This is a genomic window from Rhodococcus globerulus NBRC 14531 (assembly GCF_001894805.1).
Lineage (GTDB): Bacteria > Actinomycetota > Actinomycetes > Mycobacteriales > Mycobacteriaceae > Rhodococcus_F > Rhodococcus_F globerula.
Genome location: NZ_BCWX01000002.1, coordinates 1,037,823 through 1,095,141 on the forward strand (window position 1 = coordinate 1,037,823; position 57,319 = coordinate 1,095,141).

A 57,319-nucleotide genomic window follows, 5' to 3' on the forward strand; every position below is an offset into this window, starting at 1 on the left:
TCCGCGGTAACGATTGGCCCCGATATTTTGTTGAGTCTGGTTCCGGAGAATTCCGCTCCGGGGAACGAGGAGTAGGCACGCGTGTTCACTGGAATTGTTGAAGAACTCGGCGAAGTTGTCGCCAAGGAAGAACTGGTCGACGCCGCGCGCTTCACGGTGCGCGGACCGTTGGTCACCTCCGACGCCGGTCACGGTGATTCCATCGCGGTGAACGGCGTCTGCCTCACGGTTGTCGACGTACTCGACGACGGTTCCTTCACTGCAGACGTCATGCAGGAGACGCTGAACCGTTCGAGCCTCGCGAGCTTGGCTGTCGGCAGCCGCGTCAATCTCGAGCGCGCAGCAGCACTCAACAGCCGTCTCGGTGGACATCTCGTGCAGGGCCACGTCGACGGTACCGGCCACGTCATCTCCCGTTCGCCGTCCGAGAACTGGGAGATCGTGCGGATTTCGCTGCCCGAGTCCATCTCGCGGTACGTCGTGGAGAAGGGTTCGATCACCGTGGACGGTGTGTCCCTGACGGTGTCGGCGCTGGGAGGTGAGCGTGGGTTCGAGTACTTCGAGATCTCGCTCATTCCGACGACGCTGGAGTTGACGACACTCGGAACCGCGACGATCGGCACACCGGTCAATCTCGAGGTCGACGTGATCGCGAAATACGTCGAACGGTTGCACGCTGCCGGTAGGTAGGACCGCCTCGATCGGGTCTTGACGGACGGTCGTAGGGTTGGTAACAGGGTTGGTCAGTAGGCTTGGCCAGTAGGGTTGTCGGTGCATCCACATCGGATGTACTCGTTGTTTTCGATGATGACTAGTAGTCAAGACTTTGGAGTGCGAGCACGTGACCAGGTTCGACAGTATCGAGCGCGCAGTAGCAGATATCGCTGCAGGTAAAGCTGTTGTCGTTGTGGACGACGAGGATCGTGAGAACGAGGGCGACCTGATCTTCGCCGCAGAGAAAGCCACTCCTGAACTGGTGGCGTTCATGGTTCGGTACACGTCCGGTTATCTCTGTGTTCCGCTCGACGGAAACGACTGCGACCGTCTGGGCCTGCCCCCGATGTACGCCACCAATCAGGACAAGCACGGCACTGCATACACGGTGACCGTCGACGCCCGTGAGGGAATCGGCACCGGTATCTCGGCGTCGGATCGCGCTGCGACCATGCGCCTGTTGGCTGATCCCAACTCCGGTGCCAACGATTTCACCCGTCCCGGCCACGTCGTACCGCTGCGCGCGAAGGAAGGCGGAGTTCTCCGTCGTCCCGGACATACCGAAGCCGCAGTCGATTTGGCTCGCATGGCTGATCTTCGTCCCGCCGGTGTCATCTGCGAAATCGTCAGTCAGAAGGACGAAGGCGCAATGGCTCAGACGGACGAGTTGCGCGTGTTCGCCGACGAGCACAACCTGGCGTTGATCTCGATTGCCGATCTCATCGCGTGGCGTCGTAAGCACGAAAAGCACGTCGTCCGCATTGCCGAAGCCCGTATCCCGACGCGTCACGGTGAGTTCACCGCAGTCGGCTACACCAGCATCTACGACGAGGTCGAACACGTTGCGCTGGTGCGCGGCGACATCGCCGGCCCCGACGGTGACGGCAGCGATGTTCTCGTGCGCGTGCACTCCGAGTGCCTGACCGGTGACGTGTTCGGCTCACTGCGCTGCGATTGTGGTCCGCAGCTCGATGCCGCACTGGACATGGTGGCTCAGGAAGGCCGCGGCGTCGTTCTGTATATGCGCGGACACGAGGGTCGCGGAATCGGCCTGATGCACAAGCTGCAGGCGTACCAGTTGCAGGACGCCGGCTCAGACACGGTCGACGCCAATCTCGAACTCGGGCTCCCCGCTGACGCCCGTGACTACGGCATCGGCGCGCAGATCCTCGTAGATCTGGGCATCTCGTCGATGCGTCTGCTGACGAACAACCCGGCCAAGCGTGTCGGCCTGGACGGTTACGGACTGCAGATCACCGACCGGGTTCCGATGCCGCTGCGCGCCAACGCCGAGAACCTCACGTACCTGCGCACCAAGCGCGACCGGATGGGCCACGATTTGATCGGACTCGACGAGTACGAAGCCGCTCAGGAAGCCGTCAAGCAGGACGGTGCGGTATGAGCGGTGAGGGACAGCCCCAGCTGGCTATCGCCGAAGCGAAGGACTTGAAACTGGCGATCGTTGCGGGGCAGTGGCACGCCACGATCTCCGAAGCGCTGATCGCGGGTGCTCAGCGGGTGGCCGCAGAGGCGCAGATCAAAGATGTGACGTTGATCCGCGTCGCCGGCGCCATCGAACTGCCCGTCGTTGCACAGGCGTTGGCCAAGACGCACGATGCCGTTGTTGCGCTCGGTGTGGTCATTCGCGGTGGTACACCGCATTTCGAGTACGTCTGTGACGCGGTGACAGCTGGTCTGACGCGGGTCTCTCTCGACGAGAGCACACCGGTCGGCAACGGCGTCCTGACCACCGATACCGAACAGCAGGCCCTGGATCGTTCCGGTTTGCCCGGTAGTGTCGAGGACAAGGGTGCGCAGGCCTGTGCCGCAGCATTGGACACGGCGGTCACCTTGCGCCACCTACGACAGCCATGGACTGAGGATTCGTTTCGATGAGCACACCTGACGACAACTGGGAACTGATCGCGAAACCGCGCAAGTCGACGCGATACGCGATCGGGGTTGCGGCTCTCCTGGTCATCGTCCACGTCACTCTGGCAGTCTCGCTGCGAAGCGGATCGACCGGCGTGTACTTCCGCGCGGCCGATCAGCTTGCGATGGCCACGATCGGCTGTGTTCTCGCCGGTGGTGTTCTGCTGCTCACCCGCCCTCGGGTGCGAGCGGGTCAACGGGGTATCGCGGTTCGCAACATTCTCGGCGAGAAGATCGTCGAGTGGGATCTGTTCGAAGGCCTGTCGTTCCCTGACGGTGCCGCGTGGGCCAGGATCGAACTGCCGGACGACGAGTACATGCCGGTCATGGCGATCCAGTCCAACGACCGCGAATACGCGGTGGACGCCGTCGTGAAGCTGCGCGAAATCGCTGACCGCTACGCCCCGGCAGCACACGAAAGCAACTGACGTTCGCCAGGCCGATTCGTCGGACACCACCTGCGTGTTTCCGAATCGGTCGGTGGCGACGACTAACGTGGAACTGTGCCGGATCCTTCGACTTATCGCCCCGCCACCGGAACAATCCCGGTGGCGCCTGGCGTCTACAAATTTCGTGATCCGCATGGTCGGGTCATCTACGTCGGCAAGGCCAAGAGCCTTCGTTCGCGTCTGAACTCGTACTTCGCGGACGTCACGACGCTTCATCCCCGCACCAGGCAGATGGTGACCACGGCCGGCAGCGTCGAGTGGACGGTCGTCAGCACCGAAGTCGAAGCGCTACAACTCGAATACAACTGGATCAAGGAGTTCGATCCACGGTTCAATGTTCGCTATCGCGACGACAAGACGTATCCCGTTCTTGCGGTCACGCTGAACGAAGAGTTTCCGCGGCTGTTCGTCTACCGCGGTCCACGGCGCAAGGGTGTCAGGTACTTCGGTCCGTACTCGCACGCGTGGGCCATCCGAGAAACACTCGACCTATTACTTCGGGTGTTCCCGGCCCGCACGTGTTCCGCCGGAGTGTTCAAGCGCCACAACCAGATCGGCAGACCGTGTCTGCTCGGGTACATCGACAAGTGCTCTGCGCCGTGTGTGGGCCGTGTCAGCCCCGAGGAACACCGGCAGATCGTCGAGGACTTCTGCGACTTCCTCGCCGGGCGGACAGACAAGTTGGTGCGTGACCTCGAGAAGAAAATGCAGCAGGCGTCCGATGACCTCGATTTCGAGACCGCGGCGCGACTACGCGACGATATCGGAGCCCTCCGCAAGGCGCTCGAAAAACAAGCCGTAGTGCTCGGCGACGGCACCGATGCCGACCTCGTCGCGTTTGCGACCGATGACCTCGAGGCCGCGGTCCAGGTATTCCACGTGCGCGGCGGTCGGGTGCGGGGTCAACGCGGCTGGGTAGTGGAGAAGGCCGGTGACGCCATCGACTGGGCAGCTCTCGACGCAGACTCCGACCTCCCGATTCTGGTCGAGCAGTTCCTGACCCAGTTCTACGGCGAGCAGGCATCCCTCGAACCGGGGAGCGACCCGGAATCGGGTTCGAGCGCCGTTCCTCGCGAGGTGCTGGTTCCGGTACTCCCTCCCAACGCCGCCGAGATCCAGGTGTGGCTCAGCACCCTTCGCGGTTCTCAGGTTCAGCTGCGAGTTCCGCAGCGCGGCGACAAGAAGGATCTCGCCGAAACCGTGCAGCGCAACGCGAAAGAAGCTCTGGCGCAACACAAACTCAAGCGAGCGGGAGATTTCACGTCACGATCGGCCGCGCTTCAAGGTATCCAGGAAGCCCTCGATCTGGACTCGGCGCCGCTGCGAATCGAGTGTGTCGACATCAGTCACGTTCAGGGCACCGACGTCGTTGCCTCGCTCGTCGTGTTCGAGGACGGCTTGCCCCGCAAATCCGATTACCGCCATTACGCGATCAAGGAAGCCGCAGGCGACGGGCACTCGGACGACGTCGCGAGCATCGCCGAGATCACGCGTCGACGGTTCCTCCGACACAACCGTGACCTCGGAATCCTGGCCAATTCGGCCGCAGGTATGGACGCGGACGGCGGCGACCTGGCACCGGAAGCGGCGATCGATCCTCAGACCGGTCGGCCACGACGCTTTGCCTATCCGCCCAATCTGTTTGTGGTTGACGGTGGTGCGCCGCAGGTCAATGCCGCCGCCGCCGTGCTCGACGAGCTCGGCGTCACCGACGTAGCCGTCGTCGGACTCGCGAAACGACTCGAAGAAGTGTGGGTGCCCAACGAGGAAGATCCGGTGATCCTGCCTCGGACCAGTGAATCGCTGTACTTGCTGCAACGAATCCGCGACGAAGCGCACCGCTTTGCCATCACGTTCCACCGCAGCAAGCGCTCGCGGCGCATGACGGCGTCGGTGCTCGATTCGGTCAAGGGACTGGGGGAGACCCGGCGAACCGCGCTCGTGTCCCATTTTGGTTCCGTGGCAAATCTCAAGACCGCGACCGTCGAGGAAATCATGGAGGTCCCCGGCATCGGTGCCGCTACGGCGCGGGCCGTTCTCGACGCTTTGGGCGGCGAACCTGCGCAGACCGTCAACCGAGCGGAAGCGCTGCCGGGCGGGGTAGGGGATGATAAACAGGACGTGGAGTTCGAAATGTCGGATCAGCTGGTTCGGCAGGTACCGGACTCCGTGTCGAGCGAACCATCCATATCGACGACGGGGCAGAGTGCCGAGTGACCACAGACAGCGCAAACGACAGCCGAACCATGGACTTTCTCTTGGTCACGGGATTGTCCGGCGCCGGACTCAGTACTGCAGCCAAGGTCCTCGAAGACCTCGGCTGGTATGTAGCGGACAACCTACCGCCCGAATTGATCTCGCGAATGGTCGGATTGAGCCTGACGTCTGATCCACCGGTTGACCGACTTGCCGTGGTGATCGACGTGCGGTCTCGACTGTTCACCGGCGATCTCGGCTCGGTCCTCACGGAATTGGAGGCCGCGCCGATTCACACGCGTGTCCTCTATCTGGAGGCGTCCGACGACGTTCTGATCAGGCGGTTCGAGCAGGTTCGCCGTAGCCACCCGCTGCAGAACGAGGGCGTCGACGGCACACTCGCAGAAGGTATCGCCGCGGAGCGTCGGCAGTTGGCCGTGGTCAAGGCTGCCGCCGACTTGGTGATCGACACGTCTGCGCTCAAGGCACATCAATTGCGGCAGAAGATCGAAACGGCTTTCGGGGTCGAGGCGAACCGAACCATGAAGGTCACCGTGCAGTCGTTCGGGTTCAAATACGGTTTGCCCATCGACGCGGATCTCGTGTGCGACGTGCGTTTCCTGCCCAATCCGCATTGGATTCCCGAACTCCGCGATCACACCGGCCAGGAGGCCGGCGTTCGCGATTACGTCCTGTCTCAGGACGGCGCCGAAGACTACCTCGACACCTATCTGCATCTGCTCGACCTGACGATCGCCGGATATCGTCGAGAAGGAAAGCGCTACATGACAATTGCTGTGGGTTGCACCGGTGGGAAACATCGAAGTGTGGCCATGTCCGAGGCTCTTGCACGCAAGTTGGGCAGTGAGGCCGACATCGCGGTCAGCATCGTGCACCGAGATCTGGGCCGCGAATGAGCGGTTCGACGGGGCAGGATCTTCGGGGGCCCGCGGTCGTCGCTCTCGGTGGTGGTCACGGACTGTTTGCGACGCTGCAAGCTGTTCGCCGACTCACCTTCGACGTGACTGCCGTGGTCACTGTCGCAGACGACGGCGGCTCGTCCGGTCGCTTGCGCGCCGAACTCGGTGTGATCCCGCCTGGTGACCTTCGGATGGCGCTGGCGGCGTTGGCTGCCGACGAACCCGATGTCAGGGACTGGACGCGCACCATCCAGCACCGTTTCGGTGGTGTCGGCGCGTTGGCCGGGCATTCGGTGGGCAACCTGATTCTGGCCGGCCTCACCGAGGTGCTCGGCGACCCGGTTCAGGCGCTCGACGAGATGGCGCGACTGTTGCGGGTGCGCGGGCGGGTGCTGCCCATGTCGCCGATCGCGCTCGACATCGAAGCCGACGTTCAGGGTTTGGAAGAAGACCCTCGCGTCAGCCGGTGTATCCGCGGTCAGGTTGCAGTGGCGACCACGCCGGGAAAGGTGCGACGCGTGCGTCTGTTGCCGGCAAATCCGCCCGCGAGTCCCGACGCGGTGGCTGCCATCGGACGAGCTGACCTCGTGGTGCTCGGACCTGGCTCGTGGTTTTCCAGTGTCATCCCACACGTGCTCGTCCCGGAATTGGTCGAGGCTCTCTCGTCCACCGAAGCCCGAAAGGTGCTCGTTCTCAATCTTGCTCCGGAACCTGGGGAGACGGCCGGATTCTCGGCAGAGCGTCACCTGCACGTACTCTCCCAGCATGTGCCCGATTTCCGGGTTGACTACGTCGTCGTCGATTCTGCGTCGGTTCCGCCGGGACGGGAACGTGAACATCTGGCGCGGGCAGCGCAACAATTTCACGCCGAAGTCCGATATGCGGACGTCGCCGATACTGCGGCGGGTTCGGCGCATATCCACGATCCGGTGAAACTCGCCGAGGCTCTCGCCCAACTGACCGGGCGGACAGGCACTCTCGAACCGGCCAATGGGGCCGGCACCGATCATTCAACAGCAGAACAGAGGGAGAACACTTCGTGGCAATGACAGCGGAGGTCAAGGACGAACTGAGCCGGTTAGTGGTGACTCAGGTCAGCTGCCGAAAGGCTGAGGTCTCCGCACTGCTCCGATTTGCCGGCGGACTCCACATCGTCGGTGGCCGGGTTGTCGTCGAGGCCGAGGTGGATCTGGGATCCACCGCGCGTCGGCTACGCCGCGAGATCTTCGATCTCTTCACCTACAGCGCCGACGTTCACGTGTTGAGCGCGGGTGGGCTGCGAAAATCAGCCCGCTACATCGTGCGCGTTGCCAAGGAAGGCGAAGCCCTCGCACGCCAGACCGGGCTTCTCGATCTACGTGGCCGGCCGGTCCGCGGCCTGCCGGCTCAGGTTGTCGGCGGAAGCGTCGGTGACGCCGAAGCAGCTTGGCGCGGAGCTTTTCTCGCGCACGGTTCCCTGACCGAACCAGGCCGGTCCTCGGCGCTCGAAGTGAGCTGCCCCGGGCCCGAAGCGGCACTCGCGCTGGTCGGTGCTGCTCGTCGTCTCGGGATCTCGGCGAAGGCCCGCGAAGTGCGTGGCACGGATCGCGTCGTGATCCGCGACGGTGAGGCGATCGGTGACCTTCTGACCCGGATGGGCGCTCAGGACACTCGGCTCGTCTGGGAAGAGCGTCGGATGCGCCGCGAAGTGCGGGCAACGGCCAACCGGCTCGCGAACTTCGACGACGCCAATCTGCGACGCTCGGCTCGGGCTGCGGTGGCGGCCGCCGCGCGCGTCGAGCGGGCCCTGGAAATCCTCGGTGAGGATGTTCCGGATCATTTGGCTGCCGCAGGTGCCCTGCGCGTCGAACACCGCCAGGCGTCGCTCGAGGAGTTGGGACAGCTCGCTGACCCGCCGATGACGAAGGACGCTGTCGCGGGGCGTATCCGGCGTCTGCTGTCGATGGCCGATCGCAAGGCGAAGGAAACCGGCATTCCGGACACTGAATCCGCAGTCAACTCGGAGCTACTCGAAGAGGGATGATGGTCCCTCGCCGGCGGGGTCTTCAGGGTGGGCTGCGCACTCTGGAGCCAAGCACATTAGGGTAAGGGTCACATCGACCGATGAACCCCACGTCCGCGTCGTGCACACACGGATTCGGAACTGCGTGGGTCAAGTTGCACACCAGAATCATGGTCAAAGGAGCGAATTGTGACTGTCCGGGTTGGCGTAAACGGTTTCGGCCGTATCGGACGTAACTTCTTCAGGGCGGTGGATGCGCAGAAGGCGCTCGGAACCACCGATATCGAGATCGTGGCAGTCAACGACCTGACTGACAACGCGACGCTCGCTCACCTGCTGAAGTACGACTCCATCCTCGGCCGCTTGCCGTACGACGTGTCGCTCGACGGTGACGACACGATCGTCGTCGGCGATCAGCGCATCAAGGCCCTCGCACACCGCGGCCCGTTGAACGAGCTTCCCTGGGGCGAGCTGGGCGTCGACGTCGTCGTCGAGTCCACCGGCATCTTCACCGACGCAGCAAAGGCCAAGGGACACCTCGAAGCCGGCGCGAAGAAGGTCATCATCTCGGCTCCGGCCAAGGGTGAAGACATCACCATCGTCATGGGCGTCAACGACGACAAGTACGACGGCAGCCAGAACATCATCTCCAACGCCTCGTGCACCACCAACTGCCTCGGCCCCATCGCCAAGGTCCTCGATGACGAGTTCGGCATCGTCAAGGGTCTGATGACCACGATCCACGCGTACACGCAGGATCAGAACCTTCAGGATGCGCCGCACAGCGACCTCCGTCGCGCCCGCGCAGCCGCTCTCAACATCGTTCCGACCGGCACGGGCGCTGCCAAGGCAATCGGCCTGGTTCTCCCGCAGCTGCTCGGCAAGCTCGACGGTTACGCACTGCGCGTGCCGATCCCCACGGGTTCGGTCACCGACCTCACCGCGAACCTGAAGAAGTCGGCTACCGCTGACGAGATCAACGCCGCGATGAAGGCTGCAGCCGAGGGCCCCCTCAAGGGCATCCTCAAGTACACCGACGCACCGATCGTCTCGTCGGACATCGTCACCGACCCGCACTCGTCGATCTTCGACTCGGGTCTGACGAAGGTCATCGACGACCAGGTCAAGATCGTTTCCTGGTACGACAACGAGTGGGGCTACTCCAACCGCCTCGCCGACCTCATCGGCCTCGTCGCCAAGTCACTCTGAGCGGAGTTTCGATAACAGTGGCAGTTCAGACGCTGAAGGATCTGCTGGACGCTGGGGTCGAGGGGCGCACCGTACTGGTGCGTTCCGACCTCAACGTCCCGTTGGATGGCGGAGAAATCACGGACCCGGGCCGCATCGTCGCGTCCGCTCCCACCTTGCGGGCACTTGCCGAGGGTGGAGCGAAGGTCATCGTGACCGCGCACCTCGGGCGCCCCGACGGTCAGCCCGATCCCAAGTTCTCCCTCGCACCGGTTGCCGCGAAGTTGGCCGAAATCCTCGGTCGCAACGTGCAACTCGCCGGTGACGTCGTGGGACAGGACGCGCTGGCTCGTTCCGAAGGACTCACCGACGGTGACGTCCTGATGCTCGAGAACATCCGTTTCGACCCTCGCGAGACCAGCAAGGACGAAGCCGAGCGGGTCAAGCTCGCCAAGGCTCTCGTCGAGCTGGTCGGTGATGACGGCGCATTCGTCTCCGACGGATTCGGTGTTGTTCACCGCAAGCAGGCGTCGGTCTTCGACGTCGCGAAGCTGCTCCCGCACTACGCGGGTTACCTCGTCGGCGCCGAGGTCGAGGTGCTCGCCAAGCTCACGCAGGACGCGGCGCGTCCGTACGCAGTGGTGCTCGGTGGCTCCAAGGTCTCGGACAAGCTGGCCGTCATCGAGGCACTGGCACCCAAGGTCGACACACTGGTGATCGGCGGCGGAATGTTCTACACGTTCCTCGCGGCTCAGGGTGTGTCCGTTGGCAATTCGCTCTGCGAAGAGTCCATGATCGAGACCTGCAAGAGCCTCCTCGACCGGTACGCGGACGTCATCCACATCCCTCAGGATGTTGTTGTCGCGGACTCCTTCTCGGCTGATGCCGAGTCGAAGATCGTTCCGTTCGACAAGATTCCCGACGGCTGGATGGGTCTGGACATCGGACCGGAGTCGGTCAAGCGCTTTGCCGCGATCCTGACCGGAGCCAAGACGGTGTTCTGGAACGGCCCGATGGGCGTGTTCGAGTTCCCGAAGTTCGAAGCCGGCACCCGCGGTGTTGCGGAGGCAATCGTCGAAGCAACCGCCAAGGGCGCGTTCAGCGTCGTCGGCGGCGGCGACTCTGCTGCGGCTGTCCGCCAGCTCGGAATCCCGGACGAAGGCTTCTCGCACATTTCCACCGGCGGCGGCGCTTCCCTCGAATACCTCGAGGGTAAAGAGCTTCCCGGCATCGCAGTACTGGAAGGCTGATCCGACATGGCACGTAAGCCGTTGATCGCCGGCAACTGGAAGATGAATCTGAACCACCTCGAGGCCATCGCCTTGGTGCAGAAGATCGCGTTCTCCTTGCCTGCGAAGTACTTCGACAAAGTGGACGTCACGGTTATCCCGCCGTTCACCGACATCCGTAGCGTCCAGACGCTGATCGAGGGCGACAAGCTCCTGCTCACGTACGGCGCGCAGGACGTCTCCGCTCAGGACAGCGGTGCATTCACCGGCGAGATCAGCGGCTCCATGCTGGCCAAGCTCGGATGCACCTACGTCGTGGTCGGACACTCGGAGCGTCGCACCCTGCACGGTGAGACCAACGAGCTTGTCCTCGCCAAGACCAAGGCTGCCTTGAAGAACGACCTCACACCGATTGTGTGCATCGGTGAGGGCCTCGAGATTCGCGAAGCAGGCAACCACGTCGCCTACAACGTGGAGCAGCTCAAGGGTTCTCTGGCCGGCTTGAGCGCGGAGGAGATCTCCAAGATCGTCATCGCGTACGAGCCTGTCTGGGCAATCGGCACCGGTCGAGTCGCTTCTGCTGAGGACGCTCAGGAAGTGTGCGCAGCGGTTCGCGGCACGGTCGCCGAACTCGCCGACGCTGACGTGGCTGCAGGCGTACGAGTCCTGTACGGCGGCAGCGTCAGCTCCAAGAATGTCGGAGAGATCGTCGGCCAGGCCGACGTCGACGGCGCTCTTGTCGGCGGCGCGTCACTCAAGGCGGACGAGTTTGCCACGTTGTCTGCGATTGCAGCGGGCGGGCCACTGCCTAGCTAGCATGTGATCTGAAAAGAACAGTGGGCGCGTAACCGAAATGGTTACGCGCCCACTGTTTTTGCATTCTCAGGCAACCAGTTTTGAGCCGAGTGCGTCGATGGTGTCGGCGGTGAGGCCGAGTCCGTCGTGCAGATAGTTCTCAATTGACGAGTAGCTGGCGCCCACCTGCTCGAAGGCTGCACCGAGGTAACTCTCCTCGACGGTCAACATGACACGGACCACGTCGGCCCGACCGATCGCAGCCGTTTGAGCAATACGCTCGGCAGCCGCGTCGACGTAAGCCGCGGAGTAGGTGTTGGTGAGCAGATAATCGTCGACGATGGTCTCCTGCGGAACCCCTGCGAGAGTCTGCAGCAACGCTGCTGCCCAACCCGTGCGATCCTTTCCGGCGGTGCAATGGAACAACTGGGGTCCCGGTGTTGTCGCGAGCGCGGTAAGCAATTGGGAGAACCCGGCGCGGGTCGCGTCGTCGGTCACAAAACTGCGATTGAGTTCGCGCATGAAATCCTGCGCAGAGTCGACGGTGCGGATTGCCAGAGCCGAGTTCTGAATTGTTCCCGGAAGGATCGGGATGTGTGTGTACTTGGCTGCCGAGAGAATGGTGTCCGGGGTTTCCGAAGCCTCGGCCTCGGAGCGAACGTCGTAGACGGCGGTCAGGCCCAACGATTCGACAACAGCCAGATCCGCCCCGGTGGGGATGAGGACGTTGGCACGGTAGAAGACACCGCGCCGCATGGTGGTCCCGCTTGATGTCGAGTATCCGTTTCCGGCGACATCTCGGAAGTTGTGGACGGAAGCGAGACGCGGAGTGCTCTCGTGTGTTGTGGGACCAGTGGTGTCGGTGTGCATCAGAACAAGCCTTCCGAAGGTAACGTCGCGTCACTTCGAAACTAGCGGGCCGGAAACTCGGCGTTGTGATCGGTACCACCGAACGAGACAACCTGTCGCACGGGTATGTGGTCGGGTTAGCTGTGATCGCCTGTATGGTGTTATCGGTTGTAGTTGTCCCTATTGGATTGGTGGCCGTAGACAGACATGGAACTGTTCTTGGATATCCTGCTGGTCATCACCAGCTTGCTCTTGATTCTGCTGGTGCTGCTGCATCGGGCCAAGGGCGGCGGGCTGTCGAGCCTGTTCGGCGGCGGTGTCCAGTCCAGCCTGTCCGGATCGACAGTGGTCGAGAAGAACCTCGACAGATTGACTGTTTTCACCGCTCTGATCTGGGTCATTTCGATCGTCGGCATCGGCCTGGAGATCAAGTTCGCCTGATCGCCTCCCATCACGTATTTCACACAGAACCCCGCCATCGAGCGGGGTTCTGCGTTTCCGTTGATAATTGAACGATGACCGAATTCGTCTCGAATCAGCATCGTGAAACACCACGCGAGGCCACCGAGCCACTGCGTGAGGACATGCGGCTTCTCGGCGGGATCCTGGGGCAGATTGTTCGCGAACAGGCCGGCGACACCGTATTCGATCTTGTTGAACGCGCCCGGGTGGAATCGTTCCGAGTACGCCGTTCCGAAATTGACCGCGCCGAACTGGTGTCGTTGTTCGCTGGAGTCAGCACCGCAGACGCTATCCCGGTGATCCGTGCGTTCAGCCACTTCGCCTTGCTCGCCAATCTGGCTGAGGACATCCACCGTGAGCGTCGGCGCGCCATTCACATCAATGCCGGCGAACCACCGCGTGACAGCACACTGGCCGCTACCTACCGCAAACTCGACGGTGCGGACATCAACTCCGCGACTGTCGAAGATGCACTGCGCGGCGCCCTTGTCTCACCGGTCATCACAGCTCATCCGACGGAAACGCGTCGACGGACAGTCTTCGAGACACAGTCTCGCATCACCGAATTGATGCGCTACCGCGAACGCACGGCGTTGAGCGTCGGGGAAACCGCGGACGTCGACCTGGACTTGCGTCGGCAGATTCTTACTCTTTGGCAGACCGCGCTGATCCGGCTCTCGCGTCTACGAATCCAGGACGAGATCGAAGTCGGATTGCGTTACTACGACGCAGCCCTGTTCGAAGTCATTCCCAAAATCAACGCCGAAGTGCGCAAGGCGCTTCGCAGCCGGTGGCCCGACGCAGATCTCCTGCGTGAGCCGATCTTGCGTCCGGGTTCCTGGATCGGCGGTGACCGCGACGGTAACCCCTATGTGACGGGGGAGATCGTGCATCGCGCGACGACCCGAGCGGCGGCCACGGCAATCGAGCATCACCTCGCCGAACTCGAACATCTAGAGCGCGAGCTGTCGATGTCGGCGCGGTTGGTCACGGTGACACCGGAATTGGATCTTCTGGCATCGACCTCGGGTGACGATTCGGTGTTCCGGGCGGACGAACCCTACCGTCGCGCAATCCGAGGAATCCGTGGACGCCTCACCGCCACAGGACTTTCCATCTTGGGGGAGATGCCCGCGCACGGCGGCGACTCCGGGCTGGAGGCATACCGCGAACCCGCGCAACTTCAGCACGATCTAGCTGTCATCGACACGTCACTGCGCCGCAACGGTGACGCGGTGATAGCCGATGATCGCCTCGAACGTTTGCGAGAAGCCGTGGAGGTGTTCGGGTTTCACCTCTCGGGTCTGGACATGCGGCAGAACTCCGAAGTTCATGAGAGCGTCGTTGCCGAGTTGTTGGCCTGGTCGGGTGTTCACCCGGACTATGCGTCGTTGTCGGAATCGGAAAAAGTGGACCTGCTCTCGGCGGAACTGACCACCCGTCGGCCGTTGACGTCGCCGGATGCGGAGTTCTCCGAACTGACGACCAAGGAACTGGCGATCATGCACGCCGGTGCCAAGGCAGTTCGAGTTCTGGGCGCCGGTGCTGTTCCCAACTACATCATCAGCATGTGCAGCTCCGTGAGCGACATGCTCGAGGCCGCGGTCCTGCTCAAGGAGGTGGGAGTTCTCGATCCGGGTGTTGGTGGTGAGCCGTCATGCCCCATCGGCATTGTTCCGCTGTTCGAGACGATCGAGGACTTGCAGGGCGGCGCGGCAACATTGCTTGCCACGCTCGACATTCCGATTTACCGAGCCATCGTGACGTCCCGGGGCAACAGCCAGGAAGTGATGCTCGGGTACTCCGATTCCAACAAGGACGGTGGCTACCTGGCTGCCAATTGGGCGCTGTACCGCGCAGAACTCGATCTGGTCGACGCCGCACGGAAGAGTGGAATCCGGTTGCGGCTCTTCCACGGTCGCGGCGGAACCGTCGGGCGTGGTGGTGGACCCAGCTACGAGGCAATTCTTGCGCAACCTCCCGGAGCTGTCGAAGGTTCGCTGAGGATCACCGAGCAGGGTGAGGTGATCGCAGCGAAATACGCCGAGCCGCGGTTGGCTCATCGCAACCTCGAGACGCTCATCGCTGCGACGTTGGAGTCGACGTTGCTCGACGTCGAAGGGCTCGGAAGCGACGCCGAGGCGGCGTACACCGTTCTGGATGAGCTTGCTGCCCTGGCGCGTACCGCGTACAGCGAATTGGTCCATGACACACCGGGATTCGTCCAGTACTTCGAGGCGTCGACGCCGGTTGCAGAAATCGGGGCACTCAACATCGGTAGCCGACCCGCCTCGCGTAAGCAGACCAAGGCGATCTCCGATCTGCGTGCGATTCCGTGGGTGTTGTCCTGGAGTCAGTCACGCGTCATGCTGCCAGGCTGGTACGGCACAGGCGCGGCTTTCGAGCGATGGATCGACGGCAACCCGGAGCGTTTGGCGACGCTGACGCGTTTGTACGAGAAGTGGCCGTTCTTCCGGACTGTGCTCTCGAACATGGCGATGGTGATGTCGAAATCCGACATGGGCTTGGCGGCCCGCTACGCGGAGTTGGTTCCCGACGTAGAACTGCGTGATCGAGTCTTCGGCATGATCACCGACGAGCATGCGCGAACCGTTCGGATGTACAAGGAGATCACCGGCTACGACGATTTGTTTGCTGACAATTCAGGCCTGGAACGTTCCGTCCACAACCGTTTCCCGTATCTCGAACCGCTCAATCACTTGCAGGTCGAGTTGATCAGGCGATATCGATCAGGTGACGAGAGTGACCAGGTCCGGCGCGGTATTCAGCTGACGATGAACGGCCTGGCCACGGCGCTGCGGAACAGCGGCTAAATAGCGGTCATTTTGCCCACGCCGGGAGCCTCCGGTGTAGTCGGTCGGCGTGACCATGTCATGCCGACCGACCAGAAATCCAAATTGTCTCATTTGACAATTGGACGACCGTTCATGTGGTAGACATCACATCGCCTGACGTAATCGGGAACGGCAGACGCAAGCGGCTAAAGTCCTCAATTCGGGCACCGCGGCGGGTTTCTCATTCCCTGACGCGTCGAGCCGCCGGCCATCGCGCCGCGCGACACTCTTGTCTCGAGGAGGCTTGTCTACGATGTCCACTGCGCTGTTGAATACCTCGGGGCCGCTGATGCTCGGAGGCGAACCCGCCTCCACTGCGGTCCGCGACTTCGTCCCGCTGGCGGCCGAACTTGTGAAGAACTTCTCCCGCGCCAACGCAACCTTCAAAACCCTCAACCTGGAATCCGTTCAGGAGGATCTGGTTGCGGTGACCGCGCAGGGGTTGCAACTGGCGATCCAACTCATGGACCACAGGAAGCTGCCGACCGACCGCGACCTGGACAGTATTCACACCCTGACCGTCCGGCAGGCCCGCCAGGGTGTCCCGCTCAGTGCCATCCTTGCCGTAACAGACGAGGCCATCAGCGTCATTCGGAACCTTATCCTCAGCAGAGCGGGCGTCGAGGACTCTGCCAACCTCAAGGAGCTCAACCACCTCCTGTTCACAGTCGCGCAGCGCCTTCATTCATTCATCTCGGTCAGCTATCTGGCGGCGATCCCTGCCGGCGCCCAGCTCGAGGGGAGCTCCGCCGGCGCCCTCGTCAAAGCCATGTTGGATGGAGACGATCCCACTGATCTTGCGTTGCAGTTGGGTATCGAGCTCGCACCCCGCTATCTCGTTCTGCGGCTCCTCGTGAACCTACCGAAACCTCGGCCGGGGGCCAGGGACGGCGCGCATCAGCGCCTGCAGGCATACCGTGATCTCGCCGCGGCACAAGCCAAGGTTGCTGCCCACTTCGGAGCCAAGTTGCTCGAAGCCCCGGCGCCGCAACGCGGCCTGGTCCTCATCGAGGGCACACCACACTGGGGGTTGGTGTGCCAAGTCGTGCGTCAGGCGACGGCCAAGATCGGGGTGCAGATCACGGCGGTCGGCGAGAATGCCGCACTCGAGGATCTCCCAGCGGCCCAGGCGACCACCCGCGAGTTGGTCCACCTCGTCCGGAGGCTCGGGCTGCCGGCGCAGTCATACCGGATGGAGGACCTCGCGCTCGAGTATCAATTGACCCGGACCGGCCCGGCGCGCGACAGCCTGATCGGCCTACTCAGGCCGCTCGACAGCAACCCTGAACTGTTGCAGACGCTGTCCGTGCACTTGTCGAACGACCAGCACCGGCAGCGCACCGCGTCAGCGTTGGGCCTGCACACGAACACTGTCGACAACCGGATCAAGCGCATTGCACACCTCACCGGATTAGACCCGACTTTGCCCTCTGAGCTGCTTAAACTGCGTGCGGCGATGATCGCACTGACCTTTGTCAGCACCGACGTGGACATCCGTCCAGTGAAATTGTGAAACCTCACATAACTCACTGGTAACAACCCACTTTTGATGGCTGGACCCCACTTTTCAGTAGACAACCGGGATATAAAAATGTGGCGCGAATCACCGCGCAGACCAGTAACGAAAAAGGGGAAAGACATGATCAACGGCCAGGAAAACGCCCTCCTCGGTGCCTTCTTCGACACGATCCTGCAGCTGTTCAACGCAGGCAGCACCGGAACTGGCTCGACGAACGGCGGCGGCGTCGCCTAGGGACGCATTTCGTGCCCCTGTGCGAGATCCTTCGCACAGGGGCACGTTTCTCGCCCCCACGATCTGAGGGGGTGACCACACCGCCACCCCGCTTAGGCCAGGAGTAATACATGATCGCCTCACCAACGACCGGCGCTTTGGCCGTCGTCATGAACACCGTCCTGCAGATGTTCAACGCGGGCAGCAGCTTTCTCTTCACCAATAACGCTCCGCTCCCGGGCGGCGGCGAAGATCCCACGACGCCCGTGCCCTGATCGATCTACCCGCTCGCACCGTAACGTCGCAGACAGGAATCATCGTGATCAACTCGCCGTACACCCAGGGCAGCCTGGTCATCGACTTCGGCTCTCTTGCCAGCGCACTCGGTTTCGGAAGTGCCGGCCCGATCGTCTCGTTCGGCAGTGCCGGAAGCATTGAATTCAGTAGTGTCGGCGGACTTTGACAGACCTCACTGTCTCCCACGCACATTCGTATCCACCCGCGAAACAGAAAGCAGGTCTTCCTGTGCCTACAATTCCGCTCACCGGTGACCCCGTCGTGATCAACATAATTGTCCAGCTTTTCAGCGCAGGCAGCAGCAATGCGCTCGCACTGGGCGGTGTCGGGAGCAGCGGTCTCGGTAGCACCGGGCTCGGCAGCTTCGACTCAGCGAGCATGGGCAGCGCCGCATAGCAGCCATCGTTCTGCGTGAACTGCTCCCCGAATCTCGGACTGACGAGTTCAGTTCTGACATTCGGGGAGCAGTTCAGTTCGAGTAGTCTCGTAGCGTAAAAACGAACCCGACTGCAATCGCGGCACCTGCCAGGACATACACCGCAATCCGCAACCATGTCGGGCCGGCAAAACTGACGGCAATCGCCGCAGCCAGAGCCACGATGATCATCACGACGCCGTAAGCCGGTGTGCGTTCCGGATGTGCCGCGTGTCGATGCTGTGAATTCTCCACTACTTCACTGTGCGCCACCGTGGTTGGCAGATGCAATGGTGCGTGGTTTGTCACCGTGAATACAACTGTGTTTCGAGACCTGGGTTCGCGTGGACGGATTCGAGCCGGGCAAGGTCGGCGGAGACGACAAGCGTGTCCATGTCGTCCATCCCGGTTGCGCCGCACCAGGTTCGGTCCGCGGGCCACCAAAAGTTCGGGGTGCGCGTCCGTGTGGCGCGGTGTGCGGGGGGCCGGGCTGTCGTGACTACCTGGTAGTTCCACCCCTCGCGCACGGACCCGGGCGTCCGACACTATTGGGAAACCACGCTCCGACGATCTCGGAAAACTGCGTCCCGACAATCATCTCTGCGCCCACGGCAGTGGCGACCTGGGACCATGTCACCGCTCGCGGCTCGCCGTCGTCATGGATATAGGCCGGGTGCAGGATTCGCAGAACATGCGGGTAGCGGTCGGCTAGCCAGTGACCCGTCGGTCCTGCGTCGGGGTACGGGTAGGGCGCGAGCCATGTCGCGCTATCCGGCAACGAATCGCCGATCCAACCTAGGCGTGGGGGCACACTGCGATTCTCCATGCGTTGTCGCGGCGCTGCGTGAGTGCGATCAGGAGCAGACTTGTTGGAACGTTGTGGCGCCCGGTCGTAATAGATAGCGCTTCTCTCTCCCGTCAGCCTCGAAAACAGCTGCAGTTTCGGATAACCGGGTCATAGTGCCCTTCTGGTACGGGTCGTCCCAACCGGAGGGCGAGTTATTTTGCCGAGCATCGGTGTTGACCGCTTCCCAGTATTCGCCGGCGAACTTGGCCTCTCGCGCACCGCAGTGGGTGTACATCGTGTAGCTGTAGGCGGTGCCGATTTCAACCTTCTCCGGTGATGGTTCGGACGGAGCGCCGCATCCAGCCAGGCCCGTTGTGAACAGCGCCGCTATGCTCAGCCACTTTGCTACCGAAAGCCTTGTCATACATTGACTTTAGCTTTTGGGACTTTAGCTTTGGTGCGTTGATTGATCGCCGCGAGTCAGTGCCAGGTGTTCCACCACTCCGCATTCCACAAGGGGAACCAGCCATGGCGTCCAGATCTTCCAACTGGTTGCGAGTCCGTAAGGCGGAATCGGATCATCAAGGCACCTCCTGATGGTACGAAAATGAACGGCTCGACCGGTGGTACTTCACAGTGGTGTCGGTCCGGGTTGTCGGTGTTGTCGGGTCGACCGTCTTTGCAATTCGATCCTGGCGGAACCGAAACAGACCCACTCAGAGCAGTGTTGGCAGCCCAGATGAGGGTAAGTGAGCGATGCGGAAGGAAAACGAGCTTCACACTTTGAGATGTAACGGGTGATACATTCTCCAGTGTGAATTCCGAGTCATCCGTGAGTTGGCGGATAATCCTGATCAAGATTGCTGCCGAGCCGACGCGTCACCGTGTTGCCGTGTGGCGAGAACTGCGCAAAGTGGGTGCGTTGTCGATCGGGCAAGGCACCTGGGCTGTGCCCAACGTTCCGGCGTTCGCGGCGGGGGTCGACCGTGCGAAAGAACTTGTCGACCGCGCGTCCGGTGAAATTGTCTTCCTCAACGCAACGGGTGCGAGCGAGGAAGACAACTCGCGATTCGCCGCGATGTTCACCGCGGCCCGCGAGGAAGACTGGACCGAATTCCTGTCGGACTGTGCGAAATACGAGGCCGAGCTCGACAAGGAGATCCGGATCCAGAAATTTACACTCGCAGAACTCGAGGAAGAAGAGCAGAGCCTGGACAGGCTTCGTCGCTGGCATCGAGACTTGAAGGCGCGCGACGTATTCGGCGCGAGGAATGCGGAAAGCGCAACGGCGGCGCTCCAGCAGTGCACCCTGCGGTTCGAGGACTACTCGGAGCGAGTGATCAACGCACTGCACTCTCCTGAAGGCATTGACGACGGTGATCTCACATGAGTGACAACAAAGCCCAGGTCGAAGGCGCGCGATGGCAGATGTGGCCGCTGTACGCGGCCGGGTTCACGACTGCATTCGGAGCCCATGCCGTTGCGGCGAACCTCGTGTTCGATCTCGACGATCTGGCGAATTCGCTGCTCTATCTCGGTCTACTGCTGGCCCTGTACGACGGCGCCGAAGTCCTGCTCAAACCTGTGTTCGGCACGCTGGCAGATCGGATCGGTGCCAAGCCGGTCCTGCTCGGCGGGCTCGTCGCGTTTGCCGCAGCATCGTTTCTGTTTGTTGTTGTCGCGGATACGGATTGGTTGTGGTTGGCGCGGCTCGGCCAAGGTGCGGCAGCATCGGCATTCTCGCCGGCTGCAAGTTCTTCGGTGGCTCGATTGACCCGAAAAGGCAAGCACGGCAGTGCTTTCGGAACCTACGGGTTCTACAAAAGTCTCGGCTATACCCTCGGTCCGTTGCTGGGCGGTGTGATCGTGTGGATGGGTGGTCTCACACTTCTGTTTGCAGTCATGGCCGTCCTCGCGCTGGTTGTCGCGATCTGGGCCAAGGTCGTGGTACCTGCGCTTCCGCCGCTACCTCGGGCCAGGCAAACCGTGGTTGATTTGGCTCGTCGCCTGAGTGATCGTCAGTTCCTCGGTCCCACCGCAGCTCTTGCGGCGTCGACTGCCGCACTGTCGGTCGGTGTGGGGTTTCTCCCAGTTGCCGGCGTTGATGCGGGCCTTGGACCGATAGCAACAGGTGCGGCCGTGTCAGTACTGGCGTTGTGTGCGGCATTTGCTCAACCGCGAGCAGGGCGAGCACTCGACGCGGGAAAAATCACCGTCGAGCGAGGTGTGGCATGGGGATTGGTTGTCACCGCCGCCGGTCTGGCGCTTGCCATGATTCCGGGGCTGGTCGGGATTCTCACTGCGGCAGTTGCTGTCGGCATCGGCACCGGCATCATCACGCCCCTCGGCTTTGCCGCACTTGCTGCATCGACGCCCGAGGAGCGCATGGGTCAAACCATGGGTGCAGCCGAACTGGGACGTGAACTCGGTGACGCGGGCGGCCCGCTGATCGTCGCAGGCGTGGCAGCCGTCGCGACACTGACGGCGGGCTTCGGGGTACTTGCCGTAATAACACTGTTGATCGGCGCAGATTCCGCGCGTCAGCGCAACGTCCGTTCATGACGCCGTCGATGCTCCGTGGCTCGGTTGCCGGGAACGTCAGGTTGAAACGCCGCTCGTAATCTCGAGGCTCTAAGTGGTGGCCTGCGCTCTGATCAGTTGCGCGAGCGTCGATGACGTAATGCACAGAACTAGCGCGGAGATCACGACCAACCAGAGCCCCCATCCCACTGACGGTCCAATGATCTTTCCGGCGATCTCGGTACCGCGTTGGAGTATGCAGGCGGCGTTGCCGACGGCAACGATCAAGACTGCGATTCCCGCCAAGGGGCCAATGCAGTGGTTCTTCACCTGCGGTGTGACGCCCCTCGAAAGAAGCGGAGTCAATGCGAAAGCCGCACCGATCCCGAGGATCAGGGTGATCACGCCGCATTCGCCGATACCGGAACTACCCAGCGCGAGGAACGACGTCCACGGACCGATGCTGCCGATGATGATGCCGACACACGAGAGCGCTGCTGCGATCAGATTCGGCCTGAAATGAGCAGGCATCGGCATCTGAGGTACCCGGGGTGAAATCCCGAACGGCTGCTGCTCATACGGCTGACTTACCCGAATAGTCACTGGGTGGACCGACTCTCTCTAACAGCGTTGTTGCTCGTGTCTAGCTTCTTCGGAGTCTAGGGACCGCCCTCTGTGTTGTGACCGATTCGACAATATTCAATTGAACGTGAGTGCAGACCTGGCCCGGACAGTCAGCCCAAAGCAACGGGAAGCAAGCCTCGCGGAGTGTCCTGAACTATCTGGTTGAGCGCCGTGTCCAGCGTCGGAAATGTGAACTCGAAGCCGGTATCGGCGAGCACGCCCGGGTCCACCCAGCGGCTCTTGAGCACTAGCTCGGCTTCGGTGCGTATTACGCGTGCGCCCAACTTCAGCATCCAGTCGGGCGTCGGCAACCCGCGCGCTCGACCCAGGGATGCACGCACCTCACGCATCAACACGTCGTTGGTCACCGCAACGGGCGAGGCGACATTGACCGGACCGGAGATGGCCTGGTGCTCGTAGACGTGGGTGATGGAACGAACTAGGTCATCGGCGTGAACCCAACTGAACATCTGCCGACCGTCGCCCATTCTTCCGCCGAAGCCGACGCGGGCCAGATTGATGAACGGATTTATCGCCCCGCCGCCGGCGCCGAGCACGATCGACATCCGCAGCGCCACCTTGCGAACGGTTGTCGGTGCCTCGAACAGCTCTTGCTCCCAAGCTCGCGCGACAGCCACCGAGAATCCTGTTCCCAGCTCGCCGGTCCTCTCGTTCATCGGCCGATCACGAGCGTCTCGATAGATTGTGCCGGTGCTGGCATTTATCCAGAGCGACGGCGGCTGCGGTGTGCGGGCCAGTGCGCGACCAAGCTGCGCCGTGGTTTCCACGCGTGAGGAAAAGATCTCATCGGCGTTGCGCTTGTTGTAGCGGCAGCTCACCGAGCGTCCGGCGAGATTGACAACCAGATCCGCTCCATCCAGAACGTCGACGACGCCTTGTCCGTCGGACCAAGCGGCATCACACGAGTCGCCCCGCCCGATCGTCCGAACATTGATCCCACTGGCTTCGAGCGAGCGACGAAGGTACTGCCCGATATAGCCCGACGCTCCGCAAATGACGACGCAATTCATGGTGCTCATCGCACGGTCTCCTCTTCTCGCGCAGTGACTTTGGCCATCAATTTCGCGACGTCACCGACCAAGCTCCTGGCCACTGGTAGGCGGGCGAGCTTGACGGTTTTCGCGACCACTGGGGCGAGACCGTCGACCAATGCACGCGTACGTGCTTGTCCGGGCGACGAATCGGTGACCCAGTGCAGAGTCACACCCATATAGGTGAGCCACAGAAGTGTGGGGAGCTGTTTCTCCAATGAGGGCGGTGTCCGCTGGTGGGAGGCAGTCAGAGCCTCGCGCATCAGATCGATCGCCATTGCTCGGGCATCGGTGGACTCGACCGAAAACGGGCTGGATCGCGAGGTGGTAGGTAACGCACTTTGCAGGAATGTTCCGCCGAAGTCGTGATAGGGCGTCATGACATCGAGTCCGGAGTGCAGAACTGTCTTCAGGTTCTCCGTGAGTGAGCCGCCCTGGCGCAACAGTGGAAGTGCCCGATCGCGGTGATCGCGCTGGACGACTAGATACAGCTCATGGACAAGTTCGTCCTTGCTGGCGAAGTAGTAGTAGGCATTTCCGAGAGAGACGCCTGCCTCGCTTGCGATCCGGCGCATGGTTGTCGACTGGAAGCCCTCGTCGCGGAAGAGTCGCAAGGCGGTATCCACAAGCTTTTCCCGCGTCTCAGTTCCGCGACTACTCATGACGTCTCCTAGTTTTGAACGTGTTCAAAACTGAGTCTACGCGCCATAGTTGAACGTGTTCAATTAGAGGTGTGAGGCTACTGTGAGTGCGCGAAATCCAGGGCTTCCTTGATCCAGGCGTTGAACTCCACGGTTGAACTGGTGCCAGTGCGATCGACCTCGACCCACCCTTTGCTCATCGGCCTTCCGCGCATGTCAGGCCAGTGTGCGCCCTTGTGTAGCAGCAGTTCGTCGACGCGTTCCGGCGCGCAGCGGATCAAGAGGTTGCCGTGAGAGTTCGCTGCGACCGCCAATTGTCCGTTGACCATGTAACTCAGGCCGCCGAACATCTTCACCTCACTGACGTCGTCCTCGCTCACGAGTGCATCGCGGATCCGGTCTGCCAGTGCTTTGTCGTATGTCATGCGACCATCCCTCGATGTCGATATCGCGTACCCGGTACGGATATGTCTCACAAGCGTGACATGCGACGACCGATAAGCGTTACGAATGCGCAGGCTGTGGGGCGGTGAAGAACTCGACGAGTGAGACCGGAGCGCGGTCGCCCAGGCAGATTCTCAGGATCACGTCTGCGTCCGCCGCTTCCGATTGGCTGCGGGAGAACATCGCCGCTTCGTAGTCGGCAAGTGCCTCTTCGAGATTGTCTGGATGCGCTGCAATCGCCTTCCCGAGTTCGGCGCCGTCGTACATTGCCAAGTTCGCTCCCTCGCCGGACGGCGCCATCAGGTGCCCCGCGTCACCGAGGAGCGTCACTCCTGGAACACGGTCCCATTGGTGATCATTCGGGAGTGCGTGGATCGGACGCGAGATCAGCGCGGTTTCGCCCGCGGTGATGAGCGCGGTGAGTTCTGGTGCCCACCCGTCGAATTCGGCTGCGACTCGGGCGATCGATGCGGCTGTGTCGGTGAAGTCGATGCTCGCAATCCACTCGGCGGGCCGGTTCAGTTGAACGTACGTGTGAATGACGCCACCGGACTCGCGGTGCGCGGTGATTCCCTTACCTGGGGCGAGCGCATACAGAGCGCCGCCGCCGACTACGTCGGCTGTCGCAGGGTGTCGCTCGTCAACATCGTGCAGGTATGTCTCGATGAATACGGTGCCCACGTACTCGGGTGTGGCGTCGGAGAGTAGAGGTCGAATCTTCGACCACGCGCCGTCGGCGCCCACGAGAAGGTCGGTAGTGACGGTTGTGCCGTCGTCGAAGGTGAGTTCGTGCCGGCCGTCGCCGAGGGAAACGGCACTGGACACTTTCCGCCCCCACTCAATGGTCCCGTCAGGTAGTGAGTCGAGCAGGATCTGGCGAAGATCCCCGCGAAGCACCTCGGGGCGTCCACCGGTGCCGTCGTCCGGTTCGTCGAGCAGCACCGTACCGTGTTGGTCGAGTATCCGTGAAGCCGCGCCACCTTCGTGGATGATCGCGCGGAACTGGTCGGTGAGACCGGCCGCTGCGAGCGCGAGTTGCCCGTTGTTTTCGTGGATGTCGAGCTGACCTCCCTGCGTGCGGGCTTCGGCAGAGGGTTCCGACTCGTAGATCGTTGCAGCGATGCCGTGAACGTGTAGGACACGCGCGAGGGTGAGGCCGCCGAGGCCGGCTCCGATGATCGTGACTGGAGTTGTCATGGTCTTCATTCCTTTCAATGAAATTGGAACGTTGTTCCATTGTCGATCTTGGAACAGTGTTCCAGATATGTCAAGATGGACAGATGGACACAAAGTCGCAGCGGAACGAACGACGCACGGATGCACTGTCGAAAGAGCGAATCGTCGAGGCCGCGATCGAGATCCTCGACACCGAGGGCGAGGGCGCGCTGACATTTCGCGCGTTGGCGTCTCGCCTGGCAACCGGAAGTGGCGCAATCTACTGGCACGTTGCAAACAAGAACGAACTGCTTGCAGCGACGACCACCGACGTCATCACACGTGTCATGACCGGCGTCGTCCCAGGGGCGACGCCGCGGGAAACCATCCGCACTACGGTTCTCGAGGTCTTCGACGCGATCGACGCACACCCGTGGGTCGGCACCCAGCTCTCTCGTGAGCCGTGGCAGTCCGCGGTGCTGAAGATATTCGAAGGCGTTGGCCGGCAACTCCAAGAACTCGGAGTTCCCGAATCCGCGCAGTTCGACTGCGCTTCCGCACTCGTGAACTATGTCCTCGGCCTGGCCGGACAGTATGCCGCAGGGGCCCGCCTTCACGCACGCGAGACGGATCGATCGGCCTTCCTCGCGACAATCACCTCAGGGTGGGAACAACTCGACTCAGCCGAGTACCCGTTCTTACGTCAGGTGGCACCGCAGTTGCGTGATCACGACGACCGCGACCAATTTCTTGCCGGCATCGATCTCATCCTGGCCGGAATCGCGACTGTCCGATAGACGGCGTTCGCCCTTGGTTGCTACTGACCCATTCCGGAGAGCCGAATCTTCGATACCGCCGCTGCCGCAGGGGGATTGTGCATCCGCGCGGTTGATCAACCGCGCGGATGCACAATTCGCGCGCGGATGTTGGAAGCCTTCGGGAAACCGGGTTAGTGTCTGGCCGCGAGCAATTCGGTAATCCTCGCGACGAGGTCGAGCGGGATCGGCTTGTTCAACGGAAACTTCGCCGTCGCTTTGGCTGATCGATACGGGTCGATTGCCTTCTCGAATTCGGCGTCGCCCTCGGGGAGTGGATACATCGAAATGTGGTGTTTCCATCCGGCAAAATGCACCAGGCTTTTGCCGTCGACCGTGATGGTCGGCATTTGGTAGCTGATGGTTTCGCCGACGCCGGGGACTGCTTCGTGGATGGTCTGACGGACGCTCTCGAGCACAGGTTGCACATCGATCGGGAAGGACGCGATGTACTGGTCGATCGTCTCGGGGCTTTCTGTGGTCACGTGTCGAACATATCGTCATCGAGCGTTGTCGACTGTGCATTCGACAATCGATTGAGCAGTATGGTGCCTTATGCGGTGTTCACGGGAATTGCTGGGCGTTGCGGCCGTCGCCTTGTTAGTGGGATGTGGTGCGCCGAGCAACAACGCGGACGACGTTGCGCCACCGACGTCGCGAGTGAATGTGCCTGGCCTGGTGGAACCAACCTGCCTGGCCGGCAATCTTCTCGGATTCTCGGACTTGCCGCAGGCAGCAGCACCGGTTCCAGAACCGCGGCCGATCCCGGCTGATTTTGTGCCCGTCCGAGTGGTCACATGTGAGGGTGACTGGAGCGCTGGCGTCGTAGAGCACTCAGTGTCGTGGGTCGAGGAACGACGCGAGGGCGATATGGACGCCGTTATTGCAGGCTACCGGCTTCCATCAGATACACCGCCGGAAATGCGCACCTGCTTTGTGGACCAGCCGACTCCTCCGATTGTGTGGCTCGTCGACGATCAAGGCCTGGGACTGCTCGCTCCGGACCTGCCGACAAATGAGTGTGGCGCGTTTAAGTGGGAGGCGATCACTGCCATCCGGGAGCTGCCGGTCACTGAACGGATTGTCCACCTCATCCCAGTTTCGCCGACGGTCGAAGCTCGGTTCATCAAACCGGAGTGATGGGTCAGGCCCCCGATCTACCCACGCGTTCTGAAATGAGACCATTAGGTATGGCGAATCTGGAACCTTGGGAAATCTCGAGATTGACTACCCACCTTCGTGCATATTTGGTCAACGCGAAGCGCTTTGTTCAAGGGTGGTCATTGCGTGAGGTCGAGGACAAGCGCGACGACCATCGTGCCGTCGATTAGTCCGGCTTCGGCTGCCAGAAGTTGGGCCTCGAACCATCTATGTCGGGGAACCCGTACTCTGCTCCGAGTTCACCTGAACTGACAGATCGTTGATTCCATCGGGCCCGATTCGGATCGGCGGCAAGGGCGGCCACTGCGCGTCCGACAAATCTCGGCGACTCGGAACGAGCTAAATCAGGTGGCGCAGTCGGCCCATCCCGATTCGGCAGTAGTGCGTCGCGCCAATTCGATTCTGTGACACCAAAATTATCGAGCATCATCTCCGATCGCAGGAAACCCGGAGTAATGGCAACGGCGGAACATCCGAACGGGCCTAGTTCATGGCCCTGCGAATATGCGAGCCTGTTCACCGACACTTTTGCCAAGTCGTAGAACACCGAGATGCGATAGTTCGAGGCGTTGTATTCGGTAGTGCCATCGGTTATTTCGACAACCAGTCCACCTGGCCGATCGATCATGAGCGGCAGCAGATGATGCGACGTGGTGATGTGGGTGTCGATCGCCAGGCGCAAGATGTGAAAGCCTTTGTCCAGATCGTGTTCCCATACCGGAGTGTTCCACTCCGCCGGTCCACCCTTGAGTAACTCTGCGCCCCAGATGTCATTGACCAAGACGTCGATATGTCCGTAGTCGGTGCGTAATTGCTCAGCGAGATCAGCAACTCGAGTGCTCTTGAGGTGATCGACGGCAATCGGTACTCCGACGCCACCCAATTCGGTGACCAGAGCGGCGGTCTCCTCGATGGTTTCGCTCCGCGGGTAGTCCGATTGAAGGATGCCGGTGGACGTGCTCCGTCCAGTGCAGATAACCGTGGCGCCCGCCTCGCCTAATGCTGCGGCGATTCCGCGTCCAGCGCCCCGCGTTGCCCCGGCAACAACAGCTACACGCCCGCGTAGGGCATCACGTTGAGGTGTCCACGCCATTGTCCGATTCTGCTCGCCGGCGCTGCCACGTTCAAGGCCTCGAAACGCAGGAGGAACCGAAAGCGCTCTGGGCGCGTCAAAATTCATGAGTGCTCAAGAACATGGACCGGGGGGGAACATGAATCGTTGTGTCGGGCAGAGTGCCGAGTGGAGAAACGGTGTCACGCCGATGAGTTCGGTTGTGGCACGAAGAAATTCGAGCAGGCTAGCGATTGTGCGTAGCGGCCGTCGTGGGGGAGTGGCCACAGAAGTTCCACCGGCACGGGAGTCGCCCGAAGACGACTCCCGGCCGGAGTGAATCTCAGATCAGGGCAACTGCGAGGCAGCGTCCGAATCGAGGAACCACCGGGTGGCAACCAATCCTGTGGCGCCGGCACATGGCCAGTCGACCGCTGCAGCGCCGCCAACGGCAGCAGCAACAGCTTCAGCCTTTGCCGCGCCGGAAATGAGCAGCCACACTTCCTTCGCGCGCTGAACGGCGGGCAAAGTCAGAGTGATGCGGACCGGCGGGGGCTTGGGGGAGTCCGTCACCGCGACCACAAAACGAGACTCTTCACGAACCGCGTCGGTGTGCGGGAACAGAGAGTTGATGTGTCCCTCGCCGCCCATGCCAAGCAGGTGTACGTCGAATGTGGGGACCTGCTTGCCGTGCGCCTGCGCGCCCAGCAACTGCTCGTACGCTGTTGCCGCGCCGTCTGGATCGCCTTCGTAGATGCCGTCGGACGCAGCCATCGGATGTACCCGATCCGGATCGACCGGAACATGATCCAGTAGCGCCTCGCGCGCTTGAACCTCGTTACGCTCCGGATCGCCGGCCGGGAGGAAACGCTCGTCGCCCCAGTACAGGTCGATCTGCGCCCAGTCGATATCACCGGGAGTTTTGCGCAACTTTTCGAGCAGTGCGATGCCGGTTCCGCCGCCGGTCAGAACGATGGACGCAACGCCGCGAGCCTTCTGAGCCTCGACGATGGTGTCTACCAAACGTGCGGCGGCCGCATCGACCAACTGGCCCGCGTCCGAAAACTTTTCTACGACAACATCACTCATATGTCACCTTCTCGAGGCCGGTCAGCGCCTCTTCGTAGATTTCGTCAGGATCGAGTCGACGCAGTTCTTCGGCGAGGCAATCGCGTGTCTCCCGGCGACCAAGGGACACAAGCGCATCCGGCTGACCTGTCCGGATCAGCGTTGCAGTTGTGCCCTCCTGCGGGCGGCTGATGGAGATGCTGCGCGTCTCGAGCTTCAACTCGACATTCAGTGCGCCGGTGCGGCGGTATACCGGAACTCCGGTCTTCGCAGCCAACCAGCCAGCCAGAATGTCCAGTGCGGGTTCGGTTTTCAGGCCGGACACCACAGCAGAGGTGACGTTTTCGTGTGGCGGCAGATCGAGCGCCGACGCCAGCAGCGCGCGCCAGTAAGTTACACGGCTCCACGCCAGATCGGTGTCTCCGGCGGTGTACGACGCGAGCCGCCCCTTGATGGTTGCCGTCGGATCGGGTGCACCGGTGGCGTCGGTGATACGACGGACGGCGAGCTTGCCCACCGGATCCTTGGCCGGAATCGCGGGAGCCTCGAGCGGCCACCACGCGACTACCGGTGTGTCCGGGAGCAGGAACGGGATGACAACACTGCTCTCGTGATCTGCCAGCGGACCGTAGAGACGTAGCACCACAACTTCCGAGGCGCCGGCGTCGCCGCCGACGCGGATCTGAGCGTCGAGGCGTGGTTCGCTTTGCTCGTCGCCGCGCAGCAGCACGATGACGCGACACGGGTGCTCGCGGCTTGCTTCGTTGGCTGCCTCGATCGCTTCTTCGGCGTTGCCGGTGTCGCGGGTGCAGACAACAAGAGTCAACACACGACCCAACGTGACAGCGCCGCCGGTCTTGCGTACCTCGACCAGTTTCTTGCTGACCTGGACCGTGGTGGTTGACGGCAAATCGAGAATCACTAGGGTCGCCTCCATTCGCGTCCGGTGCGGTTCAACATTTCGTCGGCAGATTCCGGTCCCCAGGTACCGGCCTCGTACGGGTCCGGTTTGCCGCCGGCAGCCCAATGCTCGAGGACGGGATCGAGGATCTCCCAAGACAATTCGACTTCGGCATTCACCGGGAACAGCGACGGCTCGCCGAGCAGGACATCGAGGATGAGTCGCTCGTAGGCTTCGGGTGAAGACTCGGTGAAGGCCTGGCCGTACGAGAAGTCCATGTTGACGTCGCGTACTTCCATGCTCGATCCCGGAACCTTCGACCCGAAGCGCATGGTCACGCCTTCATCGGGCTGCACCCGGATGACCAATGCGTTCTGGCCGAGATCGTCGGTCATGGTCTTGTCGAACGGTAGGTGAGGCGCACGCTTGAAGACCACGGCGATCTCCGTGACCCGGCGACCCAGACGCTTACCGGTGCGCAGGTAGAACGGCACACCCGCCCAACGTCGAGTGTCGACCTCAAGCGTGATGGCCGCATACGTCTCGGTGATGGAATCAGCCGCGAAGCCGTCCTCTTCGAGAAGCCCGACAACCGGGAGACCACCCTGCCAGCCGCCCGTGTACTGGCCACGGGCGGTGGTCTCGTCGAGAGGTTCGGCGAGCCTGGTGGCGGAGAGGACCTTGATCTTCTCCGCTTGCAGGTTGAGCGGCTCGAAGCTGATGGGCTCTTCCATCGCGGTGAACGCCAGCAGTTGCAGCAGGTGGTTCTGGATGACGTCGCGAGCGGCGCCGATCCCGTCGTAGTATCCGGCGCGGCCACCGAGACCGATGTCCTCGGCCATCGTGATCTGAACGTGGTCGACGTAGTGCGCGTTCCAGATCGGATCGAACAGCTGGTTCGCGAAACGCAGAGCCAGGATGTTCTGAACCGTTTCCTTGCCGAGGTAGTGGTCGATACGGAATACCGTGTCCTCGGGGAACACCTTGTTGACCACAGCGTTCAGTTCACGAGCACTTTCGAGATCGTGACCGAACGGCTTCTCGATGACAACGCGTCGCCACTGGCCTTCTTCTGCCTGGGCAAGCCCGGACGACGACAACTGCTCGAGAACCTGCGGGAAATCATCCGGCGGGATCGCTAGGTAGAAGCCGTGGTTTCCACCGATTCCCCGCTCGGTGTCGAGTGTGGCCAAAGTGTCGGCCAGGTTCGTGAAGCCCTCGGAATCGTCGAAGTTGCCCTTGACGAATCGGATGCCGTCCGCCAGCCGCTCCCACACGCTCTGCCGGAACTTGGTGCGAGCACCGTCCTTGACGGCGTCCAGAACTACCTGTGCGAAGTCTGCGTCAGTCCAGTCGCGCCGGGCGAACCCGACCAGAGCGAATCCGGGCGGCAGCAGCCCTCGGTTGGCTAGGTCGTAGATGGCCGGCATCAGCTTGCGCCGCGCCAAGTCACCGGTGACCCCGAAAATCACCAGGGCACAAGGCCCGGCAATATGCGGAAGACGTTTGTCCGTGCTGTCTCTGAGGGGGTTGACCCAATCTGATGCCGCCGCGGAATCGCTCACAGGCTCAGCTCTTCTGGGTTGCTGCGCGGAGCTGCTCGGCAGTCGCGTCGAGCAACTCGTTCCACGACACCTCGAACTTGTCGACACCCTCGGTCTCGAGGACATTGAACACGTCCGCGAGATCGATGCCGACGGCTGCGAGCTGATCGAACACTGCCTGCGACTCCTGGGCGGTGCCCGAGACGGTGTCGCCCGTGATCTCACCGTGGTCGGCAAGTGCGTCGAGCGTCTTCTCCGGCATGGTGTTGACCGTGTTGGGTGCAACCAACTCCGTGACGTAGAGAGTGTCCGGGTAGTCAGGGTTCTTCACGCCCGTCGACGCCCACAGCGGACGCTGGGCCTTGGCGCCGTCAGCCAGGAGTCCCTGGAAGCGCGGCTGCACCTCGAAGACCTGCTGGTATGCGTTGTATGCCAGACGAGCATTTGCGAGTGCAGCCTTGCCACGAAGCTCGAGAGCTTCCGGCGTGCCGATCGCCGTGAGGCGGTTGTCGATCTCGGAATCCACGCGGGAAACGAAGAACGACGCCACCGACTCGATGGACGAAACGTCGCGGCCCGCAGCCTTCGCGGTCTCCAGACCGTCGAGGTATGCACCCATGACGGCTTCGTAGCGCTCGACCGAGAAAATCAACGTGACGTTGACGCTGATGCCTTCACCGATCACCTTGGCGATGGCGGGAATGCCGGCCAGCGTCGCGGGGATCTTGATGAGGACGTTCGGGCGATCGACGATCTTGTGCAGTTCGACGGCCTGCGCGACAGTCGCGTCGGTGTTGTGTGCCAGGCGAGGATCAACCTCGATGGACACGCGGCCGTCGACGCCGTTCGACGCCTCGAACTGCGGAGCCAGGATGTCGCACGCTGCGCGCACGTCGTCGGTGGTGACCGCCGTGATGGTGGCGTCGACATCGGCGCCGCGCTGGGCCAACTCGCGGACCTGCGCGTCGTAGTCCGAACCCTTGGACAGGGCTGCCTGGAAGATCGACGGGTTGGTGGTGACACCCACGATGGACTTGGTGTCGATCAGGTTCTGCAGGTTTCCGGACTGGATGCGATCTCGCGAAAGATCGTCAAGCCAGATGGAAACGCCTGCGGCGGACAGCTTTTCGGTGTTCACATTCTGTGTCATCGAGATCATCCCTTCACAGCGGCGAGGGAGCGCTGCGCGGCTTCGACAGTCGCGTCGGCGGTGATGCCGAACTCCCGGAACAAAGTCTTGTAATCGGCGGAAGCGCCGTAATGCTCGAGCGAGACGGCCTGGCCGGCGTCGCCGAGAATGCGCCACCACGGCATTGCGATACCGGCTTCGACGGATACGCGGGCACGCACGGCCGGAGGAATGACCTCGTCGCGGTATGCCTGATCCTGCTCGAGGAACCAGTCGAGGCACGGAACCGACACAACACGCGTTGCGACGCCCTGAGCTTCGAGGGTTTCGCGAGCCTCGGTTGCGAGGTGCAGTTCGGAACCGGTGGCCAGCAGAATGACCTCGGGAGCACCGTTGGCGGCATCGGCGAGCACGTATGCACCGCGCTTGACGCCCTCGGCTGCCTTTTCCTTGGTGCCTTCGAGAACCGGGACGTCCTGGCGGGTAAGTGCCAGAGCGGTCGGGCCCGTCTTGTGCTCGAGGGCGGCCTGCCAGGCAAACGACGTCTCGTTGGCGTCACCCGGACGGACAACGGACAGGTTCGGGATGGCGCGCAGAGCAGCAAGGTGCTCGACCGGCTGGTGCGTCGGGCCGTCTTCGCCGAGTCCGATGGAGTCGTGGGTCCACACGTAGGTGACAGCCGTCTTCATGAGAGCGGCGAGTCGAACAGCCGGACGCATGTAGTCGGAGAACACCATGAACGTTCCGCCATAGGGGCGGGTCGGGCCGTGCAGCGCGATGCCGTTGAGAATCGAGCCCATCGCGTGCTCACGGATACCGAAGTGGAGCGTGCGGCCGTACGGCTTTGCGTTCCAGTCGTTGGTGGAGATGGAGTACGGACCGAAGGAGTCTGCACCCTTGATGGTGGTGTTGTTGCTGCCGGCGAGGTCAGCGGAGCCGCCCCACAACTCGGGCAGGATCGGGCCGAGTGCGTTAAGCGCTGAACCGGAAGCCTTACGAGTTGCGACGCCCTTGGCATCGGGTTCGTACGTCGGGAGAGCGTCGGCCCAACCGGCGGGGAACTCACCGGCGAACAAGCGGTCGAACAGTTCCTTGCGCTCGGACTCACGCGACGCCCAAGCGTCGAACTCGACCTGCCACGCCTTGTGCGCGTCGGCTCCGCGGGAGACGACCTCACGGGCGTGAGCCAATGCGTCGGCATCGACGTCGAACGACTTGGCCGGATCGAAGCCGAGAGCTTCCTTGACCGCTGCAACTTCGTCGGCACCGAGAGCGGACCCGTGAACGTCTCCGGTGTTCATCTTCTTCGGAGCGGGGAAACCGATGATCGTGCGAAGCAGGATGATCGACGGGCGATCGACGACGGCCTTGGCCGCAGCGACTGCGTCGAGAATGCCGGAGACGTTTTCGCCACCCTCGACATGCTGAACGTGCCAGCCGTATGCCTCGTAGCGCTTGCCGACGTCTTCGCCGAGAGCGATCGTAGTGTCGTGCTCGATGGAGATCTTGTTGTCGTCGTAGAAGACGATGAGGTTGCCCAGTTCCTGGACACCCGCAAGCGACGACGCCTCGGACGTGACGCCTTCCTCGATGTCACCGTCGGACGCGATCACGTAGATGTGATGGTCGAAGGGGGAGGAGCCGACCGGGGTTTCCGGATCGAACAATCCACGCTCACGACGAGCAGCCATTGCCATGCCGACTGCGGACGCGAGGCCCTGGCCCAGCGGACCCGTCGTCATCTCGACGCCGACAGTGTGACCGAACTCCGGGTGACCCGGTGTGAGGGCGCCCCACGTGCGGAGAGCTTCGAGGTCTGCCAGTTCGAGGCCGTAACCCGAGAGGTAGAGCTGCGTGTACAGCGTCAGAGAAGAGTGGCCACAGGAGAGGATGAAGCGGTCGCGCCCGACCCATTCTGCATCCGACGGATCGTGGCGCATGACACGCTGGAACAAGGTATATGCCAACGGCGCCAAGCTCATTGCGGTTCCGGGGTGGCCGTTGCCGACCTTCTGAACCGCATCGGCGGCGAGCACGCGGGCGGTATCGACAGCCTTCGTGTCCAGGTCGGTCCAGTCCGAGGGGTGGACTGGCTGTGTGAGGACGTGGATCTCGTCTGTGATCGACACTGGCAGATGTCTCCTGACATTGTGTACGTGGATTGCGAGGGAGAGGTGTCCCTCCGCTGCGTCACCTAGCCTAATGGTCCTGGCTGTCCGGGTCGATTCGGTTCCACGATGACCGCGGTCTACCATCGTCCGTAGTAGCAAATGCGATAGTCCAGAAAAGTGTCAGCAGTGTGTCGTGAAGAGATAGTGCGGTAACGCGTGGTGCAAGGAGAGAACGTGCGGACAGGGCAACAGCCGAGCGGACATGGCTTCGGCAGCCCCGGAGCAGCCCCGCGGGCGACCAATCAGAACACCGTTCTGGGTCGCGCAATGGGGAAGGTTCTGGCTTACATCGCGCTCACGAAGCCGCGAGTCATCGAATTGCTCCTGGTGGCAACAATTCCGGCGATGCTCATGGCTGATCGCGGAAATGTCGACCTGTGGTTGGTGCTGAGCACCTTGTTCGGTGGATGGATGGGCGCCGCGAGCGCGAACTCCCTCAACTGCGTCGTCGACGCGGATATCGACAAGGTCATGAAGCGCACTGCCAAGCGCCCGCTGGCCCGAGAAGCCGTCCCGACGCGCAACGCGCTGGTCTTCGGTCTTGCGCTCGGACTGGCGTCGTTCCTGTGGCTGTGGTGGCGCGCCAACCTGCTGGCCGGTGTCCTCGTTGTCATCACCATCGCGTTCTACGTCCTGATCTACACCATGGTGCTCAAGCGTCGTACGTGGCAGAACGTCGTCTGGGGCGGCGCCGCAGGCTGCATGCCCGTCTTGGTCGGTTGGGCCGCTGTTACCGGTTCGCTCAGCTGGGAACCGTTCGTTCTGTTCCTGATCATCTTCTTCTGGACGCCGCCCCACACGTGGGCTCTCGCGATGCGTTACAAAGAGGACTACAAGGCTGCCGGCGTCCCGATGCTCCCGGTCATCGCCACCGAAGAGCACGTCACCAAGCAGATCCTGTTCTACAGCTGGGCAATGGTTGTCACCAGCCTGATTCTCGTTCCCGCAGCCGGTCTCGTCTACGCGATCGTTGCTCTGCTGGCCGGTGCCTGGTTCCTGCTCCTCGCTCACCAGCTGTACCGCGGAGTCCGCGGCGGCGCAGAGGTCAAGCCCCTCAAGCTGTTCTTGCAGTCCAACAACTACCTGTCCGTGTTGTTCGTGGGCCTAGCCATCGACTCGGTGCTGGGACTGCAGACGATCAGCGAAATGTTCAGCTGACCGCCTGCAGCCACGAACCTACGGAATCAGCACGATTGATCCCGTAGTTGCCCGGCCTTCCAGATCACGATGAGCCTGGGCAGCATCTGCCAGCGGATACTGCGCACCCACCCGAATCTTCAAGGTGCCCGCAGCGATGGCGTCGAAGACGTCGCCGGCCCGCCACCGCAACTCCTCCGGCGTGCGAATGTAATGAGCCAACGTCGGCCGTGTCAGGAACAGTGAACCTGAGCTGTTGAGCCGCTGCGGATCAACCGGCGGCACAGCGCCACTTGCGGCCCCGAACAACGCGACGGTCCCGCGGATTCGTACCGACGCCAGGCTTGCATCGAACGTCGTTGCACCCACCCCGTCGTAGGCCACAGCGACACCTTCACCGCCGGTCAACTCACGTACCCGGGCCGCGATGTCGTCCTCGTATCGCAAAACCTCCGACGCACCGGCCTCGCGGGACAGTTGCTCTTTGGCATCTGACGACACCGTTGTGATGACCTTGGCGCCGAGACTCACTGCCATCTGCGTGAGGATCAATCCGACGCCGCCGGCACCGGCGTGCACAAGCACCGTGTCACCCGGCTGGATCGGGTACGTGGACTTGGAGAGGTAATGCGCGGTCATGCCTTGCAGGAGTGCTGACGCGGCAACCGGCGCAGAGACACCGTCGGGAACTTTTACTGCAACAGTGGACGCGACAGCCACCTTTTCGGCGTAGCTTGCGGTTGCTGCCGCCCATGCCACCCGCTCGCCGACAGTGAACTCCGTTACCTCGGAGCCGACTGCCTCGACGATCCCGGTTCCCTCGTCGCCGGGGATGTAGGGGAGATCGCGTGCATACATGCCCATTCGGAAGTACGTGTCGATGAAGTTGATGCCGATGGCTTCGGTGCGGACAAGGAGATCGTGTGCACCGATCGTGGGCTCGGGTTGTTCGGACAGCGTGAGAACGTCTGGTCCGCCGGTCTCGGAAACATAGATGGCTCGCATCTTGTCTGTTCTACACCTGAGGTCGCGTCAACTCAGGCCATGCCTCATGTTGCGGCCGGACTACCGACCAGTATTGTCGAGCTATGAGCACCGATACCGAGAAGTCGGACGCCACACCGTCCGCGACCGCGCCGGAACTTCCGAAGTCGACGGTCAAAGCGATCACCAAGTTCGTCGCCGAACATGGCGGCACCGCAAGCGCCGTCATTCAGCCCGTCGGCGTTGTTGGAGTGCGCATCACTCTCGTGGGTGCCGACGGCATTCTCGGCGACCAGGTGGTCAAGGATCTTGCTACGGCAAATGCCGTCGTCGCGTCCTTCGACAACGTCACCGTTGCCGAGTGGGAACGTGAACTGACCAGCATCGTCACGCCGGCCGACGGCCACTTCAAGAAGATGGCCGGGTGGGTTGCCCACCAGACGCGCTTCCCGAAGGCCCGCAACGGCGCCTGAACAAACTGATTGCGGCGAATTCCGGCAGCTGATGGCAGGAACTTCGCCGCAATTGGTCTATCTAGTTGGTTTCATCAAGTCGGAAACTGGCAGCTTCGAGCGCAAGCCGCCGCACTTCGACTAGAGCTCGCTCGTAGATCACCGTCCCGATGAGCATGGTCTCGACGGCAGCGGTGCGATCCGGCATGGATCGAGCGTAGTGAACTTCGGCTTCGGCTGTTCTCTCGACGAAGTCTGCGGAGTTGTCGAAATCCGATACCGCTGCCGGGAAGCCGAACCGGCGCAGAGTCGCGACGAGTTCCGCGAGTCGGTACGGCGCCGGAGCGTCATCCTCGATTTTCCAATTCCTGTGCCTCAGCCAAACCTGTACCTCGTCGTACGCCGCCATGACATCGGCGGACAGGTCGCCGGTCGGAATTTCGTCGAGTCCGTGCATCACCGCCCCGAATGCATCGTGCATCGGGGTTGTCTCGTCTTCCATCGCAGCCAACGTGGCTCGAACTTTCGATATCGACAGACCTCCGATATCGATCAGGGAACGAATCAGTCGTAGGCGCCTCACGTGGTAGTCGCCGTAGTCGGCCTGATTGGTGGCTGATTGTTCACCGCTGGTGAGCAGGCCCTCACGCAGGTAGTACTTGATCGAAGCGACTGAAACGCCGCTTCGGGCGCTGAGTTCGGAGATCCTCACAGATTTGCCCTTGACTTCACGTTCGGATAGTAGCACTATCCATTATAGATAGTGTCACTATCCGTATCGAGGCGACATCAAACTGCGATGGAAGGGTTCTCATGAATCGACATCAAGTGCAGAACGGCCGATACACCGCGGACATCGACGGCCAGTTCGTGGTTTTCATCATCGGCATGAGATTCAACAAGCTCTGGAAGATCCACAAGTGGATCGGCGCGTTTGTCGCGATGCCTCGAATGCTTCGAGAACTGCAGCGATCGCCGGACAAGGGAATGCTCGGGGCACGAATGTCCTGGGGTGGGCGCACGATTACCGTGATCCAGTACTGGCGAAGCTTCGACGACCTCGAAGCGTTCGCGAAGAACCCGAACGATCCACATTTGCCGGCGTGGAGGGCATTCAACCGGCGCGTCGGCAAGAGTGGCGATGTGGGCGTCTATCACGAGACATACCGCGTCGGAAGCGGGCAGCACGAATCGGTCTACGTGAACATGCCCGTCATGGGGTTGGCTGAGGCCACTACGTCCGTGCCGGTGGGGAAGCGACGCGACACCGCAAGGGTCCGGATGGTTCGCTGACCGCCAGGTGGTTTCAGGCCGCTACTGCGGATGCCGCCGGAACGTCTTGTCTGACCTTTCCGGCTGCCCACACCGCCGCCGTTGCTGCCGTGCACAGACCGGCACCCGCGACATGCAGGATCACCAGGATCTGCGGTACATCGGTGAAGTACTGAACAACGCCGATCAGCGCCTGAGCAACAATCAGGACCAGCAGAACATGCAGGCGCTTCTTTACGGCAGCGGATGTTCCGACCGCATACAGACCGAACGTCAAACCGACGACCAAGGCCAGATAGCCGACCAGTAGTTGTGAATGCAGATGAACCAGGGTGACGATCTCGACTTCGAGGCGGGGAACCGTCCGGTCAAGACTCTTATCGCCGGCATGCGGGCCGGCACCCGTCACGAGCGTTCCCGCGACCAGAACTCCGGCAAGAGCCACACCACTCAGTGCCGCGAGCCAGCGCAGCGGCTTCGGCATCACGATCAGCGTGGTCGCGTCATCAGGTTCGGCGATCTTCGCGTACATAACCGTGGCGATCCACACCATCAGCATCGACGCAACCAGGTGTATAGCAACCGTCCACCACAGCAACCCTGTGAGGACGGTAATTCCCCCGATGATTGCCTGAATGACCGTGCCGAGCGGAATCATCCACGCGTACACCAGAACCTCGCGGCGACGACGCGCACGCGTCACAGCCAGGACGATCGCAGCCGCGACAATCACAACCACAAAGGTCAGCAGCCGGTTTCCGAACTCCACAACCTGATGGATGATCGCGACCTCACCATGGCCGACCGGAACAAAACTGCCCGGGAAGCACTGCGGCCAGGTCGGGCAACCCAGCCCCGACGCAGTCACACGCACAACCGCACCTGTGACAGCAATACCGCCCTGGGTCAAGATCACGATGAACGCGATGATCTTCTGCGTCTTCAGCGAGGGGAGAGGCAGGCGATCCACCAAGCTCAAAAATCCGGCATACACACGATTCACCACGCCAACGATGGTAGTTCCCCAACAACTACAGCGTGTCGTTGGGGCAGCCCGCTCCGCGTCTGCCCCCTGTCGTCGGGGCAGCCCGCCCTAGTGCAGAAGACTGTCGGCACCCCTCACTACGATTCTCCGAGTGACGCATTACGACGAACTCGACATGTTCGGTGGCCTCGACGCCTCCACCCTCCCGCTCCGCCAGCAGCAGATTCTCGCCACGATTCGGGACTGGGTGACCACAAACGGATCCACGCCGAGCACCCGACAAATTGGGGACGCGGTAGGTCTGCGGTCGACGTCGTCGGTATCCAAACACCTCAAGAGCCTCGAGGAAAAGGGATTCCTCCGCCGGGGCACGGCGATGGCTCGGCAACTGGACGTCCGACCCTTCCTGGTGGGAATCAAGGGAGGTTCGTCGAACAACAGTGTCGAGGTGCCGGTGGTCGGCGATATCGCGGCCGGTGCACCGATTCTCGCCGAAGAACACACTGACGAGGTATTGGAACTACCGCGCGAACTCGTCGGCTCCGGAACTGTGTTCGGGCTGCGAGTGCGCGGCGAGTCGATGGTGGACGCCGCGATCTGCGACGGCGATGTTGTTGTGGTGCGCCGCCAGGACGAGGCCCATTCGGGCGAGATAGTGGCCGCGATGATCGACGGTGAGGCCACGGTGAAGGTGCTCCGACGCCGAAACGGCCACGTGTACCTCGAGCCCCGCAACTCGGCATACCAGGTCATGGACGGCGACCACGCAACCATATTGGGCAAAGTTGTTTCGGTGATGCGGCGGATCTGAGGATCTCGATCATCGCCGACCTGTGACAGTCGAGGAGCAGGTCGAATCGCCGGTCTCTCAGGGACTACGGCAGTGGAATGATCGCTGCCGCCAGTACGGCGGGTGGAGGCAGCTTCAGGTGAGTAGTGACAGGTCCGAGACCGATCTCTGGCCACTCTGCGATGAGGGGTAGATCCTCTGTGTCAGGCAATGGCGTCAGCTCAAATAGGTACTCGCGCTGCTGTATCTCGGAGTTCTCGTATCCCTGGCCATCTCTGTGCCGAATGGGTTGAAGCACCGAGTCCTCGAGAGCTCTCAACCGCAATGGTCTCCCATGCGTCTCGCCGGGCCGGCGTCGACCAGTTTCAGGATCGGTGATCGCCGGCGCTGCGTATTGACGTCGTAGCGCGTCAGCGTGAACGCCTTTCGCTACCACGACAACTGCGAGTTCGAGCCCCGATGTGTAGGCCACAATCGACCGTAGTCCCACAGTCACGCCTTCCACTTGGGCCAACATCATCGGACCGTGTGCGATTGCACCCAACTCTTTGGCGTCGGGCGGCATGAATCTCTGATACCAGATCATGATCTGAGCCTGGCACACGAACAGATGCATGTGCAGTGGTTGCCCACCGCCCCGACGCCTTCGCATCCCAGCCGGTTTCATACTGCTGTCAAAGCCGACGCGCTCAATCCTGCTGATGTGAATGGGATAGGTATCGAGCGCGGCGGGGGTCCTCGGTGTCCTGAGTCAGTACGCGCGAACGCGCACAATTCCGGAAATCGTTCCCTGGTAATACTCGCCGGACGCGGTGATGAGGGCCGACATCTGCAGGGTGTCGTGCACCGCGGTGGCCGGCATCGTCGTGGACCCGATCTGGGTTCCGTCCTTCGAGTCGATGACGGCAAAGGAGTACCCGTCGAGTGGCGTCGTGTCGGCTGAGCCGCTGCGCGTCACTGTGTAGATGTTGTCGTCAGCCGTGGATAGATGCGGGACTGCAGAGCTTCGAATCGTGTTGTCCCACACAACATGACAGCCAACCGGATCGATGTCGACCCGAGTCATTCCGCCGTTGAATGGTGCGGTGGCTGGAACCGCAGGACCGGCGCCTTCCGGTGTGGTCGGATACGGATACCCGTAGGTGCCGGCTACGTAGATGGAGTGGCCGATCGCAATGGGGGAGTTCTCGCTGCCGCTCGGTGAGCCGTCCTTGCCGGCTGCGGTCAGGACGGGTCGGGAGCACACTTCGGCACCCGTATCTGACCGATAGACCCGGACGCTGACGGTCGGATGAGCGTTGTCGACGATCGTGACAAAATCACTGCCCGTCGACGGCCCGAAGTAGGTGGGGGTGGATCCTGTTCCCCAACTCAACTGGCCAGGGTTCCTTGCGGGGCCGCGGTCGTAAGGCTGACGCCAATCGACGGCGATATCGCCGCCCTTCCGGCTCAGTTGGTACAGCGCATGAGTGGTGGCGACGGCCGTTCCCGTGGGCGAGGTGGAAATACTGTTCTGAACCTGTTCGCCTTCGGGGAGGTCGATGGTGTGAGCGATTCGATCGGTGCCGACAACGCCGACGGTGCCGTGGCCGGTCGCGAACCAGACATTGCCGGTCCAGTCCGGCGCCAGCCCGGTGACATTGTCGTCGGCTGCGACAACCCCGGAGAGGTCGATGACGTCGGAGAGTTCCAGACGCCAGGTTCCGTCGGGGTTCTGAGCATGCGCGATACGAACGAGTTGGCGATTGCCGTCGACGGCAACCAGTCGGTTCTCGTGGTCGAGGTATGCGTAGACGCCACCGAGCAGGCTGCCCTTAGCCAGGGGCAACTGCGCGACGGATCGGCCGAACGGTGACGCCTCGGCCTTGGGATCGATGAGGTGAATGGTCGGGATCTGACCGAGCATCGTGGTGCACAGAGAGACGATCAGGCCGTCGGAACCTTGCAAGATTGTCGGGCACGCCGACATCAGAGGAAACGCGGTGACTTCGTGAGGTTCGATGCCCGGCCCTGGGAGGGGCGTGACGTCGGACGAACCGGCGTCGCCGTGCATCGTTGCTGTGCCGACCGGACCGAGGTAGGGATTGGCCGGTGCCAGCGGGCCCGCAGTCGGCAACGACGCGGTTGACGGAACGGCAGCAAGGAGCATCAGCGCACTGGTTGCGCCGGCTATCCGGAGTGCCTTCCGCGAAATGCTCACGTGAATTTGAACCACCGTGCGGCGCAGGCTCCGCCGATCACAGCCCAGACGAGCAGCACGACGATCGAGAACCAGTCCATCGAGGACGCGAGGGCCGAGTCGAGTGCATGGGCCAAGGCGCCGGACGGAACCAGGCGTACCAAGGTGTGCAGCGCGTCGGGGATGTCTTCGCTGATCAGTCCGACACTGCCGATGCCTGCCATCACAAACCACAGGACATTGGCAAGTGCCAGAACGATTTCCGCACGCAATGTGCCGCCGAGGAGCAGTCCGAGTGTGGTGAAGGTAACGGTTCCCAGCGCGATGACCACCGCGCCGATCGCCAGTTCCGTCGGCGTCGGGCGCCAACCAAGTGCGAGGGAGATCAGGCCGAGTATGACCGATTGCAATGCCACGACGATGATGACGGCTGCGCTCTTGCCGGCGATGATTCCCCACCGCGGAAGTGGTGTAGCGCCAAGACGTTTGAGTGCGCCGTATCGGCGGTCGAAGCCCACTGCGATTGCCTGCCCGGTGAATCCGGTGGACATCACCGCCACCATCATGACGCCGGGCAATACTTTGCTGACCCTTGAATCCCCCAGATCGCCCAGGGGCAGGAGGGACAGTCCGATCAGCAGCGTGATGGGAATCAGCATCGTCAGCAGTAACTGCTCGCCGTTGCGCAGCAACAACGTCAATTCGAGCTTGGTCTGAGCCGCCATCATCTTCGCCGCGGAGTTGGGGCGAGGATCGGGGGAGAACGTACCGGGCTCGAAGCGATTGTCAGCCAACCGTCGGTCCCGGGCGCTGTTCGCCGAAGCATTGTTCTGGCTATTCGACACGGCTTTGTTCACGACCTTGTTTCCCGTCATCCCCGCAGATCACGACCCGTCAATTCGAGGAAGACGTCTTCCAAACTACGTTGATCGACGCGAATGTCATTGATCAGGACATTTTGTTCGGCGCACCATGTTGCCACCGTTGCCACCGTCGACGGTTCGATCGAGCCTTCGATCAAGTATGTCCCCGGATTGGCTTCGCTCACTCGGAATTCCCCGGCGAGGGACCGTGCAAGTGAATCGACACTCAGTCCGGACATCGTGGTCAGTCGCAATTGACCCTCGGCTCCCTTGCTGGTGACTTCGGCGGGAGTGCCCGATGCGACGATGCGGCCGTGGTCGATGATGACCAGTTCGTCGGCCAGTGCTTCAGCTTCGTCCATGAGGTGAGTGGTCAGGAGAATGCTGACACCGTCGCGGCGCAATGCATCGATCAACTCCCATACGAGGAGACGGGCCTGGGCGTCGAGGCCTGCAGTCGGTTCGTCGAGGAAGACAAGTTCCGGTCGGCTTACCAGTGCACAGGCCAACGACAGGCGTTGTTGCTGGCCACCGGACAACCGTCGATACGGAGTTCGCCGTGCGTCGGTCAATCCGAGCTTGGACAGAAGCCAGGTGGGATCGAGAGGATCAGCGGAGTACGAGGCCACGAGGTCGAGCATTTCGCCGGCTTTGGAGCCGGGGTACGCGCCGCCGCCTTGGAGCATGACGCCGATCCGCGAACGAACTTCACCGGAATCGGCGATCGGGTCCAGTCCGAGCACTCGGACCGTTCCGGAATCAGGGGTGACAAAGCCTTCACACATCTCGACCGTAGTGGTCTTACCAGCGCCGTTGGGGCCGAGAAGGGCAACGACCTGCGCGGTTTCAACGGTGAGATCGATACCGTCCACGGCACGAACACCGTCAAACGATTTGACGACGCCTTCTATCCGCACGGCAGGCGTCGACGATCTTGTTGCACTCGAGGTCACGGAGAATCAGCGTAAGCCCCGGCAGAGTTGCCTTCGTCCACTGGTCTGGTTTTCGTGATTTCCGCTACTGGTTTCTCGCTACGCCAGGGCAGGGAATTCCGGGTGACGTAGATCAACGCGAAAGCGGTGATGATCGTCGCGACGACCGCTTGGACGATCATGAACGGCAGGTATTCGGCGCCGTTCGACATGAGCATGACGCTCACGATCGACGTGAACACCACGGCAGGGACGCGGAATATCGGAGCCGTTGCCCACGCTGCGAGCGGGAGTATCGCCCAGAGCAGGTACCACGGTTGGACAACCGGGAACAGCAGCACGATCGCGCCGAGGGCGATTCCGAGCCCGCCGACGGGATGGAGGCGTCCCATGTAGACGGAGACCATCATTCTGGCAGTGATCAGCACTGCGACCAGATATGCGATCGGGCGGGTGATGGTGAGAATCGCCGTCGTGTGGTCGCCGAGTCCGAGAAGCACTCCGGCCAATCCGGTCCCGACGCCAAGAAGCGTGGGTATCGACATCCAGCTTCGCACGGCTGTTGCGGTGTTGAGCGTGTTGATCCAACCCATACCCAAGCCACTGGCGACGCTGATGACGCCGATCACGACAACGGTCACGCCGGCGAGCAGCAGCGCCGCCGAGAAGAAGGACTTCCAGGTTCCGCCCCACCGGCGGGCCAACGCCATTCCGACAAAACCGAGTGCAAGCAGGGACGGGATCTTTACGGTCGCCGATAACGCGATCAGGCCGGAACCGGCTATCAACAGAGCAAGCGAGCGACCTCGGATCGGGCCGGCGCCTTCGACCGCGCGCAGCGCCACCTCGATTCCGGCGAGCATGAGGCCGAGCATCAGGGCCTCGTTGTGAATGCCGGCAACCAGATGGAACAGCAACAGTGGGTTGGCGGCGCCGAGCCAGAGGGAGCTGACCGCAGAGACACCGCACCGCTTGGCCAACCGGGGCAGGGCCCACACGATCAACGCAACGCCCACCAGAACGAGCAGGCGATGAAGGAAGATTCCGGCAACGATGTTGTCGCCGGTCAGCGAACTGATGCCGCGTCCAAGCCACAGAAAGAACGGTCCGTACGGTGCCGGGGTGTCACGCCAGATCGTCGGAACAGTTCTGGTGAGCACGTGATCGACGCCGAGCGCGGCTTTGGGGCCGATGAGATACGGATCGAGTCCGCGTGCCGCGATCTCACTCTGCGCCAGGTACGAATACACATCGCGACTGAACATCGGCGGTGCGACGGTCAGCGGCAAAATCCACAGCAACAGCGTGCGGTCCAGTTGTGATCTGCTCATGCGGCGCGGCGCGCCGGCGCGAGTTCGCAGATCACCGACGGCAAATCGGCCCAACATGAGCCACGCCAGGACAACCAGAACAGTTCCGGTCATTGTCATCGTCAACGAGACAGTCGGCATTCGTCCGGGGAGACTCAGCACCCGTAGTCCGGCCGTCGGATTCTGGAGTACAGGCTGCGCACCCGCACCGAGTGCGCCAACCGCCATCAACACGGTGCCTGTCGCGCCGAAACGCCTGATTCCGCGAAGCTGAGCGGTCTCCTTCTCGTTCAGACCGGGGCGCTCGTCCTCGTCGCCGTGCAGCGTCGCCATCACGGATTGCCGGGGCTTGGATCCGAACGGCCGGACACCGAGGGTGGAGAGGACAAGTTGTTTCGGCTTGTCCAGCAGGATCGCGCGGGTCGACTGCGCGGTCGTCTTCTGCGTGGGGGTCTGCGGCACCCAGGAAGCCTAGCGGCTCGTGCGCAGGGCTCGGACAACTGTGAACAATGCGGGCAGTCCGCCTATTCCCAAATGTAATGCAGGTTGCCCTTAGTAGACCTGCGAAAAGAATTCCGTCACACTTGTGTTGTGAAAAGAAATGCGACTCGCACTCAAAGCAAGGAAGCTGCAGGTCAGTCCACTGCAGCTGCCTCGCAGAGTCCTGTCGTAATGCCGGTAGCGGTGGGTGTCGAAGGCCAGACTCGGGCAGCGGTGGTCAAACTGCTCCTCGAAGAAGGGCCCATTACAGCCTCCGAAATCGGCACGCGACTCGGTTTGAGTGCGGCTGGTGTCAGGCGTCACCTGGACGCGTTGATCGAGTCCGGTGAAGCCCGCGCCGCATCCGCGTCGTCGCTCCGTCAGCGTGGACGCGGGCGTCCCGCCAAGCAATTTCAGATCACCGCCACAGGACGTGGGCGTCTCGGTCACGCGTACGACGATCTTGCCGGCGCGGCAATGCGCCAACTCCGCGAAATCGGTGGAGACGCCGCTATCGAGGAATTCGCCAAGCGGCGGGTGCAGGCAATTGTGGGAGATGTCGAACCGGCAGATCCCGCCGACCTCGGCGCCGTTGCGGAGACGGCAGATGCCATTGCTGACGCTTTCAGCGCCGTCGGATTTGCCGCGTCGACCAGGCCGGTGGGTAACGGCGTGCAGATCTGCCAGCACCACTGCCCGGTTTCCCATGTGGCAGAGGAGTTTCCGGAACTGTGTGACGCGGAACAGGAAGCGTTCCGGCAACTGCTCGGCACGCACGTTCAGCGTTTGGCCACCATCGCGAACGGTGACTGCGCCTGCACGACACACGTTCCCCTTGTATCGAACGGGAGTAGATGAAACCTCCCGATCCGCTAGTTCCCAAAGTTTTTCGCTAGTTCTTCACAGTCAGAAATGTTCCTCGCGTCGAATTCAGCCCTCGTCGCTGCGGAGCAGCCGTCAAGTAACAAGACTCCGGAAGGAGCTCGCATGACCGTCACATCAGACCAGGCGACTACCACTGCAGCTGCAGGCACCGAGCCGCTATCGCAGGAAGAGGCCATCGCGTCCCTCGGTCACTACGGCTACGGCTGGTCCGATTCCGACGTAGCCGGAGCCAGCGCACAGCGCGGACTCTCCGAGGCTGTCGTGCGGGATATTTCCGCGAAGAAGAGCGAGCCGGAGTGGATGCTCGACATCCGCCTCAAGGCTCTGCGCACCTTCGACAAGAAGCCGATGCCGAACTGGGGCAGCGACCTCGAAGGTATCCACTTCGACAACATCAAGTACTTCGTCCGGTCCAGCGAGAAGCAGGCCGAGTCGTGGGAAGACCTGCCCGAGGACATCAAGAACACGTACGACAAGCTCGGCATCCCCGAGGCGGAGAAGCAGCGCCTTGTTGCCGGTGTTGCCGCTCAGTACGAGTCCGAGGTCGTCTACCACTCGATCCGTGAGGATCTCGAGCAGCAGGGCGTCATCTTCCTCGACACCGACACCGGTCTCAAGCAGCACCCGGAGCTGTTCAAGGAGTACTTCGGATCGGTCATCCCGGCCGGCGACAACAAGTTCTCCGCGCTGAACACCGCGGTGTGGTCCGGTGGCTCGTTCATCTACGTCCCGCCGGGAGTCCACGTGGACATCCCGCTGCAGGCGTACTTCCGCATCAACACCGAGAACATGGGTCAGTTCGAGCGCACCCTGATCATCGTCGACGAGAACGCCTCCGTGCACTACGTCGAAGGTTGCACCGCGCCGATCTACAAGTCCGATTCACTGCACTCGGCAGTTGTCGAGATCATCGTGAAGAAGGGCGGCCACTGCCGCTACACAACCATCCAGAACTGGTCCAACAACGTCTACAACCTGGTCACCAAGCGCACCAAGGTCGAAGCCGGCGGATCCATGGAGTGGATCGACGGCAACATCGGTTCCAAGGTCACCATGAAGTACCCGGCCGTATGGCTGATGGGCGAGTACGCCCGCGGTGAAGTTCTCTCCGTCGCATTCTCGGGGGAGGGACAGCACCAGGACACCGGCGCCAAGATGCTCCACCTGGCTCCGCACACGTCGTCCACCATCATCAGCAAGTCCGTCGCCCGTGGCGGTGGACGCGCGTCTTACCGCGGTCTGGTGCAGGTCAACAAGGGTGCCCACGGTTCCAAGTCGACCGTCAAGTGTGACGCTCTGCTTGTCGACCAGATCAGCCGCAGCGACACTTACCCGTACGTCGACATCCGCGAGGACGACGTCACGATGGGCCACGAGGCCACTGTTTCCAAGGTCAGCGACGATCAGCTCTTCTACCTGATGAGCCGTGGTCTGACCGAGGACGAGGCCATGGCCACCATCGTCCGTGGATTCGTCGAGCCCATCGCGAAGGAACTCCCGATGGAGTACGCGCTCGAGCTCAACCGCCTTATCGAACTTCAGATGGAAGGGGCTGTGGGTTAGTGACCACGCCAGAGACCGGTGTCATCGGAGCTGTAGTCGGGGAGAACCCGACCGCTCCTGTAAAGGGTGCAGCCACAGGCTCACCCATCACGAACAAGGGTGAGCAGTTCTCCTCGTTCGACGTCAATGCATTCGAGGTTCCCGGCGGACGTGACGAGATCTGGCGGTTCACCCCGCTGCGTCGTCTGCGCGGATTGCACGACGGCAGTGCTGTTGCCAACGCTCAGATCACGGTCGACGTCGAGGCCGGTAGCGATGTCACCGTCGAGACTGTCGGCCGCGACGACGAGCGCCTCGGCAAGGCCGGCGTCCCTGCCGATCGCATTGCAGCGCAGGCATACTCGAGCTTCGAGTCAGCGACGGTCATCTCGATCGGAGCCGAGGTCGAGGTCGAGAAGCCCGTCGTCGTCACGATGACAGGCGCAGGCGCCGACACAGTTGCCTACGGCCACACCCAGATTCGTCTGGCACAGTTCGCCAAGGCAACCGTTGTCCTCGATCAGCGCGGCAGCGGAACCTTCGCGGAGAACGTCGAATTCGTTCTCGGCGACAGTGCGCACCTGACCGTCGTCGCAGTTCAGGATTGGGCCGAGGATGCCGTGCACGTCACGTCGCATCACGCTCGCCTCAGCCGCGACGCAGTTCTTCGCCACACGGCGATCAGCCTCGGCGGCGACCTCGTTCGTCTCTCGGCAACGGTGAAGTACGACGGGCCAGGCGGCGACGCCGAACTGCTCGGTGTGTACTTCGCTGACGACGGACAGCACTTGGAACAGCGTCTGCTCGTGGATCACAGCCAGCCCAACTGCAAGTCCAACGTGGTCTACAAGGGCGCACTGCAGGGCGATCCGAATTCGAGCAAGCCCGATGCGCACACCGTGTGGATCGGCGACGTTCTGATTCGTGCGGCAGCCGAGGGAACCGACACCTTCGAACTCAACCGCAACCTGGTCCTCACCGATGGTGCACGCGCTGACTCGGTGCCGAACCTCGAGATCGAGACCGGCGAGATCGTCGGAGCCGGACACGCCAGCGCTACGGGACGTTTCGACGACGAGCAGTTGTTCTACCTGCGCGCCCGCGGCATCCCGGAGGATCAGGCACGTCGCCTGGTCGTACGTGGGTTCTTCCACGAGATCATCAACAAGATCGCTGTTCCCGAGGTGCGCGATCGCCTCGAAGCCGCAGTCGAAGCCGAACTCGCAGCAGTCGGCTCCTGACCGCCCTCATACTTCTCATCTTGAAGGAATTTCATGTCTACCAGTGACAACAGCACCACACCGGCCACCTCGGTCCTCGAGGTTCGTGACCTGCACGTCGAGGTCGCCAACAGCGACGCCAACGCTGAACCCATCCAGATCCTCAAGGGCGTCGACCTGACGGTCCGCTCCGGCGAGACGCACGCGATCATGGGCCCCAACGGCTCGGGCAAGTCGACGCTGTCGTACGCCATCGCAGGTCACCCGAAGTACCAGGTCACTTCCGGTTCCATCACCCTCAACGGTGAGAACGTCCTCGAGATGAGCGTCGACGAGCGCGCTCGCGCCGGTCTGTTCCTGGCGATGCAGTACCCCGTCGAGGTTCCCGGCGTCTCCATGTCCAACTTCCTGCGTACCGCCGCTACCGCAGTGCGTGGCGAGGCTCCCAAGCTTCGCCACTGGGTCAAGGAAGTGAAGGAAGCTCTCAACGAGCTCGAGATCGATCCCGCGTTCATCGAGCGTTCGGTGAACGAAGGTTTCTCCGGCGGCGAGAAGAAGCGCCACGAGATCCTTCAGTTGGGCATGCTCAAGCCGAAGATCGCGATCCTCGACGAGACCGACTCCGGTCTCGACGTCGACGCGCTGCGCACCGTTTCCGAGGGCGTCAACCGCTACAAGGAGCGCGAGAACGGCGGCGTTCTGCTGATCACGCACTACACGCGCATCCTGCGCTACATCGCTCCCGATTTCGTTCACGTCTTTGTCGGTGGCCGCATCGTCGAGTCCGGCGGACCGGAATTGGCCGATGAGCTCGAGACCAACGGCTACGTTCGTTTCACAGCGGACGCTTCAGCAACCCAGGGAGCATAAGCGCGATGACCACCTCGGTGCGCGAGCTCGACGTCACCAGGATTCGGAAAGATTTCCCTATCCTGGGACGTACGGTGCGCGACGGAAAACCTTTGGTGTACTTGGATTCCGGTGCGACGTCGCAACGGCCACTCCAGGTGCTCGACGCCGAGCGGGAATTTCTCACCACGTGCAACGCAGCGGTTCACCGGGGTGCTCATCAGCTGGCCGAAGAGGCTACCGACGCCTACGAGGACGCGCGAGCTTTGATCGCGGAGTTCGTCGGGGCTGATTCCGACGAACTCGTCTTCACCAAGAACGCCACCGAAGCGCTGAACCTGGTGACATATGTTCTCGGTGACGACCGCTTCGATCGGCACGTCGGGCCTGGCGACGAAATCGTCATCACCGAACTCGAGCATCACGCCAATCTTGTTCCGTGGCAGGAACTTGCGCGGCGTACCGGCGCTACCCTGAAGTGGTACGCCGTAACGGACGACGGCCGGATCGACCTCGATTCGCTCGAATTGACCGATGCCGTCAAGGTTGTTGCCTTCACTCATCAGTCCAACGTGACAGGCGCGATTGCGCCTGTCGAGGAATTGGTTCGGCGGGCCCGAGCAGTCGGCGCTCTGGTGGTTCTCGATGCGTGCCAGTCGGTTCCGCATATGGCAGTCGACTTCCATGCACTCGATGTCGACTACGCGGCATTCTCGGGTCACAAGATGCTCGGCCCCACCGGCATCGGTGTTCTGTACGGCAAGGCCGACCTGTTGGCAGCGATGCCTCCGTTCATCACGGGCGGATCGATGATCGAAACCGTCACGATGGAGGCCAGCACGTATGCACCGGCGCCGCAGCGGTTCGAGGCAGGCACGCAGATGGTCTCGCAGGTAATCGGTCTCGGTGCTGCGGTGCGCTATCTCAGCGATGTCGGAATGGATGCGATTGCCGCACACGAGCATGCGCTGATCGAAGCCGCACTCGCGAAGCTCTCGACAATCGACGGCCTACGCATCGTGGGTCCGCAGACCGCTGAAAATCGCGGCGGCGCAATCTCGTTTGTCGTCGACGGCATCCATGCCCACGATCTCGGTCAGATTCTCGACGACGAGGGTGTAGCCATCCGCGTCGGACACCACTGCGCCTGGCCACTGCACCGCCGCCTCGGGGTCGCGGCTACGGCCCGTGCGTCGTTTGCCCTCTACAACACCGCTGAGGAAATCGACGTGCTGGTTGCGGCGATCAAGCGTGCCCAGGAATTTTTCGGTGTTGCAGGGGAGTTGAACTGAATCATGCGTATGGAGCAGATGTATCAGGAAGTGATCCTCGATCACTACAAACATCCGCACGGCCGCGGCCTTCGTGAGCCGTTCGGCGCTGAGGTTCATCACGTCAACCCGACCTGCGGCGACGAAGTAACACTGCGCGTGCACATCGCGGACGACGACACCGTCGCTGACGTGTCGTACGACGGTCAGGGCTGTTCGATCAGCCAGGCGTCGACGTCGGTGCTCAACGACCTTGTCATCGGCATGAAGGTCACGGATGCGCTCGAGACCGTGGCAGCTTTCAACGAGATGGTCAGCAGTCGCGGCAAGATCGAGGGCGACGAAGACGTTCTCGGTGACGGCATTGCCTTTGTGGGAGTTTCGAAGTACCCGGCACGTGTGAAGTGCGCGTTGCTCGGATGGATGGCGTTCAAGGATGCAGTTGTCCAGATTGTTGACGGTGGTGCCGTGAATGCTCGAGACAACAGCAGTGATTTGGTCGACACGACTAGAGGACAGGGATCATGACCGAGACACAAGCAACACAGGAGTCCGAGGCCACCGCTCCGGTGAACCCCAATCCCGATTCCACTGCGGAATTCGGTGGCGCGCAGGGTTCCGGAACACTGCCCTCACCGGAACGACTCGACGAACTCGAAGAAGCCATGCGCGACGTTGTCGACCCCGAACTGGGAATCAATGTCGTCGACCTCGGTCTTGTGTACGGGATCTTCGAGGACGACGGCGTTGTCACGATCGACATGACGCTGACGTCGGCGGCGTGCCCGCTGACCGATGTGATCGAGGATCAGGCTCGCGGCGCGTTGGTTCGCAGCGACCTGTGTACCGACATGAAGATCAACTGGGTGTGGCTGCCGCCGTGGGGCCCGGACAAGATCACCGAAGACGGACGCGAACAGCTTCGAGCTTTGGGTTTCACAGTCTGATCCACTGATGCTTTTCTCCTCTGACGCCGGTACCTGACCAAGGTGCCGGCGTTAGGCGTTATGTCCGGTAACGGAGTTATGTGTTCGCGCGATATTTACCAGCGAAGGCATTTTGCCGTTTTCGTACCGAACATCCCAAGGGAGATCCGCGTGAAAGGCAGTTCCGATAGACACTGTGCTCTCGGAACCTCGCGCGATCGCCGGTCATCTCGTCAGGGTCAACTCACGGTTCTTTCGCCGCAGCAGCAGGAACTTCTCGAGGCGCAGCATTCTCGGCCCGACGTTCCACTGACGGTCAGCCACCACGTGGACGTCGCAGGAAAACTGGACATCGATACCCTGAAAGCTGCTAGTTCACTCGCCAGCCGTGAATTCGGATGCCGATCACTGCTACCGGCGCAGGGTGTTGTCATGAGTCATGGTGGCAAGCGGGGCGCGAATTCGTTCGACGTGGTAGATCTCCGAACCGAATCGGATCCACACACCGTGGCCCGGAACTGGATGCAGCGCGAATCGGCTCGGCCGATGGACCTGTCGACCGATCAACTGACACAGTGGGCCATTCTCGTTCTGGGTGACGAGCACTGCTTTTGGTACGCCCGAGTGCATCGCATCGCGCTCGATGTTGCCGGCTGTCGGTCGATGATGATTCGAGCGGCCGAGATCTACACCGCGGCCGTGCGGAACACGGCTCCGGATTCGCCACATTCGCCTCGTACGGCAGTCGACACCGAGGTCGGCTACCGTGTGTCGAAACGCTGGATCCAGGATCAGAAGTATTGGGACGCAACGCTTGCGGGTGCGCCGACCCGAACGTCGCTGGCGGCTGAAACCGCGACGGCTGTGGCGTTGCCCAGCGTCCGAACCGGAACTGTTCCGCGACATGTCATCGCCTCTCTCGAAGGCATCGCCGAAGCGGAGAGCGTGAGCCTGTCCACGGTGCTCATTGCGACGTTTGCCGTGTATCTCGGGCGCATGACGGGTTCTCGTGATGTAGTTCTTCGAATTCCGACGCCGGCGCCGACTTCGTCGACTGCGCGGGTGGCCGGCGCAAGCGCGTCGAATATCGTGCCGTTGCGCGTCATGCTCGATCCGCACTGCCGAATTGGTGAATTGGTGCGGGCAGTCAAAGTCGAATTGGTGGGTGCGATTCGGCACCGCCGCTACCGCGACCAGCAACCGCATCGCGCACCGGTTCTGGCATTGAATCTGTTTCCATCTGGAATCACGCTTGGCGACGCGCGGGGTGTGCTGCATCTCGAGTCTGCGGGCCCCGTCGAAGATTTGGAGGTCACGCTCCAGTCGCACTCCGAAACGAGCGGCATTCAGGTCGATTTTGCAGCGCATCCTGATCTGTATTCGGAGGAAATCCTCACCGAGCACCATCGCAGTTTTTGTGAACTTCTTGCCTTGATCGGTTCCAGCGACGCGGCGACCCTCGTGGCGGATGTCGATCCGCGAGCTGACACGACACCGGATTCAGCGGGGTTGCAGGCCCGTAACTTGGAGTATTGGTGTGAGGCGTTGTCGACACCCGCCCCGACGTTGGGTTTGCTTCCTATGCTCGCAGGTGAGCGTTCCTCGGCGCCGGTCGTCATCTCCCCACAGCTGTATCGACGGCTCGAATCGCTGGCAGCATCGATGTGCACCAGCATGTTCGTGTTGTATCACGCGGCCGTCGCAGGATTGCTGCGTCGACGAGGTTCAGCCTCGGAGGTCTCGATCGGGGTCCCGCTTCGAGGGTATGGTGCGCCGCACCCGGACAACTTTGCCTCGATGTACGCCCATCACGTCGTACTTCGTTTGACCATCGACACCGCGGAGAGCTTGACCCGGTTGATCGAGCGGACCGACGATGCCGTTGTCGACGCGCTGATCCACGCGGATATCCGGTTGTCCGCGGTGGCGGCTGCGCTGGGCGAGCGTCGTTCACTCGACTACGGTCCGCTGTTCAGGACACTGGTATTTGCGCAATCGCCGATGGACACGCATCCACGGTTCCGGGCCGTGATGGGCGGGGTGCCAGTCGGATTCGAACTTGCCGACATGCCAGAACTGTACATCTCGCTACCGAGTCAGACGGGTAGTTCCCGAGCCGTCGGCTACGTGAACTGCATTGCTCCGCCGACAGAGGCCCGTGATCTTGCATTCCGGTTTCAGCGGATACTTCGCGCCATGGTCGATGATTCTCGCCTGACGCTCGAGGCCGTGGATCTGGCGCACAAAGACCTGTGACGTTTGGTGCCCTATGGTGAGGGTATCTGACCCGCCAGTTTGTTTACCGCGGGACTTTTCGCCATTATATGCAGGACGATAGTCCTGTTTTGCCGCATTTGTGATCCGCTCTCATATATCTGTGTGGTAACGCCGCGACGGATAGTCACGATGAGATCTCAAGTGGGCAATTTGTCAGCTTTCGGCATTTGCTCCTTTCTTGGCTCGGCCTATTGACTGGTGCGTTTTTGCTCGTGTGTCACGACTATTTCGTTCAAGGGAGATCCGTGTGGAAGGTAGCCCCAATCGAGGAAGAATGTCCGACACTTTCCCGCTGTCCCCTTCACAACTTTCCTTACTTGTCGCGCAACAGCTGAGGCCCGAAATTCCGGTCACCATTGCGCAGTACGTCGATGTGGACGGACCGTTGGACATTGCCGTACTGACCGCGGCGAGTAAGCAAACCGGACGTGAGATCGGATCGGGGTATCTCCGATTGGTCGAGGTGGACGGCACGCCACGGCAATGGCTCGACGTGAACCTGGATGACCGGCTGGACGTGGTGGACCTGCGCGGAGAGTCGGATCCTGAAGCGGCAGCCCAGGATTGGATGCACCGCGAACACACCACCCCCATGGATCCCTTCGTCGATCGTCTGGTGCGGATGGCAGTTCTCGTGCTTGCGGAGGACCGTTACTACTGGTACAGCCGCATTCATCACGTGGCTCTCGACGGGTTCGGCGCGATGTCGATGATGAATCGCACAGCCGAGATCTACACCGCATCCGTTCGGAACGAACCGGTTCCCGACCAGGAAACAGCGTCGCTCCCCGCTCTGGTCCAGTCCGAATCCGACTACCTGGGTTCGACGCGATGGAACCGCGATCGGGAGTACTGGAACACGAAGATGGCTGATCAGCCGTCCGGGACGTCACTTGCACGCAATACGGCGCCAGCGCAGTCGTGGGCCCGGATCCGATCGGCAACTGTGCCTGCGGCGCTGCGAAACACCATCGCAATCGTCGCGGACGCTCATGACGTCACAACCGCGTCAGTAGTGATCGGAGCCTTGGCCGCGTTCCTGGCCCGCACGATCGGCACCAGAGATGTGGTCCTGAGTCTGCCCGTGTCCGGACGCACGACAAAGGCTGCCAGACGGTCCGGCGGAATGATGTCGAACGTTGTACCGCTGCGGGCGACGATCGACCCGAACTACTGCGTCGGTGACGTGCTCCGCGAGGTGAAACTGGAACTCACCGGCGCGTTGCGTCATCAGAAGTATCGACACGAGGATCTGCGACGAGATCTCAACGCGGGTACTGGGGCCATTGCAGATGGTCGAGGATTTCACGGACCACTGATCAATCTGATGCTGTTTCATTCCGGCATTACTCTTGGCGCCGCCGCCGGTGAACTCCGGGTGATCTCGACGGGCCCGGTGGAGGATCTGTCGGTCAACGTCTACCAGCCGTCCACCACCGACATCCAGATCGATTTTGCGGCCAACCCGGATCTTTATACCGACGAGACCCTCACCGCCCACCATTGTGGGTTCCTCGATTTCCTCGAATTGTTCTGCGCCGCTGGTCCTGATACCCGATTGTCGGATATAGATTTTCACGGGGCGCGGAGCTGGGTCGACAATGTTCGCCATTCGCAAAATATCGAATACTGGGCGCGGAAACTTTCGACACCTGCAGAAGAACTGGGGCTGCCGGTGTCGGCGGACGGGATTCGATCTCAGGCGCCCGTCGCGATCGAATCCGATGTGTTCCGGTGTCTCGAGTCGATGGCCGCAGCGACGGATACGAGTGTGTTCGTGCTGCTGCAGTCCGCGATGGTTGGCCTGCTACGACGCCACGGCTCGGCCGAAGAAGTGTCAATCGGGGTATCGGTGCGTGGATACGGT

The 57,319-nt window shown here is 61.9% G+C and carries 60 protein-coding genes (2 of these 60 only partly in view); 36 read left to right on the forward strand and 24 right to left on the reverse strand.

Features of this window, described 5'->3' with window-relative positions:
• The 12 genes from ribD to tpiA form a co-directional block, all read left to right on the forward strand.
• Positions 1–75: the 3' end of a bifunctional diaminohydroxyphosphoribosylaminopyrimidine deaminase/5-amino-6-(5-phosphoribosylamino)uracil reductase RibD gene (ribD, locus tag RG2_RS13460; protein WP_033232139.1), read on the forward strand. The gene continues 978 nt to the left of window position 1, outside the view; only the last 75 of its 1,053 coding nucleotides appear in the window; the start codon falls outside the window, past its left edge; it ends in the stop codon at positions 73–75.
• Between the two features lie 6 nt (positions 76–81).
• Positions 82–690, forward strand: coding sequence for a riboflavin synthase (locus RG2_RS13465; protein ID WP_033232138.1), 609 nt, complete (start codon positions 82–84; stop codon positions 688–690).
• Between the two features lie 151 nt (positions 691–841).
• Positions 842–2,116, forward strand: a complete 1,275-nt coding sequence (locus tag RG2_RS13470; protein ID WP_033232137.1) for a bifunctional 3,4-dihydroxy-2-butanone-4-phosphate synthase/GTP cyclohydrolase II — start codon at positions 842–844, stop codon at positions 2,114–2,116.
• The gene (gene ribH / locus RG2_RS13475; protein ID WP_033232136.1) at positions 2,113–2,610 is read left to right on the forward strand and encodes a 6,7-dimethyl-8-ribityllumazine synthase; all 498 of its coding nucleotides are present in this window, start codon (positions 2,113–2,115) and stop codon (positions 2,608–2,610) included. The genes RG2_RS13470 and ribH overlap by 4 nt, the downstream gene beginning before the upstream one ends.
• Entirely contained in the window at positions 2,607–3,074 is a 468-nt protein-coding gene (locus RG2_RS13480) for a PH domain-containing protein (RefSeq protein ID WP_033232135.1), read from the forward strand. Before ribH ends, RG2_RS13480 begins: the two co-directional genes overlap by 4 nt.
• A gap of 75 nt (positions 3,075–3,149) precedes the next feature.
• On the forward strand, positions 3,150–5,312 hold the full coding sequence (gene uvrC, locus RG2_RS13485) for an excinuclease ABC subunit UvrC (protein ID WP_072782526.1): 2,163 nt from the start codon (positions 3,150–3,152) through the stop codon (positions 5,310–5,312).
• The gene (gene rapZ, locus RG2_RS13490) at positions 5,309–6,208 is read left to right on the forward strand and encodes an RNase adapter RapZ (RefSeq protein WP_033232134.1); all 900 of its coding nucleotides are present in this window, start codon (positions 5,309–5,311) and stop codon (positions 6,206–6,208) included. Before uvrC ends, rapZ begins: the two co-directional genes overlap by 4 nt.
• Positions 6,205–7,260 carry a gluconeogenesis factor YvcK family protein gene (locus tag RG2_RS13495; protein WP_033232133.1) on the forward strand — a complete coding sequence of 352 codons (1,056 nt, stop codon included), beginning with the start codon at positions 6,205–6,207 and terminating at the stop codon, positions 7,258–7,260. Before rapZ ends, RG2_RS13495 begins: the two co-directional genes overlap by 4 nt.
• Positions 7,257–8,234, forward strand: coding sequence for a DNA-binding protein WhiA (gene whiA, locus RG2_RS13500; RefSeq protein WP_172935629.1), 978 nt, complete (start codon positions 7,257–7,259; stop codon positions 8,232–8,234). Before RG2_RS13495 ends, whiA begins: the two co-directional genes overlap by 4 nt.
• 168 nt (positions 8,235–8,402) lie before the next feature.
• Positions 8,403–9,422 (forward strand): type I glyceraldehyde-3-phosphate dehydrogenase, encoded by a 1,020-nt coding sequence (gene gap, locus RG2_RS13505; protein ID WP_033232131.1) that lies wholly within the window; start codon positions 8,403–8,405, stop codon positions 9,420–9,422.
• 17 nt (positions 9,423–9,439) lie between these two features.
• Complete coding sequence (locus RG2_RS13510) at positions 9,440–10,651, forward strand: phosphoglycerate kinase (protein WP_033232130.1); 1,212 nt, start codon at positions 9,440–9,442, stop codon at positions 10,649–10,651.
• A gap of 6 nt (positions 10,652–10,657) precedes the next feature.
• Positions 10,658–11,446: a triose-phosphate isomerase gene (tpiA, locus tag RG2_RS13515; RefSeq protein WP_033232129.1), complete on the forward strand. Its 789-nt coding sequence runs from the start codon at positions 10,658–10,660 to the stop codon at positions 11,444–11,446.
• Positions 11,447–11,512: 66 nt separating this feature from the next.
• Here the strand turns inward: tpiA and RG2_RS13520 are convergent, their stop codons facing one another.
• A complete protein-coding gene (locus RG2_RS13520; RefSeq protein WP_033232128.1) occupies positions 11,513–12,295 on the reverse strand; it encodes a tyrosine-protein phosphatase in 783 nt (260 codons plus the stop codon).
• Between the two features lie 186 nt (positions 12,296–12,481).
• On the opposite strand from RG2_RS13520, the gene secG reads away from it, so the two are divergent.
• From secG to RG2_RS31800, 6 genes are all read left to right on the forward strand, one after another.
• Positions 12,482–12,715 carry a preprotein translocase subunit SecG gene (secG, locus tag RG2_RS13525; RefSeq protein ID WP_033232127.1) on the forward strand — a complete coding sequence of 78 codons (234 nt, stop codon included), beginning with the start codon at positions 12,482–12,484 and terminating at the stop codon, positions 12,713–12,715.
• 74 nt (positions 12,716–12,789) lie between these two features.
• Positions 12,790–15,570 (forward strand): phosphoenolpyruvate carboxylase, encoded by a 2,781-nt coding sequence (gene ppc / locus RG2_RS13530; RefSeq protein ID WP_033232126.1) that lies wholly within the window; start codon positions 12,790–12,792, stop codon positions 15,568–15,570.
• 274 nt (positions 15,571–15,844) lie between these two features.
• Positions 15,845–17,104 (forward strand): PucR family transcriptional regulator, encoded by a 1,260-nt coding sequence (locus tag RG2_RS13535; protein ID WP_033232125.1) that lies wholly within the window; start codon positions 15,845–15,847, stop codon positions 17,102–17,104.
• Between the two features lie 350 nt (positions 17,105–17,454).
• Positions 17,455–17,598 (forward strand): hypothetical protein, encoded by a 144-nt coding sequence (locus tag RG2_RS31790; protein WP_165826291.1) that lies wholly within the window; start codon positions 17,455–17,457, stop codon positions 17,596–17,598.
• A 44-nt stretch (positions 17,599–17,642) separates the two neighbouring features.
• Positions 17,643–17,786: a hypothetical protein gene (locus RG2_RS31795; protein WP_165826289.1), complete on the forward strand. Its 144-nt coding sequence runs from the start codon at positions 17,643–17,645 to the stop codon at positions 17,784–17,786.
• Between the two features lie 62 nt (positions 17,787–17,848).
• Positions 17,849–18,016, forward strand: a complete 168-nt coding sequence (locus RG2_RS31800) for a hypothetical protein (protein WP_165826287.1) — start codon at positions 17,849–17,851, stop codon at positions 18,014–18,016.
• Positions 18,017–18,089: 73 nt separating this feature from the next.
• On the opposite strand, the gene RG2_RS13540 is transcribed toward RG2_RS31800, so the two are convergent.
• The 3 genes from RG2_RS13540 to RG2_RS31490 form a co-directional block, all read right to left on the reverse strand.
• On the reverse strand, positions 18,090–18,290 hold the full coding sequence (locus tag RG2_RS13540; protein WP_033232250.1) for a hypothetical protein: 201 nt from the start codon (positions 18,288–18,290) through the stop codon (positions 18,090–18,092).
• Positions 18,291–18,534: 244 nt separating this feature from the next.
• Positions 18,535–18,846: a hypothetical protein gene (locus tag RG2_RS13545; RefSeq protein ID WP_133637958.1), complete on the reverse strand. Its 312-nt coding sequence runs from the start codon at positions 18,844–18,846 to the stop codon at positions 18,535–18,537.
• A gap of 43 nt (positions 18,847–18,889) precedes the next feature.
• Entirely contained in the window at positions 18,890–19,246 is a 357-nt protein-coding gene (locus tag RG2_RS31490) for a hypothetical protein (protein WP_072782528.1), read from the reverse strand.
• Between the two features lie 390 nt (positions 19,247–19,636).
• Between RG2_RS31490 and RG2_RS13555 the strand changes: the two genes are divergently transcribed.
• A complete protein-coding gene (locus tag RG2_RS13555) occupies positions 19,637–20,212 on the forward strand; it encodes a Chromate resistance protein ChrB (protein WP_051730339.1) in 576 nt (191 codons plus the stop codon).
• Positions 20,209–21,384, forward strand: coding sequence for an MFS transporter (locus tag RG2_RS13560; protein ID WP_230590038.1), 1,176 nt, complete (start codon positions 20,209–20,211; stop codon positions 21,382–21,384). Before RG2_RS13555 ends, RG2_RS13560 begins: the two co-directional genes overlap by 4 nt.
• A gap of 69 nt (positions 21,385–21,453) precedes the next feature.
• Here RG2_RS13560 and RG2_RS13565 read toward each other — a convergent pair whose 3' ends face one another.
• The 5 genes from RG2_RS13565 to RG2_RS13585 form a co-directional block, all read right to left on the reverse strand.
• Positions 21,454–21,873 carry a hypothetical protein gene (locus RG2_RS13565; RefSeq protein WP_230590037.1) on the reverse strand — a complete coding sequence of 140 codons (420 nt, stop codon included), beginning with the start codon at positions 21,871–21,873 and terminating at the stop codon, positions 21,454–21,456.
• A gap of 203 nt (positions 21,874–22,076) precedes the next feature.
• Complete coding sequence (locus RG2_RS13570; protein WP_230590036.1) at positions 22,077–23,006, reverse strand: TIGR01777 family oxidoreductase; 930 nt, start codon at positions 23,004–23,006, stop codon at positions 22,077–22,079.
• Positions 23,003–23,680, reverse strand: a complete 678-nt coding sequence (locus tag RG2_RS13575; RefSeq protein WP_033232122.1) for a TetR/AcrR family transcriptional regulator — start codon at positions 23,678–23,680, stop codon at positions 23,003–23,005. The genes RG2_RS13570 and RG2_RS13575 overlap by 4 nt, the downstream gene beginning before the upstream one ends.
• Positions 23,681–23,757: 77 nt before the next feature.
• Positions 23,758–24,084, reverse strand: coding sequence for a TfoX/Sxy family protein (locus tag RG2_RS13580; RefSeq protein ID WP_033232121.1), 327 nt, complete (start codon positions 24,082–24,084; stop codon positions 23,758–23,760).
• A 79-nt stretch (positions 24,085–24,163) separates the two neighbouring features.
• Positions 24,164–25,300 (reverse strand): FAD-dependent oxidoreductase, encoded by a 1,137-nt coding sequence (locus RG2_RS13585; protein ID WP_033232244.1) that lies wholly within the window; start codon positions 25,298–25,300, stop codon positions 24,164–24,166.
• An 83-nt stretch (positions 25,301–25,383) separates the two neighbouring features.
• On the opposite strand from RG2_RS13585, the gene RG2_RS13590 reads away from it, so the two are divergent.
• Positions 25,384–26,055 (forward strand): TetR/AcrR family transcriptional regulator C-terminal domain-containing protein, encoded by a 672-nt coding sequence (locus RG2_RS13590; protein WP_033232120.1) that lies wholly within the window; start codon positions 25,384–25,386, stop codon positions 26,053–26,055.
• Between the two features lie 152 nt (positions 26,056–26,207).
• On the opposite strand, the gene RG2_RS13595 is transcribed toward RG2_RS13590, so the two are convergent.
• Complete coding sequence (locus RG2_RS13595) at positions 26,208–26,558, reverse strand: iron chaperone (protein WP_033232119.1); 351 nt, start codon at positions 26,556–26,558, stop codon at positions 26,208–26,210.
• A gap of 70 nt (positions 26,559–26,628) precedes the next feature.
• Between RG2_RS13595 and RG2_RS13600 the strand changes: the two genes are divergently transcribed.
• Entirely contained in the window at positions 26,629–27,213 is a 585-nt protein-coding gene (locus RG2_RS13600; RefSeq protein ID WP_033232118.1) for a hypothetical protein, read from the forward strand.
• Between the two features lie 50 nt (positions 27,214–27,263).
• Positions 27,264–27,404 carry a hypothetical protein gene (locus RG2_RS31805; RefSeq protein WP_155276677.1) on the forward strand — a complete coding sequence of 47 codons (141 nt, stop codon included), beginning with the start codon at positions 27,264–27,266 and terminating at the stop codon, positions 27,402–27,404.
• Here the strand turns inward: RG2_RS31805 and RG2_RS13605 are convergent.
• From RG2_RS13605 to tkt, 6 genes are all read right to left on the reverse strand, one after another.
• Positions 27,401–28,327 (reverse strand): SDR family oxidoreductase, encoded by a 927-nt coding sequence (locus RG2_RS13605; protein ID WP_033232117.1) that lies wholly within the window; start codon positions 28,325–28,327, stop codon positions 27,401–27,403. The genes RG2_RS31805 and RG2_RS13605 overlap by 4 nt on opposite strands.
• A gap of 306 nt (positions 28,328–28,633) precedes the next feature.
• Positions 28,634–29,374, reverse strand: coding sequence for a 6-phosphogluconolactonase (pgl, locus tag RG2_RS13610; protein WP_033232116.1), 741 nt, complete (start codon positions 29,372–29,374; stop codon positions 28,634–28,636).
• Positions 29,367–30,275, reverse strand: coding sequence for a glucose-6-phosphate dehydrogenase assembly protein OpcA (gene opcA, locus RG2_RS13615; RefSeq protein ID WP_116538796.1), 909 nt, complete (start codon positions 30,273–30,275; stop codon positions 29,367–29,369). The genes pgl and opcA overlap by 8 nt, the downstream gene beginning before the upstream one ends.
• Positions 30,275–31,819, reverse strand: a complete 1,545-nt coding sequence (gene zwf, locus RG2_RS13620) for a glucose-6-phosphate dehydrogenase (RefSeq protein WP_033232114.1) — start codon at positions 31,817–31,819, stop codon at positions 30,275–30,277. Before zwf ends, opcA begins: the two co-directional genes overlap by 1 nt.
• Before the next feature lie 4 nt (positions 31,820–31,823).
• Positions 31,824–32,948: a transaldolase gene (gene tal / locus RG2_RS13625; protein WP_033232242.1), complete on the reverse strand. Its 1,125-nt coding sequence runs from the start codon at positions 32,946–32,948 to the stop codon at positions 31,824–31,826.
• Between the two features lie 5 nt (positions 32,949–32,953).
• Positions 32,954–35,056 (reverse strand): transketolase, encoded by a 2,103-nt coding sequence (gene tkt, locus RG2_RS13630; protein WP_033232113.1) that lies wholly within the window; start codon positions 35,054–35,056, stop codon positions 32,954–32,956.
• Between the two features lie 216 nt (positions 35,057–35,272).
• Between tkt and RG2_RS13635 the strand changes: the two genes are divergently transcribed.
• On the forward strand, positions 35,273–36,256 hold the full coding sequence (locus RG2_RS13635; RefSeq protein ID WP_033232112.1) for a heme o synthase: 984 nt from the start codon (positions 35,273–35,275) through the stop codon (positions 36,254–36,256).
• A gap of 18 nt (positions 36,257–36,274) precedes the next feature.
• Here RG2_RS13635 and RG2_RS13640 read toward each other — a convergent pair whose 3' ends face one another.
• Positions 36,275–37,240, reverse strand: coding sequence for a quinone oxidoreductase family protein (locus RG2_RS13640; protein ID WP_033232111.1), 966 nt, complete (start codon positions 37,238–37,240; stop codon positions 36,275–36,277).
• 83 nt (positions 37,241–37,323) lie between these two features.
• Here RG2_RS13640 and RG2_RS13645 point away from each other — a divergent pair, with 83 nt between their 5' ends.
• Positions 37,324–37,692 (forward strand): hypothetical protein, encoded by a 369-nt coding sequence (locus RG2_RS13645; RefSeq protein ID WP_033232110.1) that lies wholly within the window; start codon positions 37,324–37,326, stop codon positions 37,690–37,692.
• 61 nt (positions 37,693–37,753) lie between these two features.
• On the opposite strand, the gene RG2_RS13650 is transcribed toward RG2_RS13645, so the two are convergent.
• Positions 37,754–38,383: a MerR family transcriptional regulator gene (locus RG2_RS13650; protein ID WP_033232240.1), complete on the reverse strand. Its 630-nt coding sequence runs from the start codon at positions 38,381–38,383 to the stop codon at positions 37,754–37,756.
• Between the two features lie 101 nt (positions 38,384–38,484).
• Here RG2_RS13650 and RG2_RS13655 point away from each other — a divergent pair, with 101 nt between their 5' ends.
• Positions 38,485–38,964, forward strand: coding sequence for a DUF4188 domain-containing protein (locus tag RG2_RS13655; RefSeq protein WP_033232109.1), 480 nt, complete (start codon positions 38,485–38,487; stop codon positions 38,962–38,964).
• A gap of 13 nt (positions 38,965–38,977) precedes the next feature.
• On the opposite strand, the gene RG2_RS13660 is transcribed toward RG2_RS13655, so the two are convergent.
• Positions 38,978–39,949, reverse strand: coding sequence for a COX15/CtaA family protein (locus RG2_RS13660; RefSeq protein WP_172935494.1), 972 nt, complete (start codon positions 39,947–39,949; stop codon positions 38,978–38,980).
• 130 nt (positions 39,950–40,079) lie between these two features.
• On the opposite strand from RG2_RS13660, the gene lexA reads away from it, so the two are divergent.
• Complete coding sequence (gene lexA, locus RG2_RS13665; protein ID WP_033232108.1) at positions 40,080–40,739, forward strand: transcriptional repressor LexA; 660 nt, start codon at positions 40,080–40,082, stop codon at positions 40,737–40,739.
• A 64-nt stretch (positions 40,740–40,803) separates the two neighbouring features.
• Here lexA and RG2_RS13670 read toward each other — a convergent pair whose 3' ends face one another.
• The 5 genes from RG2_RS13670 to mptB all read right to left on the reverse strand — a co-directional run bounded on the left by RG2_RS13670 (position 40,804) and on the right by mptB (position 46,464).
• Positions 40,804–41,334, reverse strand: a complete 531-nt coding sequence (locus tag RG2_RS13670) for a hypothetical protein (RefSeq protein WP_033232107.1) — start codon at positions 41,332–41,334, stop codon at positions 40,804–40,806.
• A 135-nt stretch (positions 41,335–41,469) separates the two neighbouring features.
• Positions 41,470–42,867 (reverse strand): hypothetical protein, encoded by a 1,398-nt coding sequence (locus RG2_RS13675; protein WP_371851317.1) that lies wholly within the window; start codon positions 42,865–42,867, stop codon positions 41,470–41,472.
• A 47-nt stretch (positions 42,868–42,914) separates the two neighbouring features.
• On the reverse strand, positions 42,915–43,772 hold the full coding sequence (locus RG2_RS13680) for an ABC transporter permease (RefSeq protein ID WP_080711635.1): 858 nt from the start codon (positions 43,770–43,772) through the stop codon (positions 42,915–42,917).
• The gene (locus RG2_RS13685; protein WP_033232105.1) at positions 43,769–44,713 is read right to left on the reverse strand and encodes an ABC transporter ATP-binding protein; all 945 of its coding nucleotides are present in this window, start codon (positions 44,711–44,713) and stop codon (positions 43,769–43,771) included. The genes RG2_RS13680 and RG2_RS13685 overlap by 4 nt, the downstream gene beginning before the upstream one ends.
• Positions 44,710–46,464 (reverse strand): polyprenol phosphomannose-dependent alpha 1,6 mannosyltransferase MptB, encoded by a 1,755-nt coding sequence (gene mptB / locus RG2_RS13690; protein WP_033232104.1) that lies wholly within the window; start codon positions 46,462–46,464, stop codon positions 44,710–44,712. Before mptB ends, RG2_RS13685 begins: the two co-directional genes overlap by 4 nt.
• 210 nt (positions 46,465–46,674) lie before the next feature.
• Between mptB and RG2_RS13695 the strand changes: the two genes are divergently transcribed.
• From RG2_RS13695 to RG2_RS13735, 9 genes are all read left to right on the forward strand, one after another.
• Positions 46,675–47,340 carry a helix-turn-helix transcriptional regulator gene (locus RG2_RS13695; RefSeq protein ID WP_080711642.1) on the forward strand — a complete coding sequence of 222 codons (666 nt, stop codon included), beginning with the start codon at positions 46,675–46,677 and terminating at the stop codon, positions 47,338–47,340.
• A gap of 129 nt (positions 47,341–47,469) precedes the next feature.
• Positions 47,470–48,930, forward strand: a complete 1,461-nt coding sequence (gene sufB / locus RG2_RS13700; protein ID WP_033232102.1) for a Fe-S cluster assembly protein SufB — start codon at positions 47,470–47,472, stop codon at positions 48,928–48,930.
• The gene (gene sufD / locus RG2_RS13705; RefSeq protein ID WP_033232101.1) at positions 48,930–50,150 is read left to right on the forward strand and encodes a Fe-S cluster assembly protein SufD; all 1,221 of its coding nucleotides are present in this window, start codon (positions 48,930–48,932) and stop codon (positions 50,148–50,150) included. Before sufB ends, sufD begins: the two co-directional genes overlap by 1 nt.
• Positions 50,151–50,183: 33 nt before the next feature.
• Positions 50,184–50,999: a Fe-S cluster assembly ATPase SufC gene (gene sufC / locus RG2_RS13710; protein WP_033232100.1), complete on the forward strand. Its 816-nt coding sequence runs from the start codon at positions 50,184–50,186 to the stop codon at positions 50,997–50,999.
• A 5-nt stretch (positions 51,000–51,004) separates the two neighbouring features.
• The gene (locus tag RG2_RS13715; RefSeq protein ID WP_033232099.1) at positions 51,005–52,270 is read left to right on the forward strand and encodes a cysteine desulfurase; all 1,266 of its coding nucleotides are present in this window, start codon (positions 51,005–51,007) and stop codon (positions 52,268–52,270) included.
• Positions 52,271–52,273: 3 nt separating this feature from the next.
• Entirely contained in the window at positions 52,274–52,777 is a 504-nt protein-coding gene (gene sufU, locus RG2_RS13720; RefSeq protein ID WP_033232098.1) for a Fe-S cluster assembly sulfur transfer protein SufU, read from the forward strand.
• Positions 52,774–53,196 (forward strand): metal-sulfur cluster assembly factor, encoded by a 423-nt coding sequence (locus RG2_RS13725; protein WP_033232097.1) that lies wholly within the window; start codon positions 52,774–52,776, stop codon positions 53,194–53,196. Before sufU ends, RG2_RS13725 begins: the two co-directional genes overlap by 4 nt.
• A gap of 150 nt (positions 53,197–53,346) precedes the next feature.
• Entirely contained in the window at positions 53,347–55,431 is a 2,085-nt protein-coding gene (locus tag RG2_RS13730; protein WP_033232096.1) for a condensation domain-containing protein, read from the forward strand.
• A 295-nt stretch (positions 55,432–55,726) separates the two neighbouring features.
• Positions 55,727–57,319, forward strand: partial view of a non-ribosomal peptide synthetase gene (locus RG2_RS13735; protein ID WP_230590035.1) — the 5' end (the start) only. 12,594 nt of this gene lie beyond the right edge of the window; the window shows 1,593 of its 14,187 coding nt (coding positions 1–1,593); the start codon lies at positions 55,727–55,729; its stop codon lies beyond the right edge, outside the window.

Bases quoted from the DNA above. Each gene is read 5' to 3' on its own strand.
- ribH (WP_033232136.1), top strand. From the start codon at position 2,113: ATGAGCGGTGAGGGACAGCCCCAGCTGGCTATCGCCGAAGCGAAGGAC.
- RG2_RS31805 (WP_155276677.1), top strand. From the start codon at position 27,264: ATGGCGAATCTGGAACCTTGGGAAATCTCGAGATTGACTACCCACCTT.
- pgl (WP_033232116.1), bottom strand. From the start codon at position 29,374: ATGAGTGATGTTGTCGTAGAAAAGTTTTCGGACGCGGGCCAGTTGGTC.
- RG2_RS13575 (WP_033232122.1), bottom strand. From the start codon at position 23,680: ATGAGTAGTCGCGGAACTGAGACGCGGGAAAAGCTTGTGGATACCGCC.
- sufC (WP_033232100.1), top strand. From the start codon at position 50,184: ATGTCTACCAGTGACAACAGCACCACACCGGCCACCTCGGTCCTCGAG.
- RG2_RS13560 (WP_230590038.1), top strand. From the start codon at position 20,209: ATGAGTGACAACAAAGCCCAGGTCGAAGGCGCGCGATGGCAGATGTGG.
- RG2_RS31490 (WP_072782528.1), bottom strand. From the start codon at position 19,246: ATGACAAGGCTTTCGGTAGCAAAGTGGCTGAGCATAGCGGCGCTGTTC.
- RG2_RS13535 (WP_033232125.1), top strand. From the start codon at position 15,845: ATGTCCACTGCGCTGTTGAATACCTCGGGGCCGCTGATGCTCGGAGGC.
- RG2_RS13695 (WP_080711642.1), top strand. From the start codon at position 46,675: ATGCCGGTAGCGGTGGGTGTCGAAGGCCAGACTCGGGCAGCGGTGGTC.
- sufB (WP_033232102.1), top strand. From the start codon at position 47,470: ATGACCGTCACATCAGACCAGGCGACTACCACTGCAGCTGCAGGCACC.
- RG2_RS13670 (WP_033232107.1), bottom strand. From the start codon at position 41,334: ATGCATCTGTTCGTGTGCCAGGCTCAGATCATGATCTGGTATCAGAGA.
- RG2_RS13655 (WP_033232109.1), top strand. From the start codon at position 38,485: ATGAATCGACATCAAGTGCAGAACGGCCGATACACCGCGGACATCGAC.
- whiA (WP_172935629.1), top strand. From the start codon at position 7,257: ATGACAGCGGAGGTCAAGGACGAACTGAGCCGGTTAGTGGTGACTCAG.
- RG2_RS13495 (WP_033232133.1), top strand. From the start codon at position 6,205: ATGAGCGGTTCGACGGGGCAGGATCTTCGGGGGCCCGCGGTCGTCGCT.
- tal (WP_033232242.1), bottom strand. From the start codon at position 32,948: ATGACACAGAATGTGAACACCGAAAAGCTGTCCGCCGCAGGCGTTTCC.
- RG2_RS13480 (WP_033232135.1), top strand. From the start codon at position 2,607: ATGAGCACACCTGACGACAACTGGGAACTGATCGCGAAACCGCGCAAG.
- tpiA (WP_033232129.1), top strand. From the start codon at position 10,658: ATGGCACGTAAGCCGTTGATCGCCGGCAACTGGAAGATGAATCTGAAC.
- RG2_RS13520 (WP_033232128.1), bottom strand. From the start codon at position 12,295: ATGCACACCGACACCACTGGTCCCACAACACACGAGAGCACTCCGCGT.
- secG (WP_033232127.1), top strand. From the start codon at position 12,482: ATGGAACTGTTCTTGGATATCCTGCTGGTCATCACCAGCTTGCTCTTG.
- RG2_RS13565 (WP_230590037.1), bottom strand. From the start codon at position 21,873: ATGCCTGCTCATTTCAGGCCGAATCTGATCGCAGCAGCGCTCTCGTGT.
- RG2_RS13585 (WP_033232244.1), bottom strand. From the start codon at position 25,300: ATGACAACTCCAGTCACGATCATCGGAGCCGGCCTCGGCGGCCTCACC.
- RG2_RS13590 (WP_033232120.1), top strand. From the start codon at position 25,384: ATGGACACAAAGTCGCAGCGGAACGAACGACGCACGGATGCACTGTCG.
- RG2_RS31790 (WP_165826291.1), top strand. From the start codon at position 17,455: ATGATCGCCTCACCAACGACCGGCGCTTTGGCCGTCGTCATGAACACC.
- RG2_RS13645 (WP_033232110.1), top strand. From the start codon at position 37,324: ATGAGCACCGATACCGAGAAGTCGGACGCCACACCGTCCGCGACCGCG.
- sufU (WP_033232098.1), top strand. From the start codon at position 52,274: ATGCGTATGGAGCAGATGTATCAGGAAGTGATCCTCGATCACTACAAA.
- ppc (WP_033232126.1), top strand. From the start codon at position 12,790: ATGACCGAATTCGTCTCGAATCAGCATCGTGAAACACCACGCGAGGCC.
- RG2_RS13640 (WP_033232111.1), bottom strand. From the start codon at position 37,240: ATGCGAGCCATCTATGTTTCCGAGACCGGCGGACCAGACGTTCTCACG.
- RG2_RS13675 (WP_371851317.1), bottom strand. From the start codon at position 42,867: ATGCTCCTTGCTGCCGTTCCGTCAACCGCGTCGTTGCCGACTGCGGGC.
- RG2_RS13580 (WP_033232121.1), bottom strand. From the start codon at position 24,084: ATGACATACGACAAAGCACTGGCAGACCGGATCCGCGATGCACTCGTG.
- RG2_RS13680 (WP_080711635.1), bottom strand. From the start codon at position 43,772: ATGACGGGAAACAAGGTCGTGAACAAAGCCGTGTCGAATAGCCAGAAC.
- RG2_RS13570 (WP_230590036.1), bottom strand. From the start codon at position 23,006: ATGAGCACCATGAATTGCGTCGTCATTTGCGGAGCGTCGGGCTATATC.
- RG2_RS13600 (WP_033232118.1), top strand. From the start codon at position 26,629: ATGCGGTGTTCACGGGAATTGCTGGGCGTTGCGGCCGTCGCCTTGTTA.
- RG2_RS13715 (WP_033232099.1), top strand. From the start codon at position 51,005: ATGACCACCTCGGTGCGCGAGCTCGACGTCACCAGGATTCGGAAAGAT.
- RG2_RS13605 (WP_033232117.1), bottom strand. From the start codon at position 28,327: ATGGCGTGGACACCTCAACGTGATGCCCTACGCGGGCGTGTAGCTGTT.
- RG2_RS13725 (WP_033232097.1), top strand. From the start codon at position 52,774: ATGACCGAGACACAAGCAACACAGGAGTCCGAGGCCACCGCTCCGGTG.